The organism is Brevundimonas sp. GW821-FHT12E07, assembly GCF_058807035.1.
On the sequence record NZ_JBXAQH010000001.1, the window covers coordinates 1629712 to 1684214 of the forward strand.

Consider the following 54503-nt stretch of genomic DNA (forward strand, 5'->3'; position numbering starts at 1 on the left):
GGACCGACGCTGGCGATATCAGGATCGGAATAGACGATCGCCATGTTCGGCATCGGGACCCGTTTCTCCAGCTTCGGCAGGCGCGCCGCGTTGCGGCCCGCCAGCTCGCCCTGAAGCGAGGCCTCGTGCAGGACGGGCCGGTCGTCGTTGGCGTCACCGACGATGAAGATGCTGGAGCTTCCGCAACGCAGGGTGTCGGGATCGAAGATCGGGACCCCGTCCTCACCCAGTTCCAGACCCGACAGGTTCAGGTCGAGACCGTCCAGCGCGGGCTTGCGGCCGGCGGCGTCGAGCACATAGTCGAACGTCCCGCGACGCGCCTTGCCGTCGGCGGCGGTCCAGTGGAGCAGGATGTCGCCGTCCGGCTTCCGTTTCGCGTCGACCCTGACGCCGAGTTCGAAGGTCAACTCGCGGTTCATCTGGTCGGCCACGGCCGCGCCGACGACCGGATCCTTCACGCCTCCGATTGCATCTCCCTCGTCGAAGACCGTCGTCTTCACCCCCAACCGGACGAAGGCCAGGGCCAGTTCCAGGCCCAGGGGACCGGCCCCGATGACCGCCAGCGCCCGCGGCAGGGTTTCCAGGTCGAAGACTGTCTCGTGGGTGAGGACCCGCTCTTCGCACGCCTTGGCCAGATCCTCGGGAACAACCGGCCGCGCGCCGGTGGCGATCACGATGGCGCGTGCCGTGACGAGGCTGTGATCATCGACGGTCAGGGTATCCGGGCCGGCCAACCACGCCCGACCGTTCAGCTTGTCGGAGGGCGGGATGGCCGCGACCTCCTCCAGCACGCCTTCAACGAAGTGATCGCGCTCGCGCCGCACCCGGGCCATGACCGCCTTGCCGTCGATCTCGAGATTTCCGGCGTGGACGCCGAAGGTCTGCGCCGCCCGGGCGTCACGTGCGGCCCGGGCCGCCGCCAGCAGGAGCTTGGACGGCATGCAGCCGTATCGGGTGCAGGTCGTGCCGCCGGGACCGGCCTCGATCAGCAGGACCCTGGCCCCGGTGGCCTTCGCCGAATGGTAGGCTGCAAGACCGGCGGAACCGGCGCCGATGACGGCGACATCGCAGGAAACAGGCTTGAGCACCGCCCGGATCAGACTGGGGCCGCACCGATCTGTTTGAGGATGCCGAGTTCGTCCGACGAACCCCAGCGCTCGACCATCTTGCCGTTCTCGAACCGGCCGATCTGCATTCCGCGGACCTCGATCGGCTTGCCGGTCGCGGCCACGCCGAGGAAGTCACCCTGGTGCGTCCCCGTCAGGGTATAGGCGAAGGCGACCTTGTCCCCTTCGCTGACCATCGTCTGCGGTTCGACCTTCATGTCGGGGAAGGCCGTGCGCATGCCGGTGAAGAAGGTCTTGAAGCCTTCGGGGCCGGCGCTCTGGCCCGGCGCTGGGTCGTTATCGACGCAGCCTTCGGCGACGACTTCCGAAAAGGCGTCCAGAGCGCCAGTGTTGACGATCTCGCCGAAGCGTTTGGTGGCGGCGATGGCGGCGTCGGACATGAGCGTTTTCCTGAAAGAAGTTCAATGCCCTAACCTTCGACCGCCCTATCGGTTGCGACGCCGCTGGAGTTAACACCCCGCGGGCCAGGCCGCCGGCTCACCTCGCCGCCAAACCTTCACTGCGCGATCGCCTGCGTGACGTATCCGGCGGCATGGAACATTCGGAAAGGAGCGTCTCCTTCAGAGGGGCTTTCTACGTGTCCGAACGATCTCGGAGATCACCTCCATGTCGTAGGGCTTGGGCACGAACTGCCCATCGTCGGGGATGTCGGCCGGCGCGGGCCGCTCCCTGCCTGAGGTGAGGATCAGCTGGATGTCCGGCCGTTCGGCATGGACGCGCCCCGCCAGCGCGAGGCCGTCTTCGGCGCCCGGCATGTTGATGTCCGTGAACAGGACCGAGATGTCAGGGTGATCCTCGATCATCGCCATCGCCTCGCTCGCCTCGCAGGCTTCATAGGTCCGGCAGCCGGCTTCGTTCAGGGCTTCGGTCGCGTTCAGCCGCAGCAGGGGCTCGTCGTCGACGACCAGGACGACCGCTTGGGAAATGTGTGTGTCGGCCATGGGCACTGAACCGGGCCCGGCCACCGTTGTTCCGTGAGGCATCTCATAAGATGTTGGATGATCGAGGAAACAGCCGCGCTTTTTGTTCGTCTTCGCGAGGTCGTCAGTCTGTTGTCCGCAGCGGCATGACGAACGTGAACCGGGTTTCGGTCGCGTCCGACGTGGCCGACAAGATCCCGTCGTGGGCGCGGGCGATCTCCGAAGCGATATGCAGGCCGAGGCCCAGGCCCTGCTGGTTCGGCCGGGCCTCGCCCCTGAAGAAGGGCTGGAACAGGCGATCCAGGGTGGCCGGCGGGATCGGCTCGCCCGCATTGGCGACCGACAGGACCAGCTGACCGTCCTCGGTTCCAGCCGAAAGCCGCACGGGCTGTTTCGCGTCGCCGTGAACGAGGGCGTTGCCGAGGAGGTTGGACACCAGTTGGGCGACCCGGCCGGGATCGAAACTGACAGGGTCCGGAAGGTGGAATTCGCAGGCGATCACCCGGCTGGGCTGGCTGACTTCGAGTTCCGACACGACCTGTCTGAGTACGGGCTCCAGCGAGGCGGTGGTGCGCTGCAGGTCGATGCCGCTACCTAGCCGGCTGCGCGCGAAATCCATGACGTCGTCGATCAGACCGGCCATCCGGTCGACGCTTGTCTCCATCAGGGTCAGCACGCCTTTCGCTTTCTCGCTGATCGCCTCGCGTCTCAGCAGTCGCGCCGCACCGACGATCGAGGCGAGGGGGTTGCGCAGGTCGTGACCCAACACGGCGATAAACTGCTCGCGCAGTTCCGAGGTCGAACGCTCGTCATGGAGCTGACCGCGCAGATCGCGCTCGTAGCCTCTGCGCCCCGTCGCGCGGAACACCGCGACCCGAATGGCGGTGAGGTCGCCAGCGGCGTTGCGGCGCTCCGTGGCGTTGACCAAAACCGGCAAGGGCTCCCCGTTCGCCGTCACCAGATCGAGCGACACCTCCTCGAAACCGCCCCGAAGCCGGAGGACGGGGGCGAAGTTGGTCTCGTAGAAGATGCGCCCCGGCACGGTCAGCAGGTCGCGCAGGCGTTTGCCGACGAGGGCCTCGGACGGAAATCCTATCCAGCGCGTGAAGGTGTCGTTGACCCTGACGATCCGTCCATCGGCCTCCATCACCAGATAGCCGCAGGGCGCGTTGTCGAACAGATCCTCGAAGCCGGGCGTGGCGGCGGTGTCGTCGACTGTCGACTCAGACAAAGGCTTTGATCGCGGCGATGACCTCGTCGGGCGCGCTGAGGTTCGGGCAGTGTCCCGTGGCCTCAAGGCGGATCAGCCGGCTGCCCGCGATGTGATCATGGACATACTGGCCGACGGCTTCGCCCGCGATAATGTCGTCGCTGCACTGAAGGATCAGCGTCGGCGTCGTCACTTGCGGCAGGTCGGCGCGGTTGTCCGAGGTGAAGGTGGCGCGCGCAAAGGCCTCGGCGATGACGGGATCGACGCGGCAGAAGCTGGCGGTCAGCTCCTCTCCGAGCTCGGGACGGTCGGGGTTGCCCATGATGGCGGGCGCCATGGTTTCCGACCAGGCCATGGGGTTCTCGCCGAGGAAGGTCAGCAGCTCTTCGATCTGGTCCGATCCGAACCCGCCGACATAGTCGCCGTCGTCGATGTAGCGCGGCGAGGGCCCAACCAGGACCAGTTTAGAGAACAGGGCCGGCGCCCGGATCGAGGCGAGGACGCCGATCATGCTGCTGACCGAATGGCCGACGAAGACGACGTCGCTCAGCCCCAGTTCGCGCAGGATCTCGATGAGGTCGTCGGCATAGCCCGTCAGGCCGGCGTATTTCGATGGATCATAGGCCGTGAGGTCCGACCCGCCGGCCCCGATATTGTCGAACAGGACGGTTCTGAAGTCTGGCTCGAACGCCGGGGCTACGAAACGCCACATGTTCTGGTCGCAGCCAAAGCCGTGGGCGAAGACCATGGCCCGCTCGCCAGAGCCGCGCATGCGGACATTATTGCGTTCGATCGATGACAAGGGTCGCGCTCCGACCCTGCACGGCGGCTGAGCCCCAGGTGGCGTAGCCGACAGAAGGCGCCGGGACAATGGGCCTGTTGGTTATAGGTCAGTCATCCACAATGACCATATCTCTGAGGCACTTAGATCAAAATGAAGGGGCGCCCCCGATCGCGAATGATCCCGGATACATTTGATCCATCAGGCTCGCCAGTCCCGATCGGCCCATGTCGCGCTTGAGGTCGGGGCCAGACCTTCGCTGCCGGCGCTCTTCGGGCCCGGATAGGCGTATGATGGAGCAGGGGCGCTTCCTGAGGAGATGGCCATGAGCCAGCTCGATCTTTTTCGTCCACCCCGCACGCCCTGGAACGTCGGCCGTATGATTGGCGCGAAGGCGCCGCTCAAGCCCAAGCATATCTGGGCAATCCGCTATCACCTGAAAACGCGTGGAGCGGTACGCGATCTGGCGATGTTCAACATCGCGCTGGATGCCAAGCTCCGCGGCTGCGACCTCGTAAAGCTGCGTCTGTCCGACATCGTTCACGGTGGTGAAATCCGCCAAAGGTCCGTCGTCGTCCAACAGAAAACGGGCCGGCCAGTCCCTTTCGAGATCACAGAGCCGGCGCGGGACGCGCTTCGGGCCTGGCTGGAACAGCGCGGACCTCGCTCCGATGATTGGCTGTTCCCGAGCCGGAGCCGGGACGGGAGCCACATCGGAACACGGCAATACGCGCGTCTGGTTGATCAATGGGTTCAGGCCATATCGTTGGATCCTGCAGGATACGGAACTCACAGCCTGCGCCGTACCAAGGTGGCCCTGATCTACAAAAAGACCGGAAATCTGCGCGCATGTCAGTTGCTGCTCGGGCACGGAAAACTCGAGAGCACCGTGCGGTACTTGGGCATCGAGGTGGATGATGCGCTCGAGATTTCCGAGCAGATCGATCTCTGACATCCGCCCTCGACCGGGCGTTCACTCTGGCTGAGAAAGGGGAAGCGGCCGTCGCGCTCGCCCGGTTTGGACGGCGAGCGCCATAGATTAGTCGACCGCCCGAAGCGCGCCTCTAACCATGCGATGCATCTTGTCCGGAAATCATGAGGAGGCTTAAAAAGCGCCCCCAGTTCGCCGCTGAACTCGCAGAGGATCCTATGCGCCGCCGGCCTCGTCCCAAGCTCTTCCGTCCCTCGACGTGGCTTTGGATATGGTTGCTATTGGGAGCCATCGGGTTAGCGGGCTTGGTCGCGGCTTCCGCCTACCTTGGGGAGGGCGGTGTTTGACGAGGGTGTCACCCTCGCGGGCTCCGATCCTTGAACGGGCCTACGAGCTTGCGGACAGTGGGACAATCGCATCCACCAAGACCTTGCGCACAGCGCTTGTCGCCGAAGGCTATGGCTTCGCTGAGGTAGCAGCGGCATTGAATGGTTTGGCGATCCGAAGATCCTTGAAGGCCCGCATCGTCGGCACCCGTGCGGGGTCTGAAAAAAACGGCAACGGGGCCTGAAGCGCTCGAAAGTCAGATAGCAGGAGGTGTATCCGCAGACGGCAATAATACCGGCTTTCGCGTTCGCAACCTCTGATACTGTGACGCTGGACAATCCGCGGCCTGCGCGCTTTTGATAGCCAACGTTATGGGACGTCTATTCGATCGCCTGATGGCGGGCTCAGCCGAGTACACCGTGGAGCCGACCGGGGAAGGTGGCCTTGTGCTCATTCGCAACGACGAGCATGCCGAGGCCTTCGCCCGGTTGGTGCGGGAGCTGATCAACTATCCCAATGATGAGTTCGCAGTGCTGCCGACTGGTGACGGACGGGCGGGCTACGAACGGGTCGTGATCCTGCCGCTCTGACGCGGTTGTGCCGCACACACCGGACTCTGGTTCAAGCGGCGTGCGTGGCGCGATCTAGGACACGCAGACGGCCCCCAGCAATCGCCTGTGTGACATGGCGACCCTTCTTTCCAACGGGAGCGACGTAACGGATCGGTGCGCCATGTCCAGTTTCCGGACGCGAGCCAATGGCTGCTTCTGGCGCTTCTCAGACCTAACCCTTTCAGGCCGACCCTGACCCAAAGCGGCGGTTGCGAATGCTTGGTGTTTGACGGCGGATCGCCGCACGAGGGTGACCCAGACGAGCCTGCGGGCGCTGTGGAGAAGGGGGAGCCTGGCGTCTCGCCCATTCTGATTGCTGACTTCTCTAGTGAGCCGAGGCGGTCTGGCCGCCTAGTCAATTACACAGCCACAGTATGCGGGTGCGAACCCCGCACCGGGCGGGGGCGGATCTCGACCTTGGTCGCTCCGCTCTTCTCGCTTGCGCCCGCAGCATAACCGGCGGCGGTCTTCACCGCCGCCAGGGCGATCCCGCCCGGCGCCTGTCCGGCAGCAACCGCCGCCATTGGTGCTGGGCGAAGACTACCGGGTTGTGCGACTTGACCGGCTCGGTCAGGCCGTAAGGGCACGGAACCTCCCGGGTCTCTCGCGCATAGGTGCCGAACTACCGGTCGAAGACGATCAGCACCCGCCGAAGTTGCGATCCAGGTAGGCGCGGTTCGACACATGGTGCACGCGGTGGCCGGCGGGCGTGTTGAAGTGCACCCGGTGGCGGCGGGCGTGTTGAACGCCCATTCGAGGGGGCCCAGCCGCAGAACGCCCAAGTCCGGTCAAGGTCGCCGAGGTTGGCGGATCTGATCCGCATCGCGATCAGCGATCAGGGACCGGATGTCTCCCCGGCCTTCCGAGACCGGCTGTTCAGCCCTTCACCCAAGACGGTTCGGTCTCTCCGGCTCCAGTAAGCTGAGCACGGGACTGGGGCTGGCCATCATCAAGACCATGATCGAACAGATGGGCGAGAGCGTCTCGCTGAGCGCTATACCGGAGACCGGCGCGACCTTTGTCATCGCCCTGCCTCGGCAGCGTCGGAAACCTGAGCCGGGCCTTGGTTTCCAAGCTCGGTAGACAATCCTGTCCGCGACGGGTTGCACGCGGTCAGGGGCTCCAAGGCCGACGCATTGCTGCGGCGCCTTGAAGCCGGACCAGCGGCCCGACCTGAGCCAAGTCGGTTCGGGACGGGCCGCATCAGCGTGGGGGCGCATCTCGGTATGACCAAGAGCGACACCCGGCCACCGCAATCGGGGGGATCAGACGGCGACGGCGATCCATAACCGCTCGCGGGCATTGGAGTTCCCCGCGCGGGCCGCGAGTTTGCGCTTTGCTGGCCGGAACCCGGCGCTTCCGTCGGCGCTGAGTCCGGTCATTGATCGGAGGTGCTGCAATGGCCGTCAGAAAGACGCTGTTGAAGTCCGACACCGGCGTCTGCCTGACCCGTGTGGACGAGGTCGCGGGCGTGAAGGTGAAGGCGACCCACTATCGGCTGACCACGCTCCGGCCGAACCAGCCCAGGGTCATCGCCGATCAAGCCTTGGCCGAGGCGGCCTTCGCCGCCGAGGTGGCGGCGTCGCGGCGGGACCCCGTCGCCGTCCGGATGGCGGCCAGCCGTTAGCGTCCGGCACGGGACACAGGAACTGACCGGCAGCGTTCGGGATTCGCTTCTGCAAGGAGGACGAAAAATGGATACGACCGGCACCCCCGCAAACGGCGTCAAACGGCGCGGCTTCGCATCGATGAGCCCCGAACGGCGCAAGGAACTCGCGATCAAGGGCGGTCGCTCGGTGCCTGATGAGAAGCGCAGCTTCGCCCAGAACCGCGATCTGGCGCGCGAGGCGGGCCGCCAGGGCGGCATGCAGACCCACCTCAACAAGAAGGACAAGGCCTGATGTCAGACGACAAGACCAAGACCGGCGGTCAGGACCGCGACCGCATCAGCCTGAGCGAGGACTATGAGGTTCGGGACTGGGCGGAGACGTTCGGCGTCACCGAGAAGGCGCTGCGCGACGCCGTCGCGCGCGTCGGTGATCGGGCCGAGGACGTCCGGCGCGAGCTGGGCGGCCAGTAAAGAGCGGAGCCGTTATCTTGTTGCCGGCGGGGGCGCGGTGTTGGGATGCTCTCCCGCCCAGGCGATGGCGGCCTCGATGTCCTCTCGTTCGAGGTAGGGGTAGTCAGTGAGGATCTCCGCCCAAGGCCCGCCGGCCTCGACCAGGTCCAGGACCGCGCGAACGCTGATCCGCATATTCCGGATCGTCGGCTGACCGTCGAGCACAGCAGGGTCGCACGTGATCCGCGAAATATCGGCCATGTCGTACGGGCTCTCCGGTCGCACTTGGAAAAGGTCCGCCGCGTCTGGAACCGCGACGGACCCGACTTCTCATCAGAAGTTCAGAGCGGCGTCCAATCGCTCCGACTCCACAATCGGCGAACGCCGTGTCAGGTTCCTTGCATGATGCTTTCAAACCCCGAAGCCCTCAAGGTCACGCTAGATGGAGCTCTCATCTCCGGCGAAATCGCGGAGCACGTCTATGGGATCATCGACGATCTCAAGAGCGCCGCCATCGTCCAGGATGCCTATCACCACGCCCTTACCGATATGGCGGGGATGGAAGTTCCCGCTCCGGGAGATGATACCCTCGCCTTCGACGCTCTGACGCGCACGCCGCATGTCTTCGCCCAGGCCTGGGCCCGGACGCTGCGCGATATCGCCGTGGAGTTGGTGGTCCTGGCCGACGAACAGACGACCGCCGAGGCCGCCCGTCACGCCGCGGATCTTTTTGGCAAGGCCTTTCCCGGCATCGCCAGCGCTGTCGGCCCCATGAGGGTCGCCATCGCCGATTCCGGCCAAGTCTATTATGCCGTCGGGCCCGGCCGCTTCGCGGTCCGGATCGATGACGCGGCCGTTCGGGACCTGGAGGCGGTCGTTCAGAAGCTTCTCGAACGTCTACCGAAGGAGCCGCGTCTCAGATTGGTGAGCTGATGTGCAACCTCTATTCCATTCGCAAAGGCCCAGCCGCGATCCTTGACGCCGCGCGTGCCATGTCGGGCACGGTCGGCAATCTCGAGCCGCGGGACATCTATCCGGACTATTCCGCTCCCATCGTTCGCCTCAACGAAGCGGGTGAGCGCGTCCTCACCTTGGCCCGCTGGGGAATGCCGACGTCCAGCCGCGCCCTGTTCGAAGCCGCGACCAAGCGTGCGGACAAGCTGCGCGCGAAGGGAACCGAGTTCGAGTTCAAGGAGCTCCTGAAGATGGAGCCCGACAGAGGCGTCACCAACGTCCGGAACACCATGAACGCCTCGGGTGGCATCAATGCGCACTGGCGCCCATGGCTGGGCTGGCCGAACCGCTGCCTGGTTCCCTTCACCGCCTTCAGTGAGCCCGACCAAGACTACCAAGGCGCCAAGACGCCGATCTGGTTCGCCTTGTCCGAGGATGAGCCCCTGGCGTTCTTTGCCGGCATCTGGACCGCTCACGCAGGCGTCCGCAAGATCAGCGTGGGCTGGGAGGAGTTTGACGCCTTCGGTTTCCTGACCACGGACTCGGCCGAGCCCGTGAAGACCTATCACCGTAAGGCCATGCCGGTGATCCTGACGACCGAGGAAGAGCGCGACGTCTGGATGCGGGCGGGCTGGGACGAAGCGAAGGCGCTCCAGCGGCCATTGCCGGACGGGATGCTCAAGATCGTCGAGCATGAGAATATCGACGCATGAAGGACTGGGAACACAAGCCCGATGGGTCGGTGAACCTCGGCGTCTTGGTTGGCTATGACCTGGCCCTCAGCGACGACAACGCCATCGCGGTGCGCTTGGCCTACGCGCACAATCGCGAACAACTGCTTGGTGAGATGGTCCCGTTCCACACCCAGATCGTCATGTCGGCCGAGGCGGCTGAGGCGTTCATGAAGGACATGCAGGACGCTGTGCTAAGCGCGAAGGCGGCAGGCGGCGAAGCCTGACCTATCGACAGCCAGCGCGCGTTGAAGGCCCGGAGCGGCGCGCGGGCTGGCACCCATTGATCCGCACGAGTTCACGTCGCGCGCCGCGCTTTTCCCGCCTCGCCCGCAAGCTTTGGCGGCGGGGAATATTGCGGTTGGAGATAGGCCTCTGGTCAGTCCAGCGCTGGCTTGCTTGGGCTCCGGTGGGAGGTCTCCCGCTCGACGCTGACCACGGGCGTTCTGACCCGTACCGAACCCGGGGAACGGTGAGAGCCCTAACGCGATCTGGCGGTCAGGACCTGAAACGCCACTATGTCCGCGGCTATCACAGTCTCACGCGGCCTTGCCGTCCTCTATCGCCGCGACGACCATCTTAACTTCGACCTGGGCTTCGGCACGCGTCTGAGCGCACCACTCCAGCAGGCTCAACAGCTTCTCGCTGGCTTCTCCGGCGCTGGGATCCATGAGGATGGCCATGATGTCGGTCACGGCCTGCTGCTGGCCCATCAATGTTCCAGCGCGATAGAGGGGGTCGTTTGTGAATGTCTCTTCGTCCATCCTTTCAGTAGCATCAAAGTCGTAGTTCTGTTCCCAAGTCCCTGTTCCGAAAAGACAAAAGCCCGCCGCCCTGGAAGAGGCGGCGGGCTCAACGCGGAGCCGGAAGCTCGACGCTAGGATCAGCGTCACGGCGAAACGACGCTGATCACCAGCTTCCAGAATGCGCATCTGCGGGTCCGGTTTCGCGACGGATGTCATCAGTCGCGATCGCCGACACCGCTACGGAAGGGTTCACAGACGGTTCGATTGTGGCAGGCTGCTGAAATGCGAGCGAGCGACACGACCCTTGAGGCGCTAGAGACCTTCTTGAAAACTCTCCAGGGCCCTCTCGGCCGAGCGCTCCGCGACGCTGGCTCGATCATGAACCAATGGCTGGAGGCCCGGGGGCAAGAACTGGACGACCTGACTGACCCGGAGCTGGTCGACCTTCTGCTCGGCGCCTTTCTTGAGGCCGCGCCGGCCCATTACGGGCACGTCGACCGCGCCACCCTCGACGCCGGATTGGACGACCTGGTCGCCGCGGTCCGGATAGAGATGGCCGCCACGCCGCATCCAGCGAGACCTTCAACTAGCAGGCCCGGTCAGAGCCCCACCACGAAGGCGCCGACCGTCTTAACCCCCTGATCGGGCGTGGCTCTCTCCTGCCTGTTTTCGCAACGCAAAGCGCTAGGGCGCCGCGTTGCCAATGCGACCGACCGACAGAACCCATTCTGGCCCGCCCTGCCGAAGACGCGCGGACGCTCAGTCAGGCGTGTTGCCCTTGTCGCCTTGGCCGTAGTGCTCACGCTGATCGCTGCCCGGTTCGTTGCCAGGGCGCTGCTCGGCTGATCTCGGTTTAAAGCGCGGTTTTGAACCCGGGGCAGCTCACAGCGCCTTTGGCTTGTCCTCGCGGGAGGCGGCCAGATCCGTCCAGATCGGTGGCCCGGGCGCACCCTGTGCCCAGGCCTTTCACTGCCGGTCAGGTCGCCTTTCGATGGGCTCGATATCCGCCGATCACGGGGACAAAGTCGTAGTCGGGGTGCGGTAGCGGCTCGAAGAAGAAGGTTGATGGCCGGGCCTTGCCGCCAATGGGGCGCCGTTCGACCTCGCGCCGCTGCGCCGGCACGTCAAGAGTTGAGCCGTCTTCCAGCATCACCTTCATTGTCGCCATTGCACCCCCCGGTCAGGTGTATGAAATAACCACTTTCCGATCTTTCTGACCATAAGACTGTATCGCGGCCCAGTCCCATCGCTGCGACAAGCGTCGCATGGCAGGCGTTGCTGTTGGCGCCGGAGGGGGCAGGCCAGAGGTAGGCGATTTCTCGCGCGTTGACGGCCGCCAGAACCTGATCGGCCTGTCGAAGGCGCTCTCGGGTTTCGTGATCAGCGCCGGTGAACAGGTCGGCGTGTGGCAACCCAGGATCATAGCAACCCCTCCGGTAATCGAAGCGCTCTCCCCGGATCAGTTCGCGCTGGAACAGGATCAGCCCGCCATAGACGCGAAGTTTAGCGCGGTTGGGACCGCGCGCGATCCCGTGCAGTTCGGTTACGACGCGCCCGCCGGCATCCATGACCGCAAGGAAGGTATTGGCCCCGAAACGGAACTCAGGGCGGGCGCCGCGTCGGCGCAGCCTGACGGCCGCCGTTTTGACTTTGCACGGCACGTCGAGTGGCATGACAGCCAGCAGACGTTTTGCTCTACCGCAACTGACTGTCCTTGCTGCCGCGACGGTTGATGGAGGAATGTCGGACCGTCCGATCTCGGCCGGACTGGCAGGCGATGCAGGTTCTCACCCCCGGCATCGCGGCCCGGCGGGCTTCCGGAATGTCCTCGCCACATTCAACGCACTCAAGCGATCCCGGGCCATAAGGCATTCGTGAGCGGGCGTTCAGAACGCCGTCAGCAATCGTATCGTCGATCTGATCGAGAACCGCGCCCTCATGCGCCCATCCGGTCGCCATGCTCTTTTCCTGCCTGTTGCCAGAGTTTCGAAAATGGGATGCGACTCTCAGATCCCAGCGTGGCTTTGAGCGGCGCTTCGGGCTATCGGGACGGGGTGCGTGTCGCGCGCCAACGCGGGCGAGGGGAGGGGCGCGCCGACGTTCCCTGATGTTGCGTCTGACCGGCTGCGGGGATTTGCCGGGCCCGGTGCTGCTGGAAAAGCTCCCAGGCAAGCGTGGCCAGGGCCAGCTTGCCGGCGTGACGACCGGCGAAGCGGCGTCCGCCTTTCGACAAAAGCAGTCCGCTGACGACGGTCGCGATACGGGACAAGGCCATGGAGATCTCCTGATACCGCTCTGCAACGCGGCGAGGAGGTGATCGGTTCGCGGACAGGGATGGACCAGTCCGGAGGATCAGAAGGGCGGCGCTCGGGAATCACAGTGACGCGGCAGCGAGCTCGCTCAGTCGTCTGGACGATGCGTCCTCAATGGTCGCCTTCAGGCGGGCGATCCGCTCAAACAGATAGCCGAGCTCTTCGTCCGTGATCTTGAAGTGTTTGGAGTATCGGCCTTTGACATAGGCCGCTCGAAGCAGCTCGAAACTGCGGCGCTGCAGCTTGGTCTCGTGAGGCCAGGCGTCCGCCAGTCCTGGGACCAGAGGCTCGGTGAGCTTGCGCAGACTTGTGAGCTTGTGGGACTTTGGCGAATAACCCGTCAGGACCAGCAGAAGCCCGGAGTAGAGGGTTTCAGTAGCCTGGTGGAGAAGGAAGGCAGCTTTTCGATTTCGTCCGTTCTCGAAATAGAATTTTGCGCCCATCAGGAAGTCGTCTGCTGACGACTTGAACTCCGTCAGCTCATCCTCGGCCTCCTTCAATGCCGTGCCGGGGGGCAGGGGTTGAGGCTGGACGAAGTCGACGCCGGGCGTGTCGAAGAGGGTGACGCCGTCGCGCACGATGTCGATGAAGAAGGACCGGCCGTGCTCGAGGCGGTGGTTCACGTCGTCGAGGCTATGGACGATGAGGCTGACGGGCGTGCCGAGGCCCTGGCCGGCCGTCATGTCGGCCAGCAGTCTGTCCTCGGCGGCTTGCCAGAACTCCCAGTCCGTCAGGTCCTCGTGATCGACGACGACGAGGAGATCGAAGTCCGAGAAGTAGCGGCCTACCGGATCGTGAACCCAGTCGCCGCGCGCATAGCTGCCGAACAGGATGATCTTGAGTATCCGGCCCTCCTTGAGCCGCGGCGCCTTGCGCGTGGCCGTGGCCTCGGCGAAGCCCTGGCGCAGGACCGCGACCGCATGGTCAAGCTCACGTCGCTTGGCTGGGGGCAGGGACCTCAGGGGCTTCTTCATGTGTCGGAGTCTCCCTGATTGGCGGCGCGGCGGCAAGGTCAAGGTGCGCGGGATGCGAACGGGAGGTTGTTTTCGGGGCGGGTAGAATCTGCCATGACACACCTCAGCGGGCAGACGTGAATAGGGGCCGGCTCTGATCCGGGGGATGCGGGCTTCGGCCTGCGTCGGATGCGGCCGGTCTTCAATCAGCGCGCCTTCCATCGGAGGATTCCAATGCCCGCGCCCCATTGCCGGAGCGGAGCCCGCCGCGTCACGCGGCGAGCTCCGGACCCTGAGTTTCGATGTGGCTGCGGGCTTGTGCCAGCCGCGCGCCCGCGATAGCGAGAAGGGCGGGCGCCGGTCGAGTAGGCGCATGACCCCTGGCCGAGGGGCGTTCGCTCGTCGAACGATCGGCCGGTCCTTCCCCAAAGCTTCCGGGCCTTTTCGCAAAGGTTCCAACGCCCGCCCCCTCTTGCGCGGCGAATCCAAATCAGCCACGATTCAGCGTCGGCTTCGGTCGACAGGGGCTTGGAATCCCCTGCGATGCCAATGTGAATGCGATCACCACGCCGGTGCGCCCGCGAACGCCTGTTCGCGCGCGTTAAGCACCGCTGCGCGTGCGCGTTTCGACGTCCCTCCTGTGGAGGGCGCAGGATTTCCCATGCGGTCTTCGACGCCCCTGAACCGGCTGGATGGAGGCGTGCGTGTCCAAGGCCAAGACTGCGGGGGAGCGCGTCCCGGAGGCGACGGAGGCAAGCCTAGAAAGCCTTTATCGCCGCCACTCGTCCTGGTTGACCGCGAGCATCCGGCGGCGCTTCGGCAGGGACGCCGAGGATGTGGTTCAGGAGACCTGGCTGAGGGTGGCGCCGCTGGAGGCCTTGGTGGAGCTGCGGCATCCGAAGGCCTTCCTGCTGCGGGTGGCGAGCAATCTGGCGATCAACCGCGCCCTGCAGACCAGGCGGCGGCAGGCGATCCTGGAGACCGTCGCGCCGCTGGAGGCGGACGGGCAGGGGGCCGAGCAGCTGGAGGCGGTTCAACTGCAACAGATGATCGAGGGGTTGCCACAACCCCTCCGGGATGTCTTCCTCTTGTCCCGACTGGGCGGGCTGTCGACCGCCCGGATCGCCGAGGAGCTGCATGTGAGCCGCAAGACGGTGGAATGGCGATTGAGCCGGGCCATGGCCCATTGCGCGGCCCAGCTGCGGCGCGACGAGGGGGCCTGAGGTGAGCGGTTCGCAGAAGAAGGTCCGCGCGCCGGAAAAGGAGGCGGCGGCTTGGCACGCGCGGATGGGATCGACCTCGGTCGCCACGGCCACGGTCGAGGAATTCTTCGCCTGGCACGCCATTCCCGAGAACGCAGACGCCTATCGCAGGGTGGACAAGGTCTGGCGTGAGAGCGGCGCCCATGCCGCCGACCCGGTGCTGGCCAAGGCCCTGGCGGAGGCCCGTTCGCGGGCGCGGCGGCGGCCGTCGGCGGGCGCGCGGAACCGGACCTTCATCGGTCTCGGCGTCGCCGTCGCCGGGGCGATCTGTCTGGCCGTGGGCGGGACTGTCTGGCAGCAGGGTCGCGGCGTTTACGAGACCGAGCTGGGCCAGAGCCGGGTGATCGCCCTGGCGGACGGGTCTGAGGTGACCCTGGATACCGGAACCCGGCTCCAGGTCCGTATGGAGAGGGGCGTGCGCAGGATCCGGCTCGACCGGGGCCAGGCGCTGTTCTCGGTCGCCCATGACCCCGCAAGGCCCTTCATCGTCCAGGCCGGAGACACCTCCGTGGTCGCGGTCGGGACGGTCTTCGACGTTCAGCGCAAGGGCGGGGAGGTGGATGTCACCCTGGTGTCGGGCGTCGTCGATGTGGCCTCGAAGGCCTCGCCTGCCGAAAAGACGCGAATGGCGGCGGGGAACCAGGCGCGGGTCTCGACGGCGGGCGTGACGACCCGGGCGGTCGATACGCGGGCGGAGACCGGCTGGGTACGGGGACGGCTGATTTTCGAGGACACGCCGCTCGCCGAGGCGGTGGGAGAGATCAACCGCTATCTGCCGCAGAAGATCGTCATCGGCGATCCGTCCCTGGGCGCCGTGCCCGTCAACGGCCTGTTCCGCACCGGAGACCGGGACGCCTTCGTCGCGGCGGCGAGCGACGCCCTCGACCTCCAGGCGACGGCCCTGGCCGACGGCTCGGTCCGTCTGACCCGGCGCGCAAAATAAATCGTCCGGGCTCCAGGCAAAACCGGAGGCTGAACTGTCTTCCCTATGAGCGCCATGAGGCGCGAAAGGGGGAGGACCATCCATGAACCGCTTTAGTCTGTTGTCCGGCGTCGCCGTCACCGCCTGTCTCGTCGCCTTCAGTCCGGCGGCCTCCGCCGAGACGGCGAGGGCGTTCGAGATCCCCGCGGGGCCGCTGCGCGGCGCCCTGACGGCCTTCGCCGCCCAGTCCGACCAGCAGATCCTGTTCGCCTCGGATCTGGTCGCCGGGCGGACCTCGCCGGGCGTCAGCGGTCGGCTCGAGCCCGGCGCGGCGCTCGACCGTCTGCTGGCGGGAACAGGCCTGTCCTGGACGCAGTCGCGGCCGGGCGTTTTCGCCCTCACGGGATATCGGGCGGAGGTCACGGATGAGGCGGCGACCGAGGTCGATTCCGTCGTGGTCACCGGCTCGCTGCTCAAGTCTTCGGGCGATCCCGCCTCTCCGGTGATCGTTCTGGATCGGGCGGCGCTGGACCGCAGCGGGCGCGGCACGGTGGCGGAGGTGCTGACCGATCTTCCGGCCAACTACGCCGGCTCCGGCACCCCGATCGTGCAGATGACCACGGCGGACCGGCAGGGTTCGAACGCGGTGAACGCCACCGGCGTCAATCTGCGCGGGCTCGGCCCGGCCTCGACTTTGATCCTGGTCAACGGACGCCGCGTCGCGGGCACCGGCTTCCGCGGCGAGTTCGGAGACGTCTCGGCCCTGCCGTCCAGCGCCGTGGAGCGGGTGGACGTTCTGACAGACGGGGCCTCCGCAATCTATGGATCCGACGCGGTCGCCGGCGTGGTCAATGTGATCATGCGCCGGGCGTTCGACGGCCAGGAGAGCCGCGTTCGGGTCAGTGCGGCGCAGGGCGGGGCCGAGGACCTGCTCGTCTCCCATCTGGCCGGGCGGCGCTGGTCGTCGGGGGCGGCCTATCTGTCTCTGGAATACCAGACGTCCAATGCCCTCAGCTCGCTCGACCGCGCCTATACGCGCGACGGCGATCTCAGGCCGTTCGGCGGAACCGACCACCGGGCCATCTACAGCGCTCCGGGCAATCTTCTCGTCTACAACACGGCGGCCGCCGCCTATCAGGTGTCTCACGCCATCCGTCCCGACGCCTCGGGGACGGCGCGGGCGCCGACGGACTTCGTGGCGGGCGCCGCGAACCTGCAGAGCTCCAGCCTTGGCGTCGACCTCCTGCCCAACCAGACGCGGCAGAGCGCCTATGGCCGGGTTCATCAGTCGCTGGGCGATCGCCTCGATCTGACGGCGGATGTCCGCTTCAACCGGCGCGACTACGATTTCGCGGGCGGGGCCAACATCAGCATCCTGAGCGTCACCCGCGCCAATCCCTACTATGTCTCGCCGACCGGGGCGGCCTCCAGCCTGATCGGCTATTCCTTCCTCGGCGATCTCGGACCGTCGAAACAGAAGGGCGCCTCCGAAAGCCTCGGCCTGACCACGGGCGCGACCTATGCGCTCGGGCGGGACTGGTCGCTCGACGGCTACCTCGCCTTCGCCCAGGAGCGCGGCGAGGTGAGGGTGACCAACCGCGTCAACAGCCGGCGGCTGAACGAGGCCCTGGGCGTGACGGCGGACGATCCGACGACCGCCTTCAACACGGCGGTGGACGGCTTCTTCAACCCCTACGGGGCGGGCGGCGCCAACAGCCGCGCCATCCTGGACTTCGTCGGCTCGGGCTTCACCGGAAGCCGGGACGAGAGCCGCGCGACCTCCGCCAATCTGATGGCGTCGGGACCGCTGGTCTCCCTGCCTGGCGGGGTGGCGGAGCTGGCGGCGGGGGTGCAGATCCGGCGCGAGACCTTCGACACCCGGATCACCGCCTTCACCTCCGCGGCGGCGCCGGTCACGACCGTGACACCGCAGGCCGAGCGCACCATCCGCGCCGTCTTCGCCGAACTGCGGCTGCCTCTGGTCGGGCCGGACAACGCCCGGCCCGGCGTCCGCCGACTGGAGGTCTCTGTCGCGGGACGGTTCGAGGACTATGACGACTTCGGATCGACGACCAATCCCAAGGTGGGCCTTGTCTGGGCCCCGAACGCCGACCTGACGCTGCGCGCCTCCTGGGGGACATCGTTCCGGGCGGCCTCCTTGCCCCAGACCCATGACGCCGAGACCAACACCGTCACCTTCCTGCCGCGGGCGGACGGGTCTCGGGCGCTGGCCCTCTATCTCTATGGCGGCAATCCCGACCTCAAACCCGAAACCGCCGAGACGGTGACGGCGGGCTTCGACTACCGGCGACCGGGCGGGATGACCCTCAGCGCGACCGTCTTCGACACCCGTTTCACCGACCGCATCGCCCAGCCGGCGACCGAGAACCTGAACGGGGCGCTCAGCGATCCGGCGCTCGCGCCCTTCGTGACCCTGATCAGCCCCGGAACCAATGCGGCCGATCTGGCCCTGATCCAGAGCTATATCGACCAGCCGGGGTTCGCCTATGCCGGTCTCTATCCCGCCTCAACCTATGGGGCGATCGTCGACGGGCGCTGGGTCAATACGGGCGAGGTGCATGTCCAGGGCCTGGATCTGTCCGCGCGCTATCCCCTGACGGTCGGTCCCCACGCCTTCAGCCTCGATGGATCGGCGTCGTGGATGCTGACCTATGACAGTCAGACGACCCCGGCGGCGGCCGTGCGCGACGTGGTGGATCTGGTCGGCTATCCGGTGCGGCTGCGGTCGCGGTTCGGTGGGGCCTGGCGCCGGGGGCCGTGGGGCGCCGACCTCCACTGGAACCATGTCTCGGACTATCGCGACCGTCTGGGGACGCGGATCGCGGCCTGGAATACGCTCGACCTCCAGGCCTCGCTGCGCCCGGACAGCGGAGCCCTGGCCGGGACGACCCTGCTGCTCTCGGTTCAGAACCTCACCGACGAGGACCCGCCCTTCTATGACGCCCCGACCGGGTTCGGCTTCGATCCGGGGCAGGCCAGTCTGCTCGGGCGGACCGTGGCCCTGCAGCTCATCAAGCGCTGGTGAGACGGGCGAATGTTCTCAATCTGTGTGCGCCTCACATGGGCGGTGCTGGCGCTCGCCTGTCTGGTTTCGCCCGTCAGGGCCCAGACCCGGGCCCTGTCCGTCGAGGACATCGTCTCGACAGAGGCGTTCGGGCGGGCCTCGATCTCGCCAGACGGCCGCTGGGCCGTCTATGAAAAGCGCGGCCCCTATGACAGCGCGCCGCGCTATGACCTGGGGCCACGGTCGACCTGGACGATCCTGGACCTCTGGCGGGTCGATCTCTCGCGGCTGGATGCGGCCCCGGAGCGCCTCTTGCCGTCCGAGCCTGTCGGGCTGATCCTCGGCCCCTGGTCCCCGGATGGGCGGCGTCTGGCGGTCTACCGGCTGCGCGGAGACCGCCTCGAGCTCGGCGTCGTGACGGCGGCGGAGCGGAGCGTGCGTTGGACGGGACTGACCCCCGAGATGCCGACGACCGGCGGCGCGCTGGAATGGGCGTCCGACGATGTCCTCCTCGCCCTGGTCCGGCCAGACGGCAGCCTGCCCTGGCTGCTGCGCTACTACGCGGGCCCGGGTCCGGCCCTGACCCGGGCCTGGGACCGGACGGCGCGCGGCGAGGCGGCGTCCCGGACGATCCTCGACACCGAAGACGGGGCCTTTCGGGTTATCCCCGACGGCGAAGAGCAGGCTCTCGTGCGTCTCGATCTGGCGTCCGGAACGACGACCCGTCTCGCCGAGGGTGCGATCCGGGACTTCGCATCTTCGCCGAACGGACAGACGGTGGCCGTGCTGAAGGCGAGGGAGGTCATCCCCGTTGCACCGGACCATGTGGTGCAGATGGGGATTCCCCGGCGCGGACGGCTGGAGATGCACGCTCTGGACGGGGGCGGCGTCGCCGCCGTTGAGGGCTGGGATGTCGCGCCTCATCTGTTGCGCTGGTCGCCCTCGGGCGACTCCCTGCTGGTCTGGGGGCGCCGCGACGCCGCGGCCTGGGGCGACGGCGCCCTGCTTCGCGTGGCGAGCGATGGCCGCGCGGCGGTCGCCTGGCAGGGCGACCTTCGCGTCCGGCCCGAGGGCGCCGACATCGATCAACTCCGGGGCGTGCAGGCGGACTGGCTGGACGGTCAACCGATCTTCCTGGCGCGTCGGCCCGGGTCCGAGCGGTTCGACTGGTACCGGGTCTCCGCAACCGGAGCCGCCGTCAACCTGACCGAAGGCCTGACGGCGCCGCCGGCACGGCTGGCCGCCGTCGGACCGGCGGGGGCGACGGTCTTCGCCGATCAGTCGCTCTGGAGCCTGACGGAGACGGGAGCGGCGCCCGTCGCCGACGCGGGGCAGGCGCTGCGCGAGGTCGTCATCGGCGATATCGAGAAGGCGTTCCGGTTGCGGGCGAACACCGCCCCGCGCCAGACCTGGGTCGCGGGGATCGACGGCGGTGGCCGGGTCCAGGTTTTCGACGGCGTCGGTGACGGGCCGATCTCGGTGCGCGGCCTGGGCGAGCCGCTCGGCGCCTCGGCGCGGATGGTCGCGATCTCACCGGCCGCGGCCCTGGTCATCCGGGCTTCGGGAATGGTCGAGAGCCTGAGCCTGATGACCGCCGGCGGGGAACGGGTCCTCGACCGCGTCAACACCGGGCTTTCCGCCGTCCATCTGTCGGTCCCGACCCCGGTCGACCATCTGGACGTCTACGGCCGTCCAGCGACCTCCTGGCTGCTTCTGTCGTCCGGCCCGGTCGGAACTGCGCCCAAGGGACTGGTCGTCGATGTCTATCCTGGCGCGGTCGAACAGGGTTGGACCGGTCCCTTCAACCTGACCTACAGCCTGAGGGCGGCCGTTCTCGCCAGCGCCGGCTATGCGGTCCTGAGCGCCGCCCTTCCCAATGACCGTCCGGACAGCTGGAAGGCCGACGTCGAGACGGCCAGCGTGGATTTGGCCGTCGACGCCGCGCTCAAGGCGTTTCCCCAGCTGCCGGCGGACCGGATCGCCGTGGCCGGGCACAGCTGGGGCGGCCTGGTCGCCCTCAATCTCGCCACGCGCTCACACCGATACCGGTCGGTGATCGCCTGGGCGGGGATGTCGGAGATGATCTCCGAGTGGGGCGAGTTCACCCCGGTCACCCGGGTGCTTCCGGAGGGCGGGCCCATGATGCGCAACCAGCAGGGCTGGCTGGAGACCGGGCAGGGCGGGATCAGCGGTCCGCCCTGGGTCGACCTGGAGGCCTATCTCGCCTCAAGCCCGGTCCTGGCGGCGGACCGGATCACGGCGCCCGTCCTGCTGATCACCGCCGATCGGGACTACGTCCCGATGTCCCAGGCCGAGCAGATGTTCAGCGCGCGTTACCGGCTCGGCGGCCGGGCGCGGCTGATCACCTATTGGGGCGAGGAGCATATGCTGTGGAGCCCGGCCAATATCCGCGACCTCTATGCCCAGATCTTCAGCTGGCTGGACGAGACCCTTGGGCCGCCGCCGTCAGGGGCGGGGGACGGGAGGGGGAAAGGCGGCGCTCCCAGACCCTGACCCAGGCCTCGAAGGCCGCCGCGACCATGATCTCAGCGTAGTGGCCGCGCCACATCAGGCTCTCGCGGGTCAGGAGGGTCTCGGTCGCGGTGCGGTCAAGGAGACCCTCGGCCATCAGCCGGCCTTCGAGAATCCAGGGACGGAGGACCGCCAGGCTGTCGAGCACCATCCGGCCATAGTGACGGGTCAGATTCCCCTTGGAGCGCCGCTCAGCGATAAGGCGCGGCAGCCGGTCGGCAAAGGCGTGACGGGCCAGGCCGCGGTCGCGGCCGCCGAAGGTCATCAGAGGCGTGGGGATCGCCAGGCAGACTTCCATGACCGGCTGACTGCACAGGGGATTGAGGACGTCGATGGCCCGCGTCTGCAGGGAGGGCGCGTGTCGCGAGACGTTGTCTGTGACCCCCGCGACCTGAAGGCGTTTGGCTGGTCCGAAGGCTTCGCATCCCGCCAGCCAGGGATGGACGCCGACGGTCTGGTCGATCGGCGCGAGCAGGCCCTCGTCGCGCAGAAAGGGCTTGGGGCCGGACCGGCCATACCGACGGGCTTCGGCGATCATCGACCAGACGGACGTCTCGCCCAGCCGGGCGAGGGCGCGCACATCGGGCGAGAGCACGGACCTCCAGCCGTCCTGGAGCCAGCGGTCCGTGAAGACGTCCGTCGTCGCCGTCTGCACCAGAACGGAATCGCCGCCCTTGCCGGTCATCAGGGCCGTGGCGCCGGCCGTCCGCACCCGCTCGGCCCAGAGCCGGTCGTGGTGGGTATCGAGCGCATTCAGTCCTGGCCGCCAGTCGCCCGAAACCTCTTCCAGCGCCGCCAGGGAGACGGCGGGCGCCGAAAGCGGGACGCTGGTGACCGGGATGTCGAGGGTCTCCGCCAGGGCCGCCACCCAGCGCCGCTCGTCGGACTGCGGCGTCTCCCCGTAGCCGTTGAGCCAGAGGCGCAGCGGCGCCTGCCGCTGGGCGACCAGGCTGGCGGCCACAAGGCTGGAGTCCAGGCCGCCCGAGACCTCGGCGGCGAGATCGGCGGACCAGCGTGAGAAGGCGCAGACGGCCTCGTCGACGGCGGACCTCAGGAGACGCGCGGCCTGATCCGGAGTGAGCGCCCGAGCCGCGCCGGCGCGGACGTGGTCGGCCGGCCGCCAGAGGATCTCGGCCGGACGGTCGAGCGGCAGCGGCTGCAAGGTTCCGGGCGCGACGGTGACCACCCCGTCGAGCGGCGGGGGCGCGGTCGACTGCAGGGGATCGCGCAAGGCCTGGGCCAGTCTGCGGTAGTCGATCCGCCAGGCCGGACGCAGAGCGTCGATCATCCAGTCGAAGGCGTCGGAGGCGGCGACGGTCAGTCCGTCCTGTCGCCAGACGATACACTCCAGCGCGCCGGAAGGATCGCGGAGGAGGGCCGACATGGCGCCTCCAGGCCCCAGGGTCTGGACACCGACGTAGCGGCCCCAGAGACGGCCCATCATCTTGTGGTCGAAGCCGTCCGCATCGGCGGGTTCCGACGTCAACCGGCTGCCGGGTTCGCGATTGAAGACGTCGCCGATCAGGATCCAGGGCCCGACGCCGAGGAGGCCGGGCGCGCGGGTGTTCGGCAGGCCGAGCCAGCAGGCAGGCGACAGGTCGCGAAGGCGCATTCCAGCTGCCGCGGCGCGCTCGCGCAGGCGTTTGGATAGGGCCCGACCCTCGGGATCGCGGGGGTCATGGCTGGCCAGAAGATAGGCGGACATCGTCAGACGACCATCAGCGGCGTGTAGTTGCCGACCCGTTCGAGCGTGTCTCCGACGACCGCGTCGCCGATCTGCAGCCAGCAGTGGGCGCCGAAGGGCCAGGTCCGGACGCAGAAGATCCAGTCGGCGCGGATGCCGTTGGCTCCGAGCCAGACCCGAAGCAGCCAGGCGCGTTGAAGACATTCGCCTTCGCCCGGGATCCAGGGCAGGACGGCACGCCAGGCCGCGAGCGCGGTCTCCACGGCCGCGGCGTCCGGCGCGTCTGCGGGTGCGCCTCGTGTCCTGGCGTGGGCGATGAGGTCGGGGAAGGCGCGACGTTTGAACCCGGGCGTGGAGAGCGTCAGGGCGATGGCGGCGCGGGCCCGGTCGAGGAGGGATGCGGCGCCCGCCTCGCTCCAACGGCGCCGGGCCGGCGTCGGCGACCGGCGAGGCGCAGCCGGTCTGGACCCGACAGCGAGACCGGCGGCCACGAGCTCCGCGGCGGCGGACGCGTCGGACGTCAGCAGAGCGCCATCGGCGCTCAAGTCCAGCCAGGATGAGGCGTCGACGAGACAGGCGTAGGCGTCGGTCCGGACGTCCAGGATGACGACGTCCTCATCCACGCAAGCGAAGAAGACGCCTTCGGCGGGCAACAGGCTCGGGGTCGGCGCACTCAGGGCGACCCCGGTCACAGGGGGAGGCGCGACATGAGGAGCGAAAGCTCCAGATACGGGCCGAGGCCGTCGCGGGTCAGGGCGCCGGCAGGACCGAAGGCGATGAGGCGCAAGGACGGGGCGAGCATGGCGGTCTCCAGGAGGGCGGGAGGGCGGGCAGTTTTCTGCGGGGAGGGCCTTGGCGAGCGGTCGCCCGGGAGGCGGCCACTCGCCGGACGGTTCAGCCCTCGGCCGTGCGGCTGGGGATGACGTTCATTTCCAGGAACGGGCCCGGAATGGTGTCGCGGGTCAGGGCGCGCGCGCTGCCGAAGCTGACGAGGCGCAGTGTGGTCGTCTTCATCTCAGTCTCCTTGGTTGATCGCCACGGATGTGGCGGGAGTACTGAGCGCTTGGACTGACGAGCCGTAAAACTATATTCGGCGTATATTTGGATCAGCGGCCGGGCTTGGGGCGGGTGGCGCTGAGATCGGCGGTCCCGTCTTCCAGCCAACGCGCGGCCTCCGCCCGGGTCTCGGCCAGCTGACGGAGTTGTTGGAACATCGCCGTCACGACCGAGATGCCGTCCCGCGCCTCAAGCAGGTGAAGGAGGTCGCCGCAATCGGCGTTGAAGCGCTGGGCGCCGATGGTCATCACGGTGATCAGCTTGTTGTCGGCGCTGCGCCAGGCCAGATCAGGCGATCCGACATCGACGGCCATGGTGATGGCGTGGGGGTCGCTGTCCGTCGCCGCGGCGAAGCGATGCACATAGTCGACATTGAACCGGCCCTCGCCGGCCTCGAACCGCTCGTAGGTCCGCACAGGCATGTGCATGGCCGCAGCCACCTCGACCGCCGTCAGGCCGCGATAGCGCCGGACCAACTTCAGCGCTTGGGAAAGCAGGTCGCCGTCACGTCTCGCCTGCGTCGCCCTTTGGCTCATCGCTGTACAACCTTTCCGATGAAAATCGCCGAGGTCTGACGCCTCTGTCCGGCGCCCGACACCTAAGCTTCCGCCCGCAGAAATCCAGAGTTTTCCCGGCGTCTCTGGCGAAACCCGCCGGTGTGCGGCGGGCGCTCCGCCAATCTGTGGCGGGTTCGGATCATTTTTGGGCTCAACCTGTTGGCGAATGCATCCGCCGTGCCGAGAACCGGGAGCGTTTCGTGCTGGAGTGTGTCGTGGCCAAAAGCCGAGATCCGTTTCTCACGGCCCTGCACGAGATCCGCGAGCGGGCCCAGACCGGAACCTATGCCCCGGGCGAGCAGATTGTGATCATCGAGGAGGCGCGCCGGCTGGGCCTGTCGACGACCCCCGTGCGCGAAGCCCTGTCCTGGCTGTGCGGCGAGGGCTTGGTCGAACGGAGCCCGACCGGCGGCTTTCTGGCCCTGCGTCTCGACGCCGGCGCCGTGCGCGATTTCTACGGGGTTCGTCTGATCTGCCTGCTGGCCTCGCTGGAGCTGACGGCCGGACTACCCGCCTTCGGCCGCCGCCCTGCCGCCACGGATGATCCGCGCCCGGAGCTGAGCCGCCTGTTCGACACGCTCGTGCGCCGGGCCGGCAACGGGGTGCTGCTCGCCGCCTATGCACGCGCCGCCGGCCCCCTGCGCCAGGTCGAGGCCGTGGAGGCGGCGGTTTTTCCCGACGCCGCGGCAGAAGCCGGCGGGCTGCTGGAAGTCGCCGCCACCGAAGCCAACGGCCCTCTGCGCGAGGCGCTGACCCGATATCACGCCCGGCGACACGCCGCGGCCGGCCTTCTGTCCCTGGCCGTCGGAAGACGCGCAGGGCGGGACCCGGGGGCGGGCGAAGGGATGCCGCCCGAGGGCGAACAGCCATGATGGCCCGGCTGGCGTGTCTCGGGCTGGGGAGCGGGCTGGGTCTTCAACTCGCCACACAGGTCTTCGCCTGGACCTACGGCTTCGATCCTGTCCTCGGCGCGGGTCTGCCCGTCGCGGACGGGGTCCTCCTCTATGCGCCCTGGAACATCCTGGTCTGGAAGGCCGCCTTCGGAGCCGCCCATCCCGAGGCGTTTCGGAGTGCCCCGCTGCTGATCCTCATGGGCGCCATGGGCGGTCTCGGCCTCGGCGTTCTGGGGGGCGATCAGCCTTTGCGCCGCGTCCGCGGCTGGGGCGGGCTGAAGGAGCTTCGGGCGGCGGGTCTGCTCGAGCGCGACGGGGCTGTGCTCGGCCGGTTCCGGGGTCGGCTGCTGGCGACCCGCGACCTGCGGCCGACCCTCGTCACGGGCGGGACGCGCAGCGGCAAGGGCAGGGGACATGTCACCCCGACCCTCCTGTCCTGGGGCCAGAGCGTTCTGGTTCACGATCCCAAGCGCGAGCTCTGGTCGGTGACCGCAGGCTGGCGCGCGACGTTTTCCCACGCCCTCTACGTCGATCCGCGCGACGGCGCCTCGGCGCGCTGGAATCCCCTGGCCGAAATCCAGCCCGGGCCGGGAGAGCTGGCCCAGGTGCAGCGGCTCGTCGCCATCCTGTCCGACCCGGGCGGCACGCGGGACGACGAGGCCATCTGGGACAAGGCCGCCTCGGAAATCCTGGAGGCCCTGGTGCTGCACGTCCTCTATACGGCCGAGGACGCCGACAAGACCCTGTTGAAGGTCCGCGAGCTGCTGGCCGACCTCGACGACGCGGCCGACGTCATGGTCAAGACCCTGCACCGGAAGTCGGCCTCGGGCGCGCCGGAGACCCATCCCTTCATCAAGACCGCGGTGAAGGGCTATGCCGCCATGCACGACCGCTTCCGGACGTCGGTCCAGGGGACGGCGCGGTCCTATCTGAAATGGCTGGCCGGTGAGGACCTGGAGCGGGTACTTTCCGCCTCGGATTTCACCTTGGGCGACCTCATGTGCGCCGAGGCGCCCGTCTCCCTCTATGTCCAGGTGGCGCCGGCGGATGCGGCGGCGCTGAGGCCGTTCGTGCGGCTCATGTTCTACGCCGCCGCCCAGGCCCTGACGGCCGAGGAGACCCGCGACGCCCTGGGGCGGGAGAAGCGTCATAAGCTCCTGATGGTCATGGACGAGTTCCCGCTTCTCGGCCGTCTCGCCTTCTTCGAAAAATCCCTGCGGTTGATGAGCGGCTACGGGATCAAGCCGATGTTCGTCGCCCAGAGCCTCAACGACATCGTCGAGACCTATGGGCCGCACAACACCCTGCTGGACAACTGCGCGGTCTTCACCGCCTTCTCGGCCCTCGATCCCGTGACCCAGGACAAGGTCTCCAAGCTGACCGGGTCCGTGACGGAGACGCGCAAGAGCCGGAGCGGGCCGGCGGGGCTGAGGGCGGGACGAAGCTCTGTGTCGCGTTCCGAGATCGAACGGCCGCTGCTGGAGCCGGGCGAGGTCAGGGCCTTGCCGGACGAAGACCAGCTGATGTTCGTCGCCGGCCAGAGACCGATCCGCGCCCGCAAGCTGCAGTATGACCGGTGTGCGCCGTTTCGGAAGCGCGCCGGTCAGGGGCCGCCTGATCAGGCCGGCCGCATCGACGCGCCGCCGCCCCGACCCCATCCCTGGGCCGGGCGACGCGGCCTCGGGATCGACGCCCAGGCCTCCCTGCCCCTGTTCAAGGAGGTGGTGGCGGCCATGGACGACAAGAAGGTCGCCGCCAGAGCGGCCGATATCTACGGGCGGGTCGCTCTGGAGATGGCCGCACAGGATGCCGCCCTCGACCATTTGCAAGGATTGACCGATGCCAAGGACGAATAGCCCTTCCTGCCGGGTGCAGGTTTATCTGTCCGACCCCAAGATCGCCAAGGCGCTGGACCGCGAGGCCCGCACCGGGCGCATGCCTCTGAGCCAGGCCGCGGGCCGGGCCATCGCGCGGGGCCTGCTGAGTTCGCCCCGCGCCGATCCCGAGGACCGGATGCTGGCGCTGGACCGGTCCTTGCGGGATCATATGCGGGCCACGTCGCGCGACATGCAGATTGTCCAGGAACTGCTGATCGAGGTGGCGCGCGCCTTCTTCCTCAGGCTGCCCGACGCCCTCGTCGATCAGGACCCGACCGTCCAGGCCGCCGTCGAACAGCGGATCGAACGTCTGCTGGACGCCACCGCCGCCCGGATCGTGGCGGGCCGGACGGCCCGCGAGGCCGAGGCCGCCGGCGAGGGTTCGGGAGGTGGGGCGGGCGAGGGGCCCAGTGAGCGACCAAGTGAGAGGACAGGCGGGGTTGCGGGCGAGGTCCGCTCCTTCGATCCGGGCTGATGGCGGTCCATCCCATCGTCGCCGAGCGCAAGCTCGAGGCCCTGCGTCATGCGCTCGGCGAGACTGTCCTGGCCGCCTTGCAGGAGCCGGCCGTGGTCGAGATCCTCGCCAATCCGGACGGGCGCATCGTGCTTGACCGGGCGGGGCAGGGTCGCGCCGACACCGGCGAGCGCCTCTCCGCCGAAGCGCGGGAGAGGGTCGTCAAGCTGATCGCCGACTATGTCGGGGAGAGCGTCGCCCGAGAGACGCCGCGCCTGTCCGGCGTCCTTCCTGCGACCGGGGAGCGCTTCCAGGGTCTGCTGCCGCCGCTGGTGTCGGCGCCGGCCTTCTCGATCCGCAAGCGACCGCCGGTGATCTGGACCCTCGATGACTATGTCCGCGACGGAACGCTCGATATCGAGCAGGCGCAGGCGCTACGTGACGCCGTCAAGACCCGGGCCAATATCCTGATCTCGGGCGGGACGGGCTCCGGCAAGACGACCCTGGCCAATGCGGTTCTCGCCGAGCCCGGCTTCGCAGGGGATCGGGTGATCCTCATCGAGGACACCCCCGAGCTGCAATGCAGCGCCTGGGATCTCCTGCCGGTGCTGACCCGCCGGGCCGCACCTTCCATCGGCGTCGGCGATTTGGTCAGGGATGCCCTGCGCCTCCGCCCGGACCGGATCGTCGTGGGGGAGGTAAGAGACGGGGCCGCGGTGCTGGAGACTTTGAAGAGTTGGAACACCGGCCATCCGGGCGGGCTCACCACGATTCACGCCAACTCCGCGCAAGAGGCCCTGTCGCGGCTGGAAGACCTGATGGCCGAGGTCTCGGCCAGCCCGTCGCGCCGCATGATCGGCCAGGCGGTCGACCTGATCGTCCATATCGCCCGACGCCCGGAGGGACGCCGGGTCGAGGCCCTGCTGGCCGTCGAGGGCGTCGACGGGGCCAAGTGGCGGGTCCGAAGGGTCGGGTGACGGCCGGGCGATCTGGGGCGTTAAGGGTCGGGACGTACGAAGCCAGGACCTCAAATGACATCGCCCCGACGCTGGCGTCGGGGCGATGGGGTTCGTCTCGGCAAGGTGGCTCAGCGCCGGGAGGCCGGGGCCTCCATGGCGTCGGGGCCGCTGTCGTCGCGCTCGGCGAGGGCCGAGGCCGTGTCATCGCCAGAGAGGGTGCGCGTCTCGGCGGGTTTGCCGGCCTGATACTCTTCCATGGCGGTCGCCTTGCGCGCCCGCATGGCGTCGGCGAGCGCGTCCATGTCGAGACCGGCGGCGCGGGCCTGGGCGAACATGCCCTCGGAGCGCTTCTCCTCCTCCTCGACATGGTGCTCGATCTCTTCGGAAAGGACCTTCACCTTGGCGTCGTAGAAGTCGTCGTCGGGCGAGGCCGCCTCGATCTCGTTGATCAGGGTCTTGGCGCCGTCATGCTCGACATAGGCCTCGTTCAGGAGGTCATCCTCGATCTTGCCGCGGCAGGCCGGATAGAAGATCTCCTCCTCGATGGTGGTGTGCACCTTGAGCTCCAGGCAGGCCTGCAGCGCCAGCTCGCGCTTCTTGGCCGGCGTGGTGGCCTTCTCGAACTGCTCGAAGATCGTCTCCACCTTGCGGTGGTCCGCCTTCAGCATCGCGATCGCATCCATCTCTTCGTAGGTCTGGGCCATATCATCCTCCTTGGGGGCGTGTCGGATAAGCGGCGGACACCGGTCTCCGTTCCGGGAGAACGACTCGCAATATTTCCTGCCTTGTGAACGGAATAGGACAGAAGGATCAGATGCTTAGCTTGCGGTCTGGTGTTCCGTGGTCGGGGTGGCGAACCAGTCGGCGTAGGGGGTGTTTCGCGCCATCTTGCGGTTGAGATCGGGCGCGCCGTCCGTCCACCAGACGGGGCCGCGCTCGCCCAGCGCGACCTTGGCGGCCTGGACCCCTGCGCGCGCCGCCTGCAGCGCCTTCGGATCATCGGCGGCGAGGGCGGCGCGGACGGCGCGGCGCGCCGCCATCAGCGCCTTGACCTGCAGATCGCGCTCGGCCGGCTCCAGCCCGGGATTGGACGTTCGCCAGAGCCGACCGCGCACCACGATATAGCGCCCATCGGGCGTTTTGAGCGGCGCCGGCGAAGAGGTTTTGGCCGGGCTCAAGGCTCCGACCAGCCCGCCACACGCAGGCGTGCGGCCGTGGGATCGCCGTCGAAGCGCAGGGAGGCGCGGGCGTGGCCCTGGCCCGGCACATAGTCGAGCGCGGCATGGGCGGTCTGGTCCCCGAGCACACCTTCGACCTCGACGGCGGCGGCGGTGTCGTCGCCGGCGTTGTCCACCTGGATCTCGGCGATCCATCCGGCGGGGGTGGGCCGGGCCTCGATCAGCCTGGCGCTCAGGACGGGCGGGGCAGGCGGCTGGACCGCCTCGTGGATGACGATGGCGATCACCCCGGCCGTCATGACGGCGCCGAGCGCGGCCATGGCCCACTGGAGCCAGGGGCGGCCTTCCGGAGACGCGTCGTCAGAGGCCCTGGCGGATTTACGGGAGGCGGCTTTGCGGGGCGTGGTCATCGGCGATCAGACGAGCAGGCGGGCGGCGGCGGCGCCGACGGAAGCGGGAAACCCGAGGACCACCGTGGTCTGGATCACGCCTTCGAGGCCATGGCCTTCGATCCGGCCGAACACGAACAGGGCGAACAGGCTGACGCCCAGCGACAGGGCGTAGCCGGGCAGGGTGAAATGGAAGAAGGCCGTCACCGGCCGGTCGGCCTCCTCCTGACCCGCGAACCCGGCGTTGAAGACGATGAGGTGAAGCAGGATGACGGAGGTGACGATCAGGGCGAGGATGTGAACCGGGGTGGCCTTGTAGGCGATCAGGATCATCTCCTCGGTCGGGGCGACATTGAGGGCGAAGAAGAGGGCGCCGGCGACCATGAGGAAGAGCTCTCCCGCATAGGACGCCTCCTCCTCGTCGCCCGCCCCGTCGTCCCGGGCTCCGCTCAGCTGTCGGCGGGCAAGCAGGGCGCCCATCGCGCCCGGTATAGCCTGTAGCGCCACCATGCCCACGGCTTCATGAGGCGAGACGTCCCATTTGACGACGCCGAAGAGGATCAGGAGCGCCGAGGCGGTGATGAAGCCGACGGCCAGGGCCACGGCGGCGTCCAGACCGTCGCTGACCGCGCCCCGGGTGCGCGAAAAGCCTGCATACCAGGACAGGCCATAGAGCAGCGGCAGTCCCGCGGCGACGAAGGCGAGCAGGCGCCAGCGGTCCATCACGACCCCTTGCTCCCACATCTCCATCGTCATCAGGAGCGGGATGTTGAAGACCAGCGCGCCGGCGAAGGCGCGGCCGAGATCGCGCATATAAGCCCGTTCGCGGCGAAGCGCGGACATCGAGGGAGCGGAGGCGGCGGAGGTCATCCGCCGCCAACGTCCATCATGGCGTTCGGCTCCCTGGAGCCCGCCCTCTTGCGCGAGCGGTCATCGCGCGGCGGGTGGCGAGCGGTCATGCCGAACCCGCCCCGGCCTCAGGCCAGGATGCGGACGGAGGGCTCGCGGTCCCATTGCCGACCGGCGGCCGCCGCGGCGAAGGCCTTGGCCGGACCCTTCAGGGCGACGATGCGATCGTCGGGCGTGACCCCGGCCTTGTCGAGCAGGGGCTGGGCCTCGGCCGTATGACCGATGGCCTTCAGATGACCGAAGGCGTCGCGCACGAAATCGACGGCCGCCCCCTCGCCCAGCAGCATCGCGCAACCGTCTTCGGACAGGACCAGGGCCACGGCGTCGAAGAGGACCGACGGCGAACCCGCCAGCTGGCGGTCGACGGCCAGCTTCGATCCGTCCTTGAGAACGACCCCGCCGACCTTGGGGGCGATGAGATGGACCTGGGCTCCGGCCGCTTCGACGGCGGTCGTCACCTGGGAGACCTGGGCGCCGTCGGCGCCGTCTGTCACCAGCACCCCCACCAGACGGCCTTTCAGGGTTTCAGGATATTTGCCGACGATCCGCAGGGCCGGGCTGGCCTCCATCTCGAACGGCTCGGAGGCGGCCTTCGCCGGCTCGGGCAGGTCCATGGCCAGTCCGTCGGCGACCCGCTGGGCCAGGCTCTCGTCGACATTGCGCAGGTTCGCCAGAACCCGCAGACGGACATGCTCCAGCGTCACCTTCGAGAGTTCGAAGACGATGGCGCTGGCCAGGTGGGCCTGTTCGATCTCGGTCTGCGACCGATAGAAGAGGCGCGCCTGGCTGTAGTGATCGGCGAAGGTCTCGGCCCGGATGCGGACCTTGGCGCCCTCGACCGGCGCCTGGAAGCTGCGGAAACCGCCCTTGGGATCTTCGCGCGGCCCGCCGTCCTCGCCGGCCTCGGCCAGGCTGTTGGGTTCGTAGTTGGCGCGGCCCTTGGGAACGGCCATCTGCATCTGACCGTCACGCTGCATGTTCTGGAACGGGCAGCCCTTCGGCTGATTGATCGGGATCTGATGGAAGTTGACGGTGCCCAGCCGCGACAGCTGGGTGTCCTGATAGGAGAACAGCCGGCCCTGGAGCAGGGGATCTTCCGAGAAGTCGATGCCCGGCGGGACATTGGTCGGCAGGAAGGCGACCTGTTCGGTCTCGGCGAAGAAGTTGTCGGGATTGCGGTTCAGGACCATCCGGCCGACGACGCGGATCGGATGAAGCTCCTCCGGGATGAGCTTGGTCGCATCCAGGACGTCGAAGGGCAGAGCATCAGCCTCTTCCTGCGTCAGGAGCTGGACGCCGAATTCCCACTCGGGGAAGTCGCCGTTGTCGATGGCGTCGAAGAGATCGCGACGGTGATAGTCGGGATCGGCGCCCGCGATCTTGACCGCCTCGTCCCAGCAGGTCGACTGGGTCCCGAGCTTGGGACGCCAGTGGAATTTGACCAGGGTCGCCTGGCCGTCGGCGTTGACGAGCCGGAAGGTATGCACGCCGAAGCCCTCGATCATCCTGTAGGAGCGCGGGATGGCGCGGTCCGACATCGCCCACATGATCATATGGGTGCTCTCCGGCATGAGGCCGATGAAGTCCCAGAAGGTGTCATGGGCCGAGGCCGCCTGCGGGTAGCCGCGGTCGGCCTCCATCTTCACCGAGTGGATCAGGTCGGGAAACTTGATCGCATCCTGGATGAAGAAGACCGGGATGTTGTTGCCGACCAGATCCCAGTTGCCCTCGACCGTGTACATCTTCACCGCGAAGCCGCGCACGTCGCGTGGCGTATCGACCGAACCGGCCCCGCCGGCGACGGTGGAGAAGCGGGTGAAGACCTCGGTCTGTTTGCCGACCTCGGTCAGGATCTTCGCGGTCGTATAGTCGGCGAGGCTCTCCGTCAGTTCGAAGAATCCATGGGCCGCGGAGCCGCGCGCGTGGACGATGCGCTCCGGGATCCGCTCGTGATCGAAATGCTGGATCTTCTCGCGCAGGATGAAGTCTTCCAGCAGGTGAGGACCGCGCGGCCCGGCCGAGAGCGTGTTCTGGTCATCGCTGATCGGGACGCCGTGGTTCGTGGTCAGCCGCTGGTCGGGCGCAGAGGCGGTCTGATGCAGCTCTCCGGCTGCGCCCGGCAGGGCCTCCGCGGAAGCGGGACCTGACTTGGTCCGCGCCGGGGCCTTCCGGGGAGCGGGCGTGGTCGCGGCCCTGACGGCAGGTTTGGCGGCGGGCTTGGAGGGGGCTTTGGCCATGAGACGTTCCGATCGGGCGTGAGGAAGGGGGCGCGGGGCGTGGAGCCGTGCGCCCCCTTCAACCTGCGGTCCGCGCTGCGGTTCCTCTGTCCGAGATCGGACAGGGGAGGGCCGGCCGGACGATCCGCCGGAACCGCGTCGAAGGCGCAGACGTAAAGACGCCGGTCAGGAGGTCTTCATGGTCTGTCATCCAGCCGTCATTTGCCGCGGAGGAAGCGATGTCTCCGGGTTCGGGAAAGCCTCGACGGTGCTGCGCCGGAGGGCGGCCGACCGCAGGTCTGGAGGGGGACTATGACTGCGGCAAGCGATGCGGAGGGCTGCCGGCGCGCGCTTCGGGAGATGCGCGAGATCGTCGCCGTGTCGCGGCTGCCGGGCAGTCCGATGTCGTCCCCGGAAACCTTGCGCACGCTTGCCGCCATCGTCGGATGGACCTGGGACGAACGGCTGATCGGCGGTCGGGACTGCGCGCCAGTGATGGATCGGCTGCATGATCTGACAAACACGGCCTGGCTTGACGGACAGTCGGACCGGGAAGCGCTTGATCTCTACGATCGGGTCGTTTCGGCGCTCGCCCGCGCGTCGCCGTCCGCGGATGCGGCGTCCGGATGAAGGCGGACGCCGGTGGGGCGGGTCAGGGTGTGAGCCTGGATCGGACCGTCTTCGATCAACCGTCGCCCCGGCTCGCTGCGGCCTTGATCGGTTGCACCCTGACGGTCGAGGGCGTCGGGGGGCGGATCGTGGAGACCGAAGCCTATGATGTCGAGGATCCCGCATCCCACAGTTTTCAAGGGCCCACGCGGCGCAACGCCGCGATGTTCGGGCCTGCAGGGCGAGCCTATGTCTATCGGATCTACGGTTTGCACTGGTGCTTCAACATCACCTGTGACGCCGGGCGGCCCGGCAGCGCCGTGCTGATCCGGGCGCTCGAGCCGACCCTGGGCCTGGAGGCGATGATGAGCCGGCGCGGAACCCCGGCGGTTCACGCGCTCTGCGCCGGGCCGGGACGGCTCTGTCAGGCGCTGGCGATCACCGGGGCTTTTACCGGCGCGCCCGTTTGGGACTTGCCGTTCCAGCTCCTCGCGCCCGTCGCGCCGCCCCTGACGGTCTCGGGGCGGCGGGTCGGATTGTCTGTCGGCGTCGAGACGCCATGGCGGTTCGTCGAGGCGGGGTCCGCCTGGCTCAGCCGACCGCTGCGGTGAGACCCGGTTTCAACCGGCTTCAGGCCTGGCCTCAGGCCGCCTCCGGCAAGTCGCACAGCCGGTCGGCCGGAAAACCCAGGGCCGGATTGGCGAGCACCGCGATCGCGCGTTCGCCGCTGTAGAGGGCGATCGTCTCATACCCCGGCCAGCGCTCGGCGAAACGCACGAGATCCTCCCCTGCCGAGGCCTCGTCCCGAACCGCGAGGACCGCGATTTCCCGCGCGGGCACGCCCGGCAGGTTGACGATGCAATAATATGGCGACACGCGACGCTCCCGATCCTTGGGCCCCGAACTTGGGCCTCCACAACGGCGACGCTCGGAAACGGTTCCGGGTTCGGGTTCCTCCACGCCGGCGCGGGGCGGAACCCGAGAGGCGGCGGTTCGCTAGGAGAGCACAACCCAGGAGGCCGAGATGGATGACAAACAGTCCGAAGGGCGCAAGGCCAACGGCGCCGCGCCGGGCGGCAAGCCCGATCCCGCGACACCCGAGAAGGATGTGATCGCGACCGGGCGCGAGGCGGCGCGTCGGGCCGGTCCCGACGGTCCGGATGCGGGCGAGGTGGGCAAGACCTTCAAGTCGCCGCCCGGGGAGGCGAAGATCAAACCGTGACGCGGCAGGTCTTCACGATCGGCTATGAGGGCGCGACCCAGGCGGACGTGATCGCGCGCCTCAAAGAGGCGCAGGTTGAGCTGCTGGTCGATGTCCGCGCCGTCGCGGCGTCGCGGCGGGCCGGGTTCTCCAAGACGCTCCTGGCAGCAAGCCTCGAAGGGGAGGGGATCGCCTATCTCCATCTGAGGCGCCTGGGGACGCCGAAGCCGGGACGGGAGGCGGCGCGCCGCGGCGACATCTCCGGCATGCGCGCCATCTTCCATGAGCATCTGCAGGACCCGGAAGCCGAGGCGGAGTTCGCAAGGCTGAGGGCCCTGGCGGCAGAGCGCCGCGTCGCCCTGTTGTGCTTCGAGGCCGACCATTCGGGGTGTCACCGGGCGGTGCTCGCTGAACGTCTGGCCGCGGCGGACGCCCTGGAGGTGGTCAAGCTGTAAACGCGACGCCGGATCCTCGCCGCGGGCAAGGCGACCGGGAGAGGCCGGTGAAGCCGCACCGGGCGAACGCTTGACGCATTATGCTAAATTCGTCAGTTGGCTGAGCAACTGTCACAGTTTGCCGTCTCGCCCGGGCGGATCAAGCTTTTGCGAACGTCATGGCCGCCGCTCTTTCCATGATCTCCCAGGTCGCCGCACTTTGCTGGCAGCGCCGCGAGGCGGGTGTCTTCATCCTGTTGGTGACGTCGCGCGAAACGCGGCGCTGGATCCTGCCCAAGGGCCATCAAATGGCCGGCAAGACGGACTGGGAAGCCGCCGCCCAGGAAGCGGTGGAGGAGGCCGGTGTCCACGGCGTGATCCACCCGGCGCCGATCGGCGCCTTCGACACCGTCAAGACGGGGCGCGGGGGCCAGGTCCGACGGATGCGGATGGAGGTCTTTGCACTGCGTGTCTCCATCGAGCTGGGCGACTGGCCCGAACGGGAGCAGCGCGAGCGTCGATGGGTCACCCTCCCGGAGGCCATCGCCCTGGTCGGGGAAGAGGGTCTGAAGGCCGTGCTGCGCGGCTTCGAAAGACTCTCGCCCGCCGAGCTTGACGCCCTCTGAAGACCTGAGCCGCATCGGGCTCCGCCTTCGGGATCGACGCTGCCCGCCGGTCGGTGGGTCTGTGCTGCGAGATTCGATCTCGCGGCATCTGAAAGCCGACACGGGAACCGCTGGACCCGCACGGGGTTTGGGGTCCGTCGTCTGGCGTGCCCCGCCCGGGTGATCGGCGGTCCGGGGAGCTTCCTCCGTTATGGCCGGACCGCCGCCTTCCCGCCTTGTCCATTGAGCGCTGAAGGCTGCCGGGGGCCGGATCTGTGAAGTGATGGATTCCCTGGAACCTTGCCGCCGGTGCGGCGCTTCGCCGGGCCCGAGCTGATTTCACGCCATGACTGAACTGACTGCAACAGACTTTCTCACGCCCCGCATCGCCCTGGCCGGACCGGTCGACTACGCCATGTACGACCGGTTCCGCGAGCAGTTCGACCGGGCTCCGAGCACCGGACTGGTCGTGATCGAACTCTGCACCCTCGGGGGCGACCCGGAGGTAGCGCGCATGATGGGGGAGGATGTCCGTTTCCACAGTGACGCCATGCCCGACCGGCGCGTGGTGTTTCTCGGCAAGGCCGCCATCTATTCGGCGGGAGCGACCTTCATGAGCTTCTTCGCCCGTCAGAACCGCTATCTGACGCGGGGCGCCCGGCTGATGATCCACGAGCGCAAACTGTGCAAGACCCTGGAGATCAACGGGCCGCTCACCACCTGCGTGGCCTCGGTCAAGGCGACCCTGCACGAGATCGAACACTCCATCGCCATCCAGAACGAAGGCTTCGAGAACCTCATCTTCGGATCCCAGGTGACGATGGACGAGGTGCTGCGCCGGGCGCCGGAGAACTGGTATCTGGAGGCCCAGGAGGCGAAGACGCTCGGGCTGATCCAGGGCGTGATCTGACGTCGGAGCCGAGGTCGTCGAGAGAGGGCTCCGGCGAGGTCTCCTCAGGTCAGTTCGATCCAGACGGGGGCATGGTCGCTCGCCCCCTCTTCTCCGCGAACCCAGGCGTCGACGCCGGCGTCGGTCAAGCGGCCCGCCGCCCGGGGATTGAGCAGCAGATGATCGATCCTCATACCCGCGTCGCGCGGCCACGCCTGGCGGAGATAGGGCCAGAAGGTCCAGGGCGGCGTCTCTGGAAACCGTTCGCTCAGGCCGTCCGTCCATCCCTGTTCGAGCAGCCGTGCGAAGCCGGCGCGACTTCCGGGCTGGAGGAGGGCGTTGGTCCTCCAGGAGCGGCTGTCATAGATGTCGGCTTCGGTGGGGACGACATTGTAGTCGCCACACAGGACCACCGGGGCGTCGAGGCCGACGAGCCCTGCGGCATGATCGATCAGTCTGTCCAGCCAGGCGAGCTTGTAGGCGAACTTCGGACCCGGAAAGGGATTGCCGTTGGGCAGATAGAGGCCGCCGATGAGCACGCCCTGGACCGCGGCCTCGAGATAGCGGCTCTGGCCATCCGAAGGATCGCCGGGTAGCCTGCGGCGCGTGACGACCGGAGCGCCGATCCGGGACAGGATGGCGACCCCGTTCCAGCGCGGCTCTCCCTGCCACACGGCGTCGTAGCCGCAGGCGCGGATCGCCGCCTCCGGAAACTGGCGGTCGGTCGCCTTCAGCTCCTGCAGACAGACGATGTCCGGTTGATCCGCCTTCAGCCAGGCGATGAGATTGGCGAGCCGCCCGTTCACGCCGTTGATGTTGAAAGTCGCAATCCTCACGGCGGTCCCGGGGTACGGCGGGTGAACGGGCGCGCGCGCCCCGATCCGGCAATCGTCGGCGATCCTTTCGGTTCCTCCAGGCGGGTCGGTCGACGCTCAGGGTCGGCGCTCAGGGTCGACAGGAACTTCGAGGGCGCGCGGGCTTTCCGCCTGTGATCGCCGATCGTGGCGGTCGCCGGCGCCGGCGTGGCGCAGAGGAGATCAGGATCATGAGCAAGGAAGGCATCGAGGGCGCGACTCAGAAGCATGTGGGCGAGGCCAAGGAAGGCATCGGCAAGGCCATCGGCAACGACAAGATGGTCGCCGAGGGCCTGGGCGATCGCGCGGCCGGCGCGGCCAAGGAAACCTTCGGCAAGGCCAAGGACGCGGTGCACAAGGCGACCGACTGACCGATCGGCCGCGTATCGAAGGGCCGTCCGCCGTTCCGCGGGCGGCCCTTTGCGGCTTCGGTCGCGGGGCAGTCGCCCCGCATGGCCTCGATGGGATCGACGGCGGATCGCCCCGCGGAAGGACGAGCGGGAATGGGGACAAAGGATGGATATTGCAGGCTGGGCGACCCAGGGGATTGAGCGTCTGAAGGGACGGCCTCGGCGCGGCCTTCTTGGCTGGAAGCGCACCTGGGATGAGCTCTCCCTGGACATGCTCATCGAGCATGCCGCTCGCCTCGGCTATGGCGCCCGGGGCTTCATCTATGTTTCGGTGGGTCTTCTTACACTGGCGGCGGCGCTTGATCGGACAGGCCACGCGGTGGGAAGCCGGGGCGCGGTCTTCTGGCTCGCCGAACAGCCTTTCGGTCGCGTCTGGCTGGTCGCCCTGGGGCTGGGGCTGTGGGCGTTCGTCGGCTGGAGGGTGCTCCAGTCCGTGTTCGACGCCGATCGGGAGGGACGGACGCCCAAGGCGCTCCTGCTGCGTGCGGGCCAGGCAGCCAGCGGTGTCTTCTACGGTCTGCTCGCAGCGGGTGTCTTCGAACTCCTCGACGAGGTGGGGCCGAAGATGGCGCTGGAGGATGTGGAGGAAAACCGGCGCAAGGCCGAAATCCTGCTGGCTCTGCCGTTTGGCGACCTGCTGTTGATGGGGGCGGGGGCCGTGATCGTTTGTGTCGGGGCGGGCAACATCATCAAGGGCTTCAGCGCCGACTTCGGCGAGGCCCTGGTCTGTTCGGACCGCCTCTGCGGTCCGCTGACGATGGTGGCCCGCGCCGGCTATATCGCGCGCGGCTTCGCCTATATGCCGCTGGCGCTGCTGGTCGTTCTCGCGGGCTGGCGGGCGAGCGCGGCGGAGGTCGGAAGCTTCGGCTCCTCTCTTGACGCCCTGGAGGCCCAGCCCGGCGGCTGGATCATGCTGGCGCTGACCGCCCTGGGGCTGGTCGCCTTCGGTGTTTTCGCCTTTGTCGAGGCGCGGTACCGGCGCATCCGGCCGCCACGCGACTACAGCCCAGTGTGAGGGGCGTGAACATCGGCACGCACAGGCTCGCATGGCGACAGATGAACCGCGACGACGGAGGCCGAGGCCGAGGCCGGGCGCCTGGCTCTGGGCGCTGAACCCCTGCCCGCAGGCGAGACCCGGGGCTCGCCTGCGGCGGCGTCCGGTCAGAGCGACAGTTCGCCCTGATCCTCGCCGTCCCAATAGGAGAGGCGCGAGGCATGGGCCTTGATCAGGACCAGGCCGGGTGTGTCCACGCCTTGCGGGAACCAGCGATCCAGACCCTTGGTCCAATGAACCTCGAACAGGGCCTTGTCGCGGATCAGCTCCGCGCGCGCCTCGACGGCGATGAAGATCCCCGGCTTGCCCAGAAGGCCCTTGTCCCCCGACAGGGTCAGGCCCACGACAGGATCGGCTTGGATGTCGGAAACCATGTCCGTGTCTTCGGTCGTGAAGAACCAGCTGTCGCCGTCGTAATCGACTTCGCGATTGTTGCTCATGGGGCGGGACGCCAGGGCGCCGCTCTGGCTGCGCGTCGTCAGCATGGTGAAGTCGATGTCGCGCATCTTCTTGGCCAGCTCTTTCAGGATCAGTTTCATTATCGTTCTTTCTTGCGGAGGCGATAGAACCCCCCAGCCGGGCGGATGATCCCGAAGAGGGAAGGCCCGGGCGGTTCGCGCCCCCGGGGCGGAGCGCGACGCCTTGCGCTACAACGACGGGGCACCTGAAGCTGGCATGGGGCAGGTCTGCCCTGGACTGTTTGTCCTGTGGGGGCGCTCCACCTCCCATCCCGTCGTCGATGTCACAGAAATCCTTGCGGCGAAGCTGAACCTGACGGTCGCGGTCGAGTTCGGCACAGACGAGGATCTCAATGACATCAGCTTCCCCTTCAGCCGCCGTCGGCCAGCACCACCTGGGTTCCGGCGGCGCGCCTGCCCTGGAGGCCGTGGCCCCGAGGCGGATCCCGCCGTCCGCCCTGGCGGCGAGACTGATCGACGCTCTGCCCCGGGCCGCCGAACCCGTGCTCTTCATCGCCGCGACCGAGCGGCGCGCTGATGAGGTTGCGCACGCCCTGGCGGCCCTCGCCGATGATCGGGAGGTTCTGGTTCTGCCGCCGTGGGACAATCTTCCCTATGATCGCGCTCCGCCTTCCCGCGAGAGCATGGGGCGGCGGATGGCGGTTCTCGCGCGGCTGACGGACCAGACCGACCGCGCCTGGATCCTCGTCACCTCTCCCGAAGCGCTCATTCAGCGGACACCGGCGCCGCACGATGCGGGCCTTCGCCGCGAAATCGCACGGGGCGATGATCTGGATCGCGACACCCTGGACGCGTTTTTCCAGCAGGCCGGCTATGTCGCCGACGACCGTGTCGACGAGGCCGGCGAGGTCGCGATCCTCGGCGCCGTGATCGACATCTTTCCGGCGGACGCCGCCCGACCGGTGCGGGTCAGTCTCGATCCCGAGGGACGCATCGACCAGATCCGGCGCTACGACCCGGTCACCCAGCGCACCGATGACGAGCTGGAGCGGGTCGTGATCTTCGCGGCCGCCGAGCCCCTTCAGACAGCTCTCGCCGCCTCGAACACCATGACGGACGCCGAAGGCCCGACGGACAGCCCCGATGTTGCGACCCTGACCGACTATCTGCCGGCCCACCTGACCGTCTTCGCCGAGCCCGGGGCGGACGAGAACATGCAGGCGTTTCGGGGCCAGATCGCCGATGCCTTCGAGACCCGGCTGCAGTTCACGGAGGGATCACGGCCCTGGAGCGAGGATCGGATCTATGCGCCACGGGAGCAAACCGCCGATCTTCTGACGAAGGCGATCGGTCTGGACCTCGACGACATCGCGCCGGCGCCCCGGTTCGCCGCCTCGAAATCTCCGGGCCAGGCCCTGAAGCGCTTTCTGGCTGAACGGCGAGAGGCCGGATATCGCATCGTCGTCACGGGGTTGCCGCATGAGCTGAAGGTGGTCGGCCGCACCCTGAAGCGCGTGGGCGTCGATCCCGTCGAGCGTCTGGAGGCCTGGGCGAACCGGGATCGGCTCAAGGCTGACGCTTGTGCACTGCTGGTCGCCGATATCGAGAGCGGCTTCGTCGCGGACGCAGACAGGCTTGTGATGCTGACCTGCGCCGACATTCTCGGGGGACGTCTGGCCCAGCGGGCGGACCAGGTTCCGGACGCGTTCGGAGAGACCGAGCTGCGCCTCGGGGATGTGGTCATTCATGAGGACCACGGTCTGGGCGTGCTGACGGCGCTTGAACGGGTCCAGGCCGGCGAGGCCGAGCGCGATGTCTTGCGCCTTGAGTATCACGGCGGCGCCTCCATCCTCGCGCCGATCGAGGATTTCGGGCGCATCTGGCGCTATGGTTCCGAGGCCGCCGCTGTGACCCTGGACCGGTTGAACACGCCGGCGTGGCGCACGCGGCGGGCGGACGTCAGTCGCGAGATCGACTCCGCGGCCGAGGCGTTGGCCGCCCTCGCGGAGGCGCGCGCCCGTCAGACGACCGACCCCGTGGCGCCGTCCTCGGCGGTCATGGCGAGGTTCGCAGCCGGCTTCGCCTTTCCGGAGTCAGCGGATCAGGCCGGCGCCATCGCGGCGGTGCTGTCGGATCTGGCCGCGGGCCGGCCGATGAACCGGCTGGTGTGTGGCGATGTCGGCTTCGGCAAGACGGAGGTGGCCCTGCGGGCGGCGGCCGCCGTCGCCGCGACCGGACGCCAGGTGATGGTGGTCGCGCCGACGACCATCCTGGCGCGGCAGCATTTCGAGGGGTTTCGCAGGCGAATGGCCGCGATCGATGTCCAGGTCGGCCACCTGTCGGGAGCGACCGATGCAGGAGAGGCGGCGCGCATCAGGGCCGGGCTGGCGGACGGGTCGATAAGGATCGTCATAGGAACCCAGGCCCTCGCTTCGGAGGAGGTGGTCTTCTCTGATCTGGCGCTGGTCGTCATCGATGAAGAGCATCGCTTCGGCGCCCGTCTGAAATCCGACCTCGCGTCGAGGGCCCCGCATCTTCTGAGCCTGTCCGCCACCCCGATCCCGCGAACCCTGCAGGGGGCGCTGGTCGGCCTTCAGGACGTCAGCATCATCGCCAGCCCGCCCGCGCGTCGGCGGCCGGTCCGAACCTTCATCACGCCCTTCGATCCGGCGTCTGTTCGCCTGGCGCTGATGCGCGAGCACGGGCGCGGGGGCCAGAGCTTCTTCGTCGCCCCGCGCATCGAGGATCTCGGACCCCTGACCGAGCAGCTCGCCGAACTGGTCCCCGAGCTTCGGCTCGTGGTCGCCCACGGCAAGCTGAAGCCCTCCGAACTGGAGGAGGCGATGGCGCGCTTCGCCGACGGCGACGGCGATGTCCTGCTCGCCACCAGCCTCATCGAGAACGGCCTGGACATCCCGCGCGCCAACACCATGCTCACCTGGCGACCGGATCGCTTCGGCCTGGCCCAGCTTCACCAGCTGAGAGGACGGGTGGGGCGCGGGCGGCGACAAGGCTTCGCCTATCTGCTCTCGGATCCGGACGCGCCGCTGTCCGGGACCACCCTGGCCAGGCTCCAGACCCTCGAAGCGCTGGACCGGCTGGGCGCAGGCTTCGCGCTCAGCGCGCGCGATCTGGATCTGCGCGGCGCCGGAGACCTGATCGGGGAAGAGCAGGCGGGCCATATGCGTCTGATCGGCGCGGCGCTCTACCAGGACGTCATGGCGCGCGCCCTGCGCGCAGCGAAAGGCGAGAGAGCGCCGGAGCCGCCCCGGCTCAGCCTGGGCGCGACAGGCCATATTCCTTCCGAGTTCGTTCCGGATCCGACGGTGCGCATCAACCTCTACAACCGCCTCGCGCGCCTGACGGAAGCGGCGGATGTCGATGCTCTGCAGGACGAGATCGAGGACCGGTTCGGGCCATTGCCCGAAGCCGTCCTCACCCTCTTCGACGCCTGCCGGGTCTCGGCCCTGGCGGCGGCGGCGGGCGTGACCGAGGTGACGACCGGCCCCAGGGCGACGGCGTTCCGCTTCGCCGACGATCGCCGGGGTGCGCTCCAGGCCTGGGTGACAGGCGCTGCCGGGATGCGCTGGTCCACCGACCGGCTCATCGTGGACGTGGCGAACGATCGTCCCCACGATCCCGCCTTCCTTGAAGCGCTGTTGTGCGACCTGGCCGCCGCCTGAGGGCTTCGCTCCCGGGTCGAGCGTGTTCGTCGTCGCGGTCGGCCCCGTCTACAAAGGCCACGGGTCATGGAACTCAAAGAGCAGGGTTCGGTTGAAGAACTGGAGCGTCTGGAATGCCGCTCCAGGCTTCTGGGGAGAAGCGGAGGCCCGTCGCGGTTCCAGTCGCGGCGGGCCTTTGTGCGCGTGAAGTTCCGCTTGGGCCCCAACTTCCGTCAGCCGGCGTTGTTCTTGACGGGGCGCTTGCGTCTTGAGGTCCGGAAGCGGACACTGCCCCGTCGCCTGGGGCAAGGGCGAATGCGGCCGGACGCCATCGCCAGCGGAGGCCGGGCGTTTTGGCTGGCGCAGCGGTGGACGCGTGACCTACGTCTGTTTTATCGAAACCCGCACCTCCGCCGTGCCGCATATGGAGCGAATGGTCTCCCTCACCCTGAGCGAGGCGGTCCAGGAAGCGCGCGACCTCATGCGATTGCACGCCTCGGCGCGGGCCGGTCACATCTTCAAGGGCGACCATCACCTGGAGACGGTCATCGCGAAAGATCCGGAGGCGGTTTGAGCCGCGCCGCCGCTCTCCAGAAGGCCGCCATCTGGCGGTAAGCCGAGCGCCTGAACGCTTCGGGTTCATCTGAAGCGAGCGCCTCCAGGGCCTCGGCGAGACTCAGACAGTCCTCGGGGGTCTCCATGATGGGGAAATTCATAACCTCCGACAGGGTTCACACTGGACGGTAAGAACGCCGGAGGTCCTCGTCCGGTGTCTGACCGGGGCGGCCTGGTCGTTTTTCTGGTCGATCCCTCAACCTCTTTGATGCGGTCCGCGTCCGGAGCCTCTCCGGGGCGTGACGTCACGGCTCCGATCCGGGCGTCAGGAGGGGGCTTCGGGCGGCAACGTCCGGCGAGCGGCGGCGTTGATCCGGCTCAAAGCACAGGAGAGGCCCGTGAAAGAGCGGCAGGACGACAACCCCAAATCCCCCGAGGAGGTGCGCGAGCGCATCTGGGAGCTCGCGGACAAGATCGACATCTGCATGTTGACCACCTGGGACGGCGCCGACCAGCGCAGCCGGCCTCTGTCCGCGCGTGTCCGCAAGGACGAACACCGGATCTATTTCCTCGTCGATGAGGCCGGAGAAAAGAACAGCCAGATCGATCGCTTCCCGACGGTTTCGTGCGCCTGGGCGGACAACGCCAACTACAAATACGTCCTGATCTCGGGCCAGGCGGCGCTGAGCAATGATCGTGGCAAGATCAAAGAGCTCTTTACCAAGGCGGATGAAGCTTGGTGGGAAGACGCCGAGGATCCCACGATCCGGGTTCTCACCCTGACGCCTGAAAACGGCGAGCTGTGGGACAGTCCCGGCAAGGCCGTCGCCCTCGCCAAGATGGTGGCGGCCGCGGTCACCGGCGCGGCGCCCCAGATGGGCGACAACGCCAAGGTCGATCTCTGATCAAGGCGGTGAACGCCTGGGTGTCGAAAGGCCTCAGGCTTTCACCGGCGCCGGCCGGAGCGGTCTTACGGCGCCTGGGCCTCATCGGAAGTCGCGCGGCTTGAGCCTGAGCGTGTCGATGTGCAGATCGGGGATGTAGATGTCGCGGGCGCCCATTCCCGCCGGTGAGGGACCGGCGGGTGGCTTGCTCGCGGGTGGCGGGTTGGCGGGCGACGGGCCGGGCGCGAGAGAATCGGCGGAGGAGGCGTGGGTCGATGCGGACCGGGGCGGCAGGTCGCGCTGATCGGGCGAGCCGCCGTGAGCGAACTCGTCCCCGCGTCCCGTGGTCAGGCGGAAGTCCGTGTCCCGGCCGCTGATCGTGGTCAGTCGCGCCGAGAGATCGAACAGCTTGTAGACGACGATGTGAACCACCTCGCCCTCGCGCTGGATGCGGCCGTGCACGCCGAGCAGGGAGGCGCTGAGGATGACGCCCCGGTTCTCCTCATAGAGTTTGGGCCAGATGACCAGATTGGCTACCCCGGTCTCGTCCTCCAGGGTGATGAACATCACCCCCTTGGCCGAGCCGGGTTTCTGCCGGACGAGAACGAGGCCGGCGATGCGGGCATAGGCCAGGTCCCGCGCCTGCGCGGCCCAGGCGCAGCTTTCATAGCGCTCGACGGCGAGACCGGCGCGCAGAAAGGCGAGGGGATGGTCGCGCAGGGTCAGGCCCAGATGGCCATAGTCTTCGACCACCTCATGACCCTCGCTCAGGGGTTTGAGGCGGACCGGATCTTCACCGACCTCGGCGATGATCTCCTCTTCGCGCGCCGAGGCGGCGGCGAACAGGGGCAGGGGGGCGTCGCGCAAGGCCTTGATGGCCCAGAGCGCGTCCCGACGCGCCAGTCCCAGGGCAGGCCGAAAGCCGTCGGCCTCGGCGATCCGGACGAGGCTTGAAGCGGGCGCCCCGGTTCGCCGCCAGAGATCGTCGACCGAGACGAAGGGCCGGTCGGCCCGGGCGCCGACGAGCCGGGCGGCGTCGCCGTTGGCCAGGCCCCGGATCAGGCGCAGACCCAGCCGGACGGCCCAGGTGTCCGGCGCTCCAGTTGGCTCCAGGGTGCAGTCCCAGCGTGAGGCGTTGACGCAGGGCGGGCGGATCTCGACGCCGTGTTCGCGGGCGTCACGGACGATCTGGGCGGGCGCGTAGAAGCCCATGGGCTGGGCATTGAGCAGGGCGGCGCAGAAGACGTCCGGGTGCCAGCATTTCAGCCAGGACGAGGCATAGGCGATCAGGGCGAAGGAGGCGGCATGGCTTTCCGGGAAGCCGTAGGAGCCGAAGCCTTCGAGCTGACCGAAGGTCCGGACGGCGAAGTCCTCCGTATAGCCCCTGGCGACCATGCCGTTGACCAGCTTGTCCCGGAAATGGCTGACTCCGCCGGTGAATTTGAAGGTCGCCATGGCCCGGCGAAGCTGATCGGCCTCGGACGGGGTGAAGCCGGCGCAGTCGATGGCGACGCGCATGGCCTGTTCCTGGAACAGGGGCACGCCCAGGGTCTTGCCCAGCACCGCCTCCAGCTCGGGCCTGGGATAGTCGATCGGCTCGCGGCCCTCGCGGCGGCGCAGATAGGGATGGACCATATCGCCCTGGATCGGGCCCGGGCGAACGATGGCGACCTGGATGACCAAGTCGTAGAAGGTGCGCGGCTTGATCCGGGGCAACATGGCCATCTGGGCCCGGCTTTCGATCTGGAAGACCCCCAGGGTGTCGGCGCGGCGGATCATGGCGTAGGTGCGCGGGTCCTCGGCCGGTATGGTCGCCAGGTCGAGGTCGATGGCCTTGTGGACCTTCAGCAGGTCCAGGCCCCGCTTCATACAGCTCATCATGCCCAGGGCCAGGCAGTCGACCTTCATGAACTTCAGGGCGTCGATGTCGTCCTTGTCCCATTCGATGACCTGACGGTCCTTCATCGCCGCCGGCTCGATCGGAACGAGTTCGTCGAGCCGATCGCGGGTCAGGACGAAGCCGCCGGGGTGTTGGGAGAGGTGACGCGGAGCGCCGTGGAGCTGGCGGGCCAGGTCCAGCGTCAGGCGAAGGCGACGGTCCTCCAGGTTCAGGTTGAGCGCCTGGGCGTGTCTGGCCTCGACCCCGTCCTCGGACCAGGACCAGACCTGGGAGGAGAGGGCCTTGGTCAGGTCTTCGGGCAGCCCCAGCGCCTTGCCGACATCGCGGATGGCCCCCTTGGCGCGGTAGCGGATGACGGTCGAACACAGGGCTGAGTGGTCGCGGCCATAGGTGTCAAACACCCACTGCATCACGATCTCGCGGCGCTCGTGCTCGAAATCCACGTCGATATCGGGGGGCTCGCGCCGCTCCTCGGAGACGAACCGTTCGAACAGCAGGTCGTTGCGGGCCGGATCGATGGCGGTGATGCCCAGGACGAAGCAGACGGCGGAGTTGGCCGCCGAGCCGCGGCCCTGGCAGAGGATGTCGCGGCTTCGGGCGAAGCGGACGATGGAGTTCACCGTCAGGAAATAGGGGGCGTAGGCGAGCCGCTCGATCAGCTCGAGTTCATGCCTGAGGGCGGCGCTCACCTTGCCGGGCACGCCTTCGGGATAGCGATGCGCGGCCCCGTCCCAGGTCAGTTGCGCCAGGGTCTGCTGCGGCGTCATGCCCGGGGTCGAGACCTCATCGGGGTACTGATATCGGAGCGCGTCCAGCGAGAAGCGGCATCGGTCGGCGATCTCCAGCGTCCGGGCCAGAGCCTCCGGATAGTCCCTGAACAGCCGATGCATTTCCGCGGCGGGCTTCAGATAGCGGTCGGCGTGCCGCTCGCGCCGGAAACCGAGTTCGTCGATGGTGCAGCCATGGCGGATACAGGTGACGACATCCTGCAACAGCCTGCGATCGGGGTGATGAAACAGGACGTCGTTGGTCGCGACCGTGGGAACCCCGGCCCTCGCGGCCAGGCGGGACAGCCGGTGCAGACGCAGCGCGTCGCCCGGCCGGCGGCGCAGGGTCAGGGCCAGATAGGCGCGTCCCGGGAACAGAGCGCCGAGGGTTTCCAGGTCCCCCGCGCAACGCGCGTCCGCCTCATCCGGGACGAGGACGGCGAGCAACCCCTCGGCATGGTCCGCGACATCCGCCCATCCCAGGACGCACCGGCCCTTGCCGCCGCGCCGCTTGCCCAGCGACAGCAACCGGCACAGCCGGGCATAGGCGGGACGGTCCGTGGGATAGACGAGCAGGCTCGTCCCCTCGGCGAGATCCAGGCGGCAGCCGACGATCAGGCGCACGCCGGTGATCCTGGACGCCTCCCAGGCGCGCACGATCCCGGCGACGGAATTGCGGTCGACGACCGCCATCGCCTCAACTCCGCAGGCGGCGGCCTGGCTGAACAGCTCCTCGCAGCTGGACGCGCCCCGCAGAAAGGAAAAATGCGAGGTCGTCTGAAGTTCGACATAGCGCGGGGTCTCATGCACTCTGTTCCTGTAATGTTCTCTTTCGCCTCGCGCCAGTGTCCGGCGTCGGGCTTAGGAACCGCATCGGCTTCGGGGACTTCTGAAGACCGAATGGAGACCGTCTTGTTGCGTATTCTCATCGTCGGACGCGCGTCCGACATCGCGGCCTTGGTGAGCCCCGCCGATCGGGATGCGCGTTACCGTGGGCGCCCATGAGCCCCGCCGTCGCCTTCGTCGGCGCGGGTCCTTCCACGGTCTACGCCCTGGCGGCGTTGCTGGAGGACGCCGATACGCCTCTCAGACTTGAGATTTTCGAGGCGCAGGGCCGCGCCGGCCCCGGCGCGCCCTATTCGCCGGAGCGGAACACGCCGGCCATGCTGTCCAATATCGCCAGTGTCGAGATCCCGCGGGTGACCGAGACCCTGATCGCCTGGCTCGAACGTCAACCGGTCGACCGGTTGGCCGGGATGGGCCTCGCGCCGCAAGATCTGGACGACCGCCGCTTCTATCCGCGGTTGGTTCTGGGCCACTACTATGCCGATCAGTTCGACGCACTGGTCGAGCGCGCCCGGAGCCGCGGCTGGCCGGTCATGGTGCGGACCGGAGCGCAGGTCACCGATGTCCGCATCGTCGATGGCGGGGTGCAGATTTCCAGCCAGGGACCGGGCACGCAGACGGCCAGCGCACGCTTCGACCACGTCGTTCTGGCGACGGGGCATCAATGGCCGTCGCAGTGGCGGGCTCGGCCCGGCTATCTGCCCAGCCCCTGGCCGGTCTCCACCCTGGACGCCGTTCCCGCGACCCGGGTGGGGGTGCGGGGATCGTCCCTGACCGCCATGGATGTCGCGGTCGCCCTGGCCCTGCGATACGGCGAATTCGTCGGCGAGGAGAGGGCGCTGGAATACCGGCCACGCAGCGGCGGCGAGGGGCTGCATCTGACCCTGATGTCGCGCAAGGGACTGCTGCCGGAGGCGGACTTCTATTTTCCGCTGCCGCATGCGCCCTTGAAGGTCTGTACAGCCGAGGCGATCGACGCCCTGATCGCGCGCGAGGAGGGCGATCTGCTCGACGCCGCCTTCGCCCTGGCCCGACGCGAGCTCGTCCTGGCCGACCCTGACTACGTCGAGGAGATGGGACTGGCCGAGGCGACGCCGGAGGACTTCAGCAAGGCCTATTTCGCGCCGAGGATGATGCAGGATCCGTTTGTCTGGGCCCGCGCCAACCTCGAGGAGGCGCGCCGTAACCATCTGAGCCGGACCACGGTGCCTTGGCGGGACGCCATCCTGCGGCTGCATGAGGTCTTCGGGCGCATCGTCCCGCATCTGCCGCCGGACCAGCGCGGCCGGTTCGAGCGCCATCTGAAACCGGTCTTCGTCGACAACTACGGCGCCGTGCCCCACGAAGCCATCGCGCGTCTTCTGGCGCTTCACGACGCAGGCGTTCTGGAGGTGCTGGCGCTGGGGGAAGATTATGAGCTGTCGCTCGACCGTCCCGGCGGCGGCGCGCGCCTGTCGATCGCCGGGCGTCAACTGGAGTTTCCGGTGCTGATCGAGGCGCGCGGCCAGCAGGCGCTCGGCGCCCTGCAGTTCCCCTTCCTGTCGCTGCTGGAACAGGGGGTGGTGCGCGACGGCGCCGATGGCCCGGGCGTGGCCGTCGACGACGCCTTTCAGGTGACCGCGCCGGGCCTTGCGGCGGGGCGTCTGTTCTGCATCAGCCTGCCGTTCCTGATGTCGCGCCGGCCGTTCGCCCAGGGCCTGACCAGCGCCTGGGAAATGGGCCGCACCGTCGCGGCGGCGCTGGTGTCCGCGCTTCGGGACGATAGGATGATCCGCTCTATCCCCCGAAAGGCCCTGACCGCATGACGCCCAGACTGTTCGCGATCTATATCGGCGGTGAGCATCCGGGCGCGAATATCGAGGTCCACGACATCCGTTTCGTCGTGGCGGCCGCGCTGGAAGCCACCTATCCGGCCTTGAGAGCGCAATGGTGGGGACGGCCGGGCAGCCTGCACATCGACGGCTGGGCGGAGATCGACCGCGCCGACGGCTATCGTGTTTCGCTTCGGCCGGAGCCGGCGGAGGGGCCGCTCAAACTCTTCTATGTCAATCTCGGCGGCTATGACGCGACCGACTTCGTCGAACGTCACCGCAATGTCTTCGTCGTGGCGGAAACCGTCGCCCAGGCCAAGGCCAGGGCGGTCAAGCGGGCGCGGGATTGGATGGAGCCGCACCGGGACGACCTCTATGAGGCTGAACAGGCCTTTGGTCTGGAGGCCTCGGTGGAGGCGGCGAAGCTCCATATCCATCTGACGCCGGATCCTTCAGCTGGGGACCCTGCGTTCACGACGGCCTATACGCCCATCCGGTCGGCGGCGAAGTCGGACCTCTGAACCCCGTGCCGCGGGCTCAACGCAGACTGCGAAAGGTCACCGCGTATCGCCGGGTCTCGCCCGGTGGAATACTGTGCTCCCAGTCTTCCCGGACCGGCCCGCCCAGACGATAGACGGAACGGGGTTCGAGGCGCACCGTCCTGCGCTCCCAGCCGGACGTCATCGGTCGCCTGAGCCTCAGGGGCGCCGCCGATCCGAGGGAGACGCCCACGATCTGGTCGTAGTGGGGACGATCGCGATGCCATCCGATGCCGGCGCCGGGCGGATAGTCGATGATCAGCGCCCGGGACAGGGCGTCGGGCGTGAGGCCCGCGAACCCGGCTGCCGCGTCGCGCAAAGGGATAAGCCACGGTGGAAGCCCGTCAGGGTGTGACAGACCCTCGGACCCGTCACTGACGCGGGAGCCGAAGGCGACGATCCTGCGGTTGGCCTTGAAACCGCGGAAGTCGAACGGCTCGAAATCGAGCGAGGCGAAGCGGTCGATCAGGTCCCCCTCCATGTCGGGCGAGATCAACCGGGGTCTGTAGTCGAAGCCCTCCGGAGCGGCCGGAGCGAGCCCCGGAAACAACGGCAGGTCAGCCGGCGCGGTCATCCGAAAATCCCGTGAACAAACCAGGTGAGGTCCCCGGTGGCCGGTCGCTCGCCGTCGCCCCGCCGAAACACCCAGAAGCGTTCGCCGGTCTCGTCCTCGAGCTGGAAATAGTCGCGCACGGCGTCCAGTTCTCCGTCACGCCGCCACCATTCGCCGAAAATGCGCTCGGGTCCGTCGGCGCATCTGACCCGACGCCGGCGGCCGCGCCAGGTGAAGGCCACTGGCGGCTGATCGGGCAGCAGCGCGACCGCTGCGATGGGCTCGGGGCGGGGCAGGAGGCGACCGGGTCTCGGCCAGCGGATCGGCCAGGTCTCTGCAACGGGAGCGGCGGTGGCCGCGATGCGGCGCACGCCGCGCTCAGGCACATCGCTCTGGGCCGGAGCGAGGCGGTAGAGCCGTCCGGCGCCGATCCGGTTGGCCAGGATATCGACGAGGTCGCCGACGTCGTACGGGGGGGGCGCCGTCAGGTCGCCGCCCGCGCTTTTCCAGCCCAGGGGCTCCACCTCGGGCGCGGCCAGAACCATGGCCTCGACGCCCAGGCCCGGATCGAGGGTCTCCAGCTTGTCGCAAAGCAATCGTGACAGACGGCGGATGTCGCGCACCGGCCGGGCCTGGCGCGTGCGGATCACCTCAATGCGGCGATCCACCCGGTGAAACCGCAGGTCCAGGGTTCGCGCGCCCACACCGTCCGTCTCCAGCGCCGCGCACAGGGCCTCGACCAGTTTGACCGTATAGCGGGCCAGGGTCTCCGGCGCGCCGATGGGCTCGGCGAAGACCCGACGGACCTGAACCAGTTCGGGCGCCTCGACCGGTTCGATCGGCTCGGCGCCGCGGCCGGCGGCCTGATCGAGGCGACGCAACAGCGCGGGACCGAACCGCAGTGTCAGGGCGGCGCGCGGCAAGGCTTCGATCTCGCCGATGGTGTCGATACCCAACCGGGCCAGGGCGGCGCCGATATCATCGGTGATCCGCAGCGCCCGGGGCGGCAAGGCCGCATAGGCCCGTCCGCCATGACCGCATGGAAGAACCAGCGTCGGGCGGGCCGCATGGCGGGCGAGCGCGTGGGCGGCGCCCCAGGTGTCGGCCATGGCGGCGCATGCCGTCAGGCCGACGGCGGCGCAGTGGGAGACGAGATCGTCGACCAGTCCCTGGTCGCCGCCGTGACGATGGGCGGCGCCGGACACGTCAAGCACCAGACCGTCAGGCGGATCGGCCGCGACGACGGGCGAATAGCGACGCAGGGCCCAGAGCGCGAGCCGTTCCAGGTCGGCGAGGTCCCGTCCGGGGTCGGCGTCGTGCACGATCAGACCGGCGATCAGGGCGCGCGCCTGTGTCGCCGCCATACCGGCGTAGACGCGTTGGCGCATGGCCGCGACATTGGCGGCCACGACACTGCGTCGTCGCCCGACACGGCCGATCACCACAAACGGCCGGTCAGGCGGCGGCGCGTCGTCGCCCAGTCGACGGCGCGCGCGATCGATCGGCCAGTTCGGCAGGTAGAGCGAGACGACCCTGGTCATCACAGGCGTCCAGTTCGAAATCGGCGCTGTCGCCGCCCTTGCATCGGATCAGCTCCACCGCCCACCGGGCGCGGCCGACGCCGGCCACGGGCAGGGCGGCGGACGGGAGCGGAGTGATCCGCCAGCGGGTCAGGGCCGTGGTGGGTTGTCCGAAGTCCGCGACCTCGGCCGGCCTGCGCCAGCGGCGGACGACCAGACCCGTGACCCCGGCGCTCTCGGCCGCCAGCTGCAGGCGCCGCGACGCCGTCATGGACAGGCGAGACACCTCGCCCACCACACAGCCCAGGCCCCGGTGGCGCAGGCCTTCTTCCATACAGGCCAGAACCGAGGCCTCGTCCTCGGCCTCGACGTAGATGACGCGGTTGGAGGACAGGCCGGCCTGCTCGAGCGCGGGGGCGAACAAATCGCTTCGCGTCACGCACCAGAGCACCTGACCGTGGGTGCGCGCGGCGATGCCTGCGGCGAACAGGGCGGGGGCGCATCCGTGCAGGGCGCCGTCGCCTCCGCCGGCGAACTCATGCAGGGCGCCCAGGGCGAGACCTCCGCCAGGCAGCCGACGGTCCACGCTCTCGATACCGAACGGCAGATGGGACCGGTCCCCACGCGCTCCGGCTTCCAGCCGCGCAATCTCCTCGCGCAACGCAGCCAGGATGCGAGGGGAGGTTTGCGGCATAAGATCGGGAACGGTAAGTCAGGGATCATGTTCCCTTTTTGTTCTGTTTGGCGAGGGAAAATGTCAAGGCGCCACAGGTCTTGCCTTGGGGACAGGTCTGGGGACGACCGGGGCGAGGCCGACCAGGCGAGCGGCGTGGGGGGCCTGCGTTCGCCACCGGGCACAGGAACGCAAACCGCCCGGAGATCTTCTTTGAAGAGCCGCGGTGTCGCTGCGGCGCAAGGAACAGGAGGCTTTCATGACAGACGTCACACAGGATCCCGCCGCCGGCAAGGACATGCCCCAGGACGGCGACGCCGGCACGAAGCGCCCTGATCAGGGCGGCACGAACCAGCCGGCCCAGGAGCCGGGCGAGGCCGCGACCGGCGGCGAGGGCTCAGCCGGCGCCGGCGGGCCGAACGGCTTCGGCACCGGGACCTGATCTTCAGGTCAGATGCAAAAGCAGCCGGTCCCTCGCGGGGCCGGCCGTTTCGCTGTCGGGAGAGTTTCAGATCAGTCGCGGAGCGACGCGGGGACCTGGCCGCCGTTCTCGGCGAGCTTGGCCCAGACGGCCCTGGACAGGGCGATGTTCTGCTCGGCCGAGCCGTGCGCCCCGGCGTGGACGTTCAGCTCTTCGGCCAGTTCCTTGCGCGCCTCGAGGCTGGAATCGAGGTCCAGCAGTTTGAGCAGGTCGACGATAGAGGTGCGCCAGTTGCCGCCACCGTCCTTTTGCGCGGCCAGAT

General features: G+C 68.2%; 59 protein-coding genes (2 of these 59 only partly in view). 33 read left to right on the plus strand and 26 right to left on the minus strand.

Annotated elements, in window-relative coordinates; genetic code table 11:
- The 5 genes from AC1ROD_RS07625 to AC1ROD_RS07645 all read right to left on the minus strand — a co-directional run.
- Positions 1-1088 carry the 5' portion of a dihydrolipoyl dehydrogenase gene (locus tag AC1ROD_RS07625; protein WP_492947637.1) on the minus strand. It extends 301 nt beyond the left edge of the window, so the window shows 1088 of its 1389 coding nt (coding positions 1-1088); its start codon is at positions 1086-1088; its stop codon lies beyond the left edge, outside the window.
- 8 nt (positions 1089-1096) lie between these two features.
- Positions 1097-1507: an ester cyclase gene (locus AC1ROD_RS07630; protein ID WP_492947638.1), complete on the minus strand. Its 411-nt coding sequence runs from the start codon at positions 1505-1507 to the stop codon at positions 1097-1099.
- Between the two features lie 180 nt (positions 1508-1687).
- Positions 1688-2068: a response regulator gene (locus AC1ROD_RS07635; RefSeq protein WP_492947639.1), complete on the minus strand. Its 381-nt coding sequence runs from the start codon at positions 2066-2068 to the stop codon at positions 1688-1690.
- Between the two features lie 103 nt (positions 2069-2171).
- Positions 2172-3278, minus strand: coding sequence for a PAS domain-containing sensor histidine kinase (locus tag AC1ROD_RS07640; RefSeq protein ID WP_492947640.1), 1107 nt, complete (start codon positions 3276-3278; stop codon positions 2172-2174).
- A complete protein-coding gene (locus AC1ROD_RS07645; protein ID WP_492947641.1) occupies positions 3271-4059 on the minus strand; it encodes an alpha/beta fold hydrolase in 789 nt (262 codons plus the stop codon). The genes AC1ROD_RS07640 and AC1ROD_RS07645 overlap by 8 nt, the downstream gene beginning before the upstream one ends.
- A 304-nt stretch (positions 4060-4363) precedes the next feature.
- Here AC1ROD_RS07645 and AC1ROD_RS07650 point away from each other — a divergent pair, with 304 nt between their 5' ends.
- The 6 genes from AC1ROD_RS07650 to AC1ROD_RS07675 all read left to right on the plus strand — a co-directional run bounded on the left by AC1ROD_RS07650 (position 4364) and on the right by AC1ROD_RS07675 (position 7987).
- The gene (locus AC1ROD_RS07650; RefSeq protein WP_492947642.1) at positions 4364-4990 is read left to right on the plus strand and encodes a tyrosine-type recombinase/integrase; all 627 of its coding nucleotides are present in this window, start codon (positions 4364-4366) and stop codon (positions 4988-4990) included.
- Between the two features lie 752 nt (positions 4991-5742).
- Positions 5743-5886, plus strand: a complete 144-nt coding sequence (locus AC1ROD_RS07655) for a hypothetical protein (protein WP_492947643.1) — start codon at positions 5743-5745, stop codon at positions 5884-5886.
- A gap of 867 nt (positions 5887-6753) precedes the next feature.
- Complete coding sequence (locus AC1ROD_RS07660; protein ID WP_492947644.1) at positions 6754-6990, plus strand: ATP-binding protein; 237 nt, start codon at positions 6754-6756, stop codon at positions 6988-6990.
- A gap of 316 nt (positions 6991-7306) precedes the next feature.
- Entirely contained in the window at positions 7307-7534 is a 228-nt protein-coding gene (locus AC1ROD_RS07665; protein WP_492947645.1) for a hypothetical protein, read from the plus strand.
- Between the two features lie 67 nt (positions 7535-7601).
- Positions 7602-7808, plus strand: a complete 207-nt coding sequence (locus AC1ROD_RS07670) for a con-10 family general stress protein (protein ID WP_492947646.1) — start codon at positions 7602-7604, stop codon at positions 7806-7808.
- Positions 7808-7987 (plus strand): DUF3606 domain-containing protein, encoded by a 180-nt coding sequence (locus tag AC1ROD_RS07675; protein ID WP_492947647.1) that lies wholly within the window; start codon positions 7808-7810, stop codon positions 7985-7987. Before AC1ROD_RS07670 ends, AC1ROD_RS07675 begins: the two co-directional genes overlap by 1 nt.
- Positions 7988-7999: 12 nt before the next feature.
- Here the strand turns inward: AC1ROD_RS07675 and AC1ROD_RS07680 are convergent, their stop codons facing one another.
- On the minus strand, positions 8000-8227 hold the full coding sequence (locus AC1ROD_RS07680; RefSeq protein WP_492947648.1) for a DUF433 domain-containing protein: 228 nt from the start codon (positions 8225-8227) through the stop codon (positions 8000-8002).
- 141 nt (positions 8228-8368) lie between these two features.
- On the opposite strand from AC1ROD_RS07680, the gene AC1ROD_RS07685 reads away from it, so the two are divergent.
- Genes AC1ROD_RS07685 through AC1ROD_RS07695 form a run of 3 tightly spaced genes read left to right on the plus strand, consistent with a single transcriptional unit; the run spans position 8369 to position 9878 of the window.
- Positions 8369-8899: a hypothetical protein gene (locus tag AC1ROD_RS07685; protein WP_492947649.1), complete on the plus strand. Its 531-nt coding sequence runs from the start codon at positions 8369-8371 to the stop codon at positions 8897-8899.
- Positions 8899-9633 (plus strand): SOS response-associated peptidase, encoded by a 735-nt coding sequence (locus tag AC1ROD_RS07690; protein WP_492947650.1) that lies wholly within the window; start codon positions 8899-8901, stop codon positions 9631-9633. Before AC1ROD_RS07685 ends, AC1ROD_RS07690 begins: the two co-directional genes overlap by 1 nt.
- Positions 9630-9878 carry a hypothetical protein gene (locus AC1ROD_RS07695; protein WP_492947651.1) on the plus strand — a complete coding sequence of 83 codons (249 nt, stop codon included), beginning with the start codon at positions 9630-9632 and terminating at the stop codon, positions 9876-9878. Before AC1ROD_RS07690 ends, AC1ROD_RS07695 begins: the two co-directional genes overlap by 4 nt.
- 312 nt (positions 9879-10190) lie before the next feature.
- Here AC1ROD_RS07695 and AC1ROD_RS07700 read toward each other — a convergent pair whose 3' ends face one another.
- Entirely contained in the window at positions 10191-10583 is a 393-nt protein-coding gene (locus AC1ROD_RS07700; protein ID WP_492947652.1) for a hypothetical protein, read from the minus strand.
- Positions 10584-10775: 192 nt separating this feature from the next.
- Between AC1ROD_RS07700 and AC1ROD_RS07705 the strand changes: the two genes are divergently transcribed.
- Positions 10776-11039, plus strand: a complete 264-nt coding sequence (locus AC1ROD_RS07705; protein WP_492947653.1) for a hypothetical protein — start codon at positions 10776-10778, stop codon at positions 11037-11039.
- A gap of 334 nt (positions 11040-11373) precedes the next feature.
- Here the strand turns inward: AC1ROD_RS07705 and AC1ROD_RS07710 are convergent, their stop codons facing one another.
- Positions 11374-11556 (minus strand): hypothetical protein, encoded by a 183-nt coding sequence (locus tag AC1ROD_RS07710; protein WP_492947654.1) that lies wholly within the window; start codon positions 11554-11556, stop codon positions 11374-11376.
- A 106-nt stretch (positions 11557-11662) separates the two neighbouring features.
- On the opposite strand from AC1ROD_RS07710, the gene AC1ROD_RS07715 reads away from it, so the two are divergent.
- Positions 11663-12130: a hypothetical protein gene (locus tag AC1ROD_RS07715; protein WP_492947655.1), complete on the plus strand. Its 468-nt coding sequence runs from the start codon at positions 11663-11665 to the stop codon at positions 12128-12130.
- Here the strand turns inward: AC1ROD_RS07715 and AC1ROD_RS07720 are convergent.
- Positions 12093-12356, minus strand: a complete 264-nt coding sequence (locus AC1ROD_RS07720) for a DksA/TraR family C4-type zinc finger protein (RefSeq protein WP_492947656.1) — start codon at positions 12354-12356, stop codon at positions 12093-12095. The two genes, AC1ROD_RS07715 and AC1ROD_RS07720, sit on opposite strands and share 38 nt — an antisense overlap.
- Before the next feature lie 415 nt (positions 12357-12771).
- Positions 12772-13683: a HEPN domain-containing protein gene (locus AC1ROD_RS07725; RefSeq protein ID WP_492947657.1), complete on the minus strand. Its 912-nt coding sequence runs from the start codon at positions 13681-13683 to the stop codon at positions 12772-12774.
- A 683-nt stretch (positions 13684-14366) separates the two neighbouring features.
- Here AC1ROD_RS07725 and AC1ROD_RS07730 point away from each other — a divergent pair.
- From AC1ROD_RS07730 to AC1ROD_RS07745, 4 genes are all read left to right on the plus strand, one after another.
- On the plus strand, positions 14367-14885 hold the full coding sequence (locus tag AC1ROD_RS07730; protein ID WP_492947658.1) for an RNA polymerase sigma factor: 519 nt from the start codon (positions 14367-14369) through the stop codon (positions 14883-14885).
- Between the two features lies 1 nt (position 14886).
- Positions 14887-15867: a FecR family protein gene (locus AC1ROD_RS07735; RefSeq protein ID WP_492947659.1), complete on the plus strand. Its 981-nt coding sequence runs from the start codon at positions 14887-14889 to the stop codon at positions 15865-15867.
- Between the two features lie 82 nt (positions 15868-15949).
- Positions 15950-18892: a TonB-dependent receptor domain-containing protein gene (locus AC1ROD_RS07740; RefSeq protein WP_492947660.1), complete on the plus strand. Its 2943-nt coding sequence runs from the start codon at positions 15950-15952 to the stop codon at positions 18890-18892.
- 9 nt (positions 18893-18901) lie between these two features.
- Complete coding sequence (locus tag AC1ROD_RS07745) at positions 18902-21385, plus strand: S9 family peptidase (protein WP_492947661.1); 2484 nt, start codon at positions 18902-18904, stop codon at positions 21383-21385.
- On the opposite strand, the gene AC1ROD_RS07750 is transcribed toward AC1ROD_RS07745, so the two are convergent.
- From AC1ROD_RS07750 to AC1ROD_RS07760, 3 genes are all read right to left on the minus strand, one after another.
- Entirely contained in the window at positions 21303-23108 is a 1806-nt protein-coding gene (locus AC1ROD_RS07750; protein WP_492947662.1) for an asparagine synthase-related protein, read from the minus strand. The genes AC1ROD_RS07745 and AC1ROD_RS07750 overlap by 83 nt on opposite strands.
- Before the next feature lie 2 nt (positions 23109-23110).
- Entirely contained in the window at positions 23111-23779 is a 669-nt protein-coding gene (locus AC1ROD_RS07755) for a lasso peptide biosynthesis B2 protein (RefSeq protein ID WP_492947663.1), read from the minus strand.
- A gap of 414 nt (positions 23780-24193) precedes the next feature.
- Positions 24194-24679, minus strand: coding sequence for a helix-turn-helix domain-containing protein (locus AC1ROD_RS07760; RefSeq protein WP_492947664.1), 486 nt, complete (start codon positions 24677-24679; stop codon positions 24194-24196).
- Between the two features lie 236 nt (positions 24680-24915).
- Here AC1ROD_RS07760 and AC1ROD_RS07765 point away from each other — a divergent pair, with 236 nt between their 5' ends.
- From AC1ROD_RS07765 to trbB, 4 genes are read left to right on the plus strand one after another with little or no spacing between them, the layout of a single operon-like run.
- Positions 24916-25572, plus strand: coding sequence for a GntR family transcriptional regulator (locus tag AC1ROD_RS07765; RefSeq protein ID WP_492947665.1), 657 nt, complete (start codon positions 24916-24918; stop codon positions 25570-25572).
- Positions 25569-27449 carry a type IV secretory system conjugative DNA transfer family protein gene (locus AC1ROD_RS07770; RefSeq protein WP_492947666.1) on the plus strand — a complete coding sequence of 627 codons (1881 nt, stop codon included), beginning with the start codon at positions 25569-25571 and terminating at the stop codon, positions 27447-27449. The genes AC1ROD_RS07765 and AC1ROD_RS07770 overlap by 4 nt, the downstream gene beginning before the upstream one ends.
- Positions 27433-27945 (plus strand): hypothetical protein, encoded by a 513-nt coding sequence (locus tag AC1ROD_RS07775; RefSeq protein WP_492947667.1) that lies wholly within the window; start codon positions 27433-27435, stop codon positions 27943-27945. The genes AC1ROD_RS07770 and AC1ROD_RS07775 overlap by 17 nt, the downstream gene beginning before the upstream one ends.
- A complete protein-coding gene (trbB, locus tag AC1ROD_RS07780; RefSeq protein ID WP_492947668.1) occupies positions 27945-28901 on the plus strand; it encodes a P-type conjugative transfer ATPase TrbB in 957 nt (318 codons plus the stop codon). Before AC1ROD_RS07775 ends, trbB begins: the two co-directional genes overlap by 1 nt.
- A 110-nt stretch (positions 28902-29011) precedes the next feature.
- Here the strand turns inward: trbB and AC1ROD_RS07785 are convergent, their stop codons facing one another.
- The 5 genes from AC1ROD_RS07785 to AC1ROD_RS07805 form a co-directional block, all read right to left on the minus strand.
- Positions 29012-29587 carry a hemerythrin domain-containing protein gene (locus AC1ROD_RS07785; protein ID WP_492947669.1) on the minus strand — a complete coding sequence of 192 codons (576 nt, stop codon included), beginning with the start codon at positions 29585-29587 and terminating at the stop codon, positions 29012-29014.
- A 114-nt stretch (positions 29588-29701) separates the two neighbouring features.
- Positions 29702-30061 carry a hypothetical protein gene (locus tag AC1ROD_RS07790; protein ID WP_492947670.1) on the minus strand — a complete coding sequence of 120 codons (360 nt, stop codon included), beginning with the start codon at positions 30059-30061 and terminating at the stop codon, positions 29702-29704.
- A complete protein-coding gene (locus tag AC1ROD_RS07795; protein WP_492947671.1) occupies positions 30058-30471 on the minus strand; it encodes a hypothetical protein in 414 nt (137 codons plus the stop codon). The genes AC1ROD_RS07790 and AC1ROD_RS07795 overlap by 4 nt, the downstream gene beginning before the upstream one ends.
- A 6-nt stretch (positions 30472-30477) precedes the next feature.
- Positions 30478-31320, minus strand: coding sequence for a TIGR02587 family membrane protein (locus tag AC1ROD_RS07800; RefSeq protein ID WP_492947672.1), 843 nt, complete (start codon positions 31318-31320; stop codon positions 30478-30480).
- 107 nt (positions 31321-31427) lie between these two features.
- A complete protein-coding gene (locus tag AC1ROD_RS07805) occupies positions 31428-33596 on the minus strand; it encodes a catalase (RefSeq protein ID WP_492947673.1) in 2169 nt (722 codons plus the stop codon).
- Positions 33597-33887: 291 nt separating this feature from the next.
- Here AC1ROD_RS07805 and AC1ROD_RS07810 point away from each other — a divergent pair, with 291 nt between their 5' ends.
- A complete protein-coding gene (locus tag AC1ROD_RS07810) occupies positions 33888-34205 on the plus strand; it encodes a hypothetical protein (protein ID WP_492947674.1) in 318 nt (105 codons plus the stop codon).
- Positions 34202-34795, plus strand: coding sequence for a DNA-3-methyladenine glycosylase (locus tag AC1ROD_RS07815; RefSeq protein WP_492947675.1), 594 nt, complete (start codon positions 34202-34204; stop codon positions 34793-34795). Before AC1ROD_RS07810 ends, AC1ROD_RS07815 begins: the two co-directional genes overlap by 4 nt.
- Positions 34796-34826: 31 nt before the next feature.
- On the opposite strand, the gene AC1ROD_RS07820 is transcribed toward AC1ROD_RS07815, so the two are convergent.
- Positions 34827-35060, minus strand: coding sequence for a hypothetical protein (locus AC1ROD_RS07820; protein WP_492947676.1), 234 nt, complete (start codon positions 35058-35060; stop codon positions 34827-34829).
- Between the two features lie 148 nt (positions 35061-35208).
- On the opposite strand from AC1ROD_RS07820, the gene AC1ROD_RS07825 reads away from it, so the two are divergent.
- The 4 genes from AC1ROD_RS07825 (at position 35209) to AC1ROD_RS07840 (ending at position 37334) form a co-directional block, all read left to right on the plus strand.
- Positions 35209-35406: a hypothetical protein gene (locus AC1ROD_RS07825; RefSeq protein ID WP_492947677.1), complete on the plus strand. Its 198-nt coding sequence runs from the start codon at positions 35209-35211 to the stop codon at positions 35404-35406.
- Positions 35403-35840, plus strand: coding sequence for a DUF488 domain-containing protein (locus AC1ROD_RS07830; protein WP_492947678.1), 438 nt, complete (start codon positions 35403-35405; stop codon positions 35838-35840). The genes AC1ROD_RS07825 and AC1ROD_RS07830 overlap by 4 nt, the downstream gene beginning before the upstream one ends.
- 158 nt (positions 35841-35998) lie before the next feature.
- Complete coding sequence (locus AC1ROD_RS07835; protein ID WP_492947679.1) at positions 35999-36445, plus strand: NUDIX hydrolase; 447 nt, start codon at positions 35999-36001, stop codon at positions 36443-36445.
- Between the two features lie 325 nt (positions 36446-36770).
- Positions 36771-37334, plus strand: a complete 564-nt coding sequence (locus AC1ROD_RS07840) for a peptidase S14 (RefSeq protein ID WP_492947680.1) — start codon at positions 36771-36773, stop codon at positions 37332-37334.
- A 44-nt stretch (positions 37335-37378) separates the two neighbouring features.
- On the opposite strand, the gene AC1ROD_RS07845 is transcribed toward AC1ROD_RS07840, so the two are convergent.
- On the minus strand, positions 37379-38149 hold the full coding sequence (locus tag AC1ROD_RS07845) for an exodeoxyribonuclease III (protein ID WP_492947681.1): 771 nt from the start codon (positions 38147-38149) through the stop codon (positions 37379-37381).
- A 209-nt stretch (positions 38150-38358) separates the two neighbouring features.
- Here AC1ROD_RS07845 and AC1ROD_RS07850 point away from each other — a divergent pair, with 209 nt between their 5' ends.
- On the plus strand, positions 38359-38538 hold the full coding sequence (locus tag AC1ROD_RS07850) for a CsbD family protein (protein ID WP_492947682.1): 180 nt from the start codon (positions 38359-38361) through the stop codon (positions 38536-38538).
- Positions 38539-38683: 145 nt separating this feature from the next.
- Positions 38684-39592 carry a DUF1206 domain-containing protein gene (locus AC1ROD_RS07855; RefSeq protein WP_492947683.1) on the plus strand — a complete coding sequence of 303 codons (909 nt, stop codon included), beginning with the start codon at positions 38684-38686 and terminating at the stop codon, positions 39590-39592.
- A gap of 146 nt (positions 39593-39738) precedes the next feature.
- Here the strand turns inward: AC1ROD_RS07855 and AC1ROD_RS07860 are convergent, their stop codons facing one another.
- Entirely contained in the window at positions 39739-40170 is a 432-nt protein-coding gene (locus AC1ROD_RS07860) for a pyridoxamine 5'-phosphate oxidase family protein (protein WP_492947684.1), read from the minus strand.
- A gap of 272 nt (positions 40171-40442) precedes the next feature.
- Here AC1ROD_RS07860 and AC1ROD_RS07865 point away from each other — a divergent pair, with 272 nt between their 5' ends.
- From AC1ROD_RS07865 to AC1ROD_RS07875, 3 genes are all read left to right on the plus strand, one after another.
- On the plus strand, positions 40443-43733 hold the full coding sequence (locus AC1ROD_RS07865) for a DEAD/DEAH box helicase (RefSeq protein ID WP_492947685.1): 3291 nt from the start codon (positions 40443-40445) through the stop codon (positions 43731-43733).
- Between the two features lie 355 nt (positions 43734-44088).
- Entirely contained in the window at positions 44089-44286 is a 198-nt protein-coding gene (locus AC1ROD_RS07870) for a hypothetical protein (RefSeq protein WP_492947686.1), read from the plus strand.
- A 379-nt stretch (positions 44287-44665) separates the two neighbouring features.
- Positions 44666-45172 (plus strand): pyridoxamine 5'-phosphate oxidase family protein, encoded by a 507-nt coding sequence (locus AC1ROD_RS07875; RefSeq protein ID WP_492947687.1) that lies wholly within the window; start codon positions 44666-44668, stop codon positions 45170-45172.
- Positions 45173-45253: 81 nt separating this feature from the next.
- Here AC1ROD_RS07875 and AC1ROD_RS07880 read toward each other — a convergent pair whose 3' ends face one another.
- Complete coding sequence (locus tag AC1ROD_RS07880; RefSeq protein WP_492947688.1) at positions 45254-48628, minus strand: error-prone DNA polymerase; 3375 nt, start codon at positions 48626-48628, stop codon at positions 45254-45256.
- Between the two features lie 191 nt (positions 48629-48819).
- On the opposite strand from AC1ROD_RS07880, the gene AC1ROD_RS07885 reads away from it, so the two are divergent.
- Positions 48820-50469 (plus strand): FAD/NAD(P)-binding protein, encoded by a 1650-nt coding sequence (locus AC1ROD_RS07885; RefSeq protein ID WP_492947689.1) that lies wholly within the window; start codon positions 48820-48822, stop codon positions 50467-50469.
- Positions 50466-50996 (plus strand): DUF1543 domain-containing protein, encoded by a 531-nt coding sequence (locus AC1ROD_RS07890; RefSeq protein WP_492947690.1) that lies wholly within the window; start codon positions 50466-50468, stop codon positions 50994-50996. The genes AC1ROD_RS07885 and AC1ROD_RS07890 overlap by 4 nt, the downstream gene beginning before the upstream one ends.
- Positions 50997-51012: 16 nt before the next feature.
- On the opposite strand, the gene AC1ROD_RS07895 is transcribed toward AC1ROD_RS07890, so the two are convergent.
- From AC1ROD_RS07895 to AC1ROD_RS07905, 3 genes are read right to left on the minus strand one after another with little or no spacing between them, the layout of a single operon-like run.
- Positions 51013-51588, minus strand: a complete 576-nt coding sequence (locus tag AC1ROD_RS07895; RefSeq protein ID WP_492947691.1) for an alpha-ketoglutarate-dependent dioxygenase AlkB — start codon at positions 51586-51588, stop codon at positions 51013-51015.
- On the minus strand, positions 51585-53108 hold the full coding sequence (locus AC1ROD_RS07900; protein ID WP_492947692.1) for a Y-family DNA polymerase: 1524 nt from the start codon (positions 53106-53108) through the stop codon (positions 51585-51587). The genes AC1ROD_RS07895 and AC1ROD_RS07900 overlap by 4 nt, the downstream gene beginning before the upstream one ends.
- The gene (locus AC1ROD_RS07905) at positions 53023-53781 is read right to left on the minus strand and encodes an ImuA family protein (protein ID WP_492947693.1); all 759 of its coding nucleotides are present in this window, start codon (positions 53779-53781) and stop codon (positions 53023-53025) included. The genes AC1ROD_RS07900 and AC1ROD_RS07905 overlap by 86 nt, the downstream gene beginning before the upstream one ends.
- 238 nt (positions 53782-54019) lie before the next feature.
- Here AC1ROD_RS07905 and AC1ROD_RS07910 point away from each other — a divergent pair, with 238 nt between their 5' ends.
- Positions 54020-54202 carry a hypothetical protein gene (locus tag AC1ROD_RS07910; protein WP_492947694.1) on the plus strand — a complete coding sequence of 61 codons (183 nt, stop codon included), beginning with the start codon at positions 54020-54022 and terminating at the stop codon, positions 54200-54202.
- Positions 54203-54273: 71 nt separating this feature from the next.
- Here AC1ROD_RS07910 and AC1ROD_RS07915 read toward each other — a convergent pair whose 3' ends face one another.
- A protein-coding gene (locus tag AC1ROD_RS07915) for a DUF3597 domain-containing protein (RefSeq protein WP_492947695.1) crosses the window boundary here: on the minus strand, positions 54274-54503 show its 3' portion. The gene runs 166 nt beyond the window's last position; the window shows 230 of its 396 coding nt (coding positions 167-396); its start codon lies off the right edge, out of view; it ends in the stop codon at positions 54274-54276.

Coding starts and splice junctions, on each gene's coding strand:
- AC1ROD_RS07630 (WP_492947638.1), bottom strand. CDS start 1,507: ATGTCCGACGCCGCCATCGCCGCCACCAAACGCTTCGGCGAGATCGTC.
- AC1ROD_RS07635 (WP_492947639.1), bottom strand. CDS start 2,068: ATGGCCGACACACACATTTCCCAAGCGGTCGTCCTGGTCGTCGACGAC.
- AC1ROD_RS07650 (WP_492947642.1), top strand. CDS start 4,364: ATGAGCCAGCTCGATCTTTTTCGTCCACCCCGCACGCCCTGGAACGTC.
- AC1ROD_RS07660 (WP_492947644.1), top strand. CDS start 6,754: ATGTCTCCCCGGCCTTCCGAGACCGGCTGTTCAGCCCTTCACCCAAGA.
- AC1ROD_RS07665 (WP_492947645.1), top strand. CDS start 7,307: ATGGCCGTCAGAAAGACGCTGTTGAAGTCCGACACCGGCGTCTGCCTG.
- AC1ROD_RS07670 (WP_492947646.1), top strand. CDS start 7,602: ATGGATACGACCGGCACCCCCGCAAACGGCGTCAAACGGCGCGGCTTC.
- AC1ROD_RS07675 (WP_492947647.1), top strand. CDS start 7,808: ATGTCAGACGACAAGACCAAGACCGGCGGTCAGGACCGCGACCGCATC.
- AC1ROD_RS07680 (WP_492947648.1), bottom strand. CDS start 8,227: ATGGCCGATATTTCGCGGATCACGTGCGACCCTGCTGTGCTCGACGGT.
- AC1ROD_RS07685 (WP_492947649.1), top strand. CDS start 8,369: ATGATGCTTTCAAACCCCGAAGCCCTCAAGGTCACGCTAGATGGAGCT.
- AC1ROD_RS07690 (WP_492947650.1), top strand. CDS start 8,899: ATGTGCAACCTCTATTCCATTCGCAAAGGCCCAGCCGCGATCCTTGAC.
- AC1ROD_RS07695 (WP_492947651.1), top strand. CDS start 9,630: ATGAAGGACTGGGAACACAAGCCCGATGGGTCGGTGAACCTCGGCGTC.
- AC1ROD_RS07700 (WP_492947652.1), bottom strand. CDS start 10,583: ATGCGCATTCTGGAAGCTGGTGATCAGCGTCGTTTCGCCGTGACGCTG.
- AC1ROD_RS07705 (WP_492947653.1), top strand. CDS start 10,776: ATGAACCAATGGCTGGAGGCCCGGGGGCAAGAACTGGACGACCTGACT.
- AC1ROD_RS07710 (WP_492947654.1), bottom strand. CDS start 11,556: ATGAAGGTGATGCTGGAAGACGGCTCAACTCTTGACGTGCCGGCGCAG.
- AC1ROD_RS07715 (WP_492947655.1), top strand. CDS start 11,663: ATGGCAGGCGTTGCTGTTGGCGCCGGAGGGGGCAGGCCAGAGGTAGGC.
- AC1ROD_RS07720 (WP_492947656.1), bottom strand. CDS start 12,356: ATGGCGACCGGATGGGCGCATGAGGGCGCGGTTCTCGATCAGATCGAC.
- AC1ROD_RS07725 (WP_492947657.1), bottom strand. CDS start 13,683: ATGAAGAAGCCCCTGAGGTCCCTGCCCCCAGCCAAGCGACGTGAGCTT.
- AC1ROD_RS07740 (WP_492947660.1), top strand. CDS start 15,950: ATGAACCGCTTTAGTCTGTTGTCCGGCGTCGCCGTCACCGCCTGTCTC.
- AC1ROD_RS07745 (WP_492947661.1), top strand. CDS start 18,902: ATGTTCTCAATCTGTGTGCGCCTCACATGGGCGGTGCTGGCGCTCGCC.
- AC1ROD_RS07750 (WP_492947662.1), bottom strand. CDS start 23,108: ATGTCCGCCTATCTTCTGGCCAGCCATGACCCCCGCGATCCCGAGGGT.
- AC1ROD_RS07760 (WP_492947664.1), bottom strand. CDS start 24,679: ATGAGCCAAAGGGCGACGCAGGCGAGACGTGACGGCGACCTGCTTTCC.
- AC1ROD_RS07770 (WP_492947666.1), top strand. CDS start 25,569: ATGATGGCCCGGCTGGCGTGTCTCGGGCTGGGGAGCGGGCTGGGTCTT.
- AC1ROD_RS07775 (WP_492947667.1), top strand. CDS start 27,433: ATGCCAAGGACGAATAGCCCTTCCTGCCGGGTGCAGGTTTATCTGTCC.
- trbB (WP_492947668.1), top strand. CDS start 27,945: ATGGCGGTCCATCCCATCGTCGCCGAGCGCAAGCTCGAGGCCCTGCGT.
- AC1ROD_RS07785 (WP_492947669.1), bottom strand. CDS start 29,587: ATGGCCCAGACCTACGAAGAGATGGATGCGATCGCGATGCTGAAGGCG.
- AC1ROD_RS07795 (WP_492947671.1), bottom strand. CDS start 30,471: ATGACCACGCCCCGCAAAGCCGCCTCCCGTAAATCCGCCAGGGCCTCT.
- AC1ROD_RS07800 (WP_492947672.1), bottom strand. CDS start 31,320: ATGACCTCCGCCGCCTCCGCTCCCTCGATGTCCGCGCTTCGCCGCGAA.
- AC1ROD_RS07805 (WP_492947673.1), bottom strand. CDS start 33,596: ATGGCCAAAGCCCCCTCCAAGCCCGCCGCCAAACCTGCCGTCAGGGCC.
- AC1ROD_RS07810 (WP_492947674.1), top strand. CDS start 33,888: ATGACTGCGGCAAGCGATGCGGAGGGCTGCCGGCGCGCGCTTCGGGAG.
- AC1ROD_RS07815 (WP_492947675.1), top strand. CDS start 34,202: ATGAAGGCGGACGCCGGTGGGGCGGGTCAGGGTGTGAGCCTGGATCGG.
- AC1ROD_RS07825 (WP_492947677.1), top strand. CDS start 35,209: ATGGATGACAAACAGTCCGAAGGGCGCAAGGCCAACGGCGCCGCGCCG.
- AC1ROD_RS07835 (WP_492947679.1), top strand. CDS start 35,999: ATGGCCGCCGCTCTTTCCATGATCTCCCAGGTCGCCGCACTTTGCTGG.
- AC1ROD_RS07840 (WP_492947680.1), top strand. CDS start 36,771: ATGACTGAACTGACTGCAACAGACTTTCTCACGCCCCGCATCGCCCTG.
- AC1ROD_RS07850 (WP_492947682.1), top strand. CDS start 38,359: ATGAGCAAGGAAGGCATCGAGGGCGCGACTCAGAAGCATGTGGGCGAG.
- AC1ROD_RS07855 (WP_492947683.1), top strand. CDS start 38,684: ATGGATATTGCAGGCTGGGCGACCCAGGGGATTGAGCGTCTGAAGGGA.
- AC1ROD_RS07860 (WP_492947684.1), bottom strand. CDS start 40,170: ATGAAACTGATCCTGAAAGAGCTGGCCAAGAAGATGCGCGACATCGAC.
- AC1ROD_RS07865 (WP_492947685.1), top strand. CDS start 40,443: ATGACATCAGCTTCCCCTTCAGCCGCCGTCGGCCAGCACCACCTGGGT.
- AC1ROD_RS07885 (WP_492947689.1), top strand. CDS start 48,820: ATGAGCCCCGCCGTCGCCTTCGTCGGCGCGGGTCCTTCCACGGTCTAC.
- AC1ROD_RS07890 (WP_492947690.1), top strand. CDS start 50,466: ATGACGCCCAGACTGTTCGCGATCTATATCGGCGGTGAGCATCCGGGC.
- AC1ROD_RS07895 (WP_492947691.1), bottom strand. CDS start 51,588: ATGACCGCGCCGGCTGACCTGCCGTTGTTTCCGGGGCTCGCTCCGGCC.
- AC1ROD_RS07900 (WP_492947692.1), bottom strand. CDS start 53,108: ATGACCAGGGTCGTCTCGCTCTACCTGCCGAACTGGCCGATCGATCGC.
- AC1ROD_RS07905 (WP_492947693.1), bottom strand. CDS start 53,781: ATGCCGCAAACCTCCCCTCGCATCCTGGCTGCGTTGCGCGAGGAGATT.
- AC1ROD_RS07910 (WP_492947694.1), top strand. CDS start 54,020: ATGACAGACGTCACACAGGATCCCGCCGCCGGCAAGGACATGCCCCAG.